This is a genomic window from Flavobacterium daejeonense DSM 17708, assembly GCF_000425425.1.
In the GTDB taxonomy this organism is placed as follows: Bacteria; Bacteroidota; Bacteroidia; order Flavobacteriales; family Flavobacteriaceae; genus Flavobacterium; species Flavobacterium daejeonense.
In genome coordinates this window covers 1-57,671 of the sequence record NZ_AUDK01000010.1, presented here as the reverse complement: position 1 = coordinate 57,671, position 57,671 = coordinate 1, and the positions used below count along the sequence as shown (strand labels likewise).

Annotated in this window: 40 protein-coding genes and 2 pseudogenes; 16 read left to right on the top strand and 26 right to left on the bottom strand. The window is 32.9% G+C overall.

Features of this window, described 5'->3' with window-relative positions; all coding sequences use genetic code 11:
* The first annotated feature begins 36 nt into the window (after positions 1 to 36).
* The 6 genes from H599_RS19400 (at position 37) to H599_RS0108525 (ending at position 9,669) form a co-directional block, all read left to right on the top strand.
* Positions 37 to 1,182 carry a restriction endonuclease subunit S gene (locus H599_RS19400; RefSeq protein ID WP_162174253.1) on the top strand — a complete coding sequence of 382 codons (1,146 nt, stop codon included), beginning with the start codon at positions 37 to 39 and terminating at the stop codon, positions 1,180 to 1,182.
* An 11-nt stretch (positions 1,183 to 1,193) separates the two neighbouring features.
* Positions 1,194 to 2,525: a hypothetical protein gene (locus H599_RS0108545; RefSeq protein WP_026713745.1), complete on the top strand. Its 1,332-nt coding sequence runs from the start codon at positions 1,194 to 1,196 to the stop codon at positions 2,523 to 2,525.
* Positions 2,526 to 2,607: 82 nt separating this feature from the next.
* Positions 2,608 to 4,281, top strand: coding sequence for a Fic family protein (locus H599_RS0108540; protein ID WP_026713744.1), 1,674 nt, complete (start codon positions 2,608 to 2,610; stop codon positions 4,279 to 4,281).
* A gap of 33 nt (positions 4,282 to 4,314) precedes the next feature.
* Complete coding sequence (locus H599_RS0108535; RefSeq protein WP_026713743.1) at positions 4,315 to 7,773, top strand: DEAD/DEAH box helicase family protein; 3,459 nt, start codon at positions 4,315 to 4,317, stop codon at positions 7,771 to 7,773.
* A gap of 91 nt (positions 7,774 to 7,864) precedes the next feature.
* Positions 7,865 to 8,962: a hypothetical protein gene (locus H599_RS0108530; RefSeq protein WP_051590686.1), complete on the top strand. Its 1,098-nt coding sequence runs from the start codon at positions 7,865 to 7,867 to the stop codon at positions 8,960 to 8,962.
* A complete protein-coding gene (locus H599_RS0108525) occupies positions 8,962 to 9,669 on the top strand; it encodes an STING domain-containing protein (protein WP_026713741.1) in 708 nt (235 codons plus the stop codon). Before H599_RS0108530 ends, H599_RS0108525 begins: the two co-directional genes overlap by 1 nt.
* 107 nt (positions 9,670 to 9,776) lie before the next feature.
* Here H599_RS0108525 and H599_RS0108520 read toward each other — a convergent pair whose 3' ends face one another.
* From H599_RS0108520 to H599_RS0108510, 3 genes are read right to left on the bottom strand one after another with little or no spacing between them, the layout of a single operon-like run.
* Complete coding sequence (locus H599_RS0108520) at positions 9,777 to 10,403, bottom strand: hypothetical protein (RefSeq protein WP_026713740.1); 627 nt, start codon at positions 10,401 to 10,403, stop codon at positions 9,777 to 9,779.
* Between the two features lie 8 nt (positions 10,404 to 10,411).
* Positions 10,412 to 10,849 (bottom strand): DUF3408 domain-containing protein, encoded by a 438-nt coding sequence (locus H599_RS0108515; protein ID WP_026713739.1) that lies wholly within the window; start codon positions 10,847 to 10,849, stop codon positions 10,412 to 10,414.
* Positions 10,850 to 10,853: 4 nt separating this feature from the next.
* Positions 10,854 to 11,621 (bottom strand): ParA family protein, encoded by a 768-nt coding sequence (locus H599_RS0108510; RefSeq protein WP_026713738.1) that lies wholly within the window; start codon positions 11,619 to 11,621, stop codon positions 10,854 to 10,856.
* A 704-nt stretch (positions 11,622 to 12,325) separates the two neighbouring features.
* Between H599_RS0108510 and mobA the strand changes: the two genes are divergently transcribed.
* On the top strand, positions 12,326 to 12,769 hold the full coding sequence (mobA, locus tag H599_RS0108505) for a conjugal transfer protein MobA (RefSeq protein WP_026713737.1): 444 nt from the start codon (positions 12,326 to 12,328) through the stop codon (positions 12,767 to 12,769).
* Between the two features lie 149 nt (positions 12,770 to 12,918).
* On the opposite strand, the gene H599_RS0108495 is transcribed toward mobA, so the two are convergent.
* Both H599_RS0108495 and H599_RS0108490 read right to left on the bottom strand, forming a co-directional pair.
* Complete coding sequence (locus H599_RS0108495; RefSeq protein WP_026713736.1) at positions 12,919 to 15,345, bottom strand: DEAD/DEAH box helicase; 2,427 nt, start codon at positions 15,343 to 15,345, stop codon at positions 12,919 to 12,921.
* A 6-nt stretch (positions 15,346 to 15,351) separates the two neighbouring features.
* Positions 15,352 to 16,107, bottom strand: a complete 756-nt coding sequence (locus tag H599_RS0108490; protein WP_035141364.1) for a hypothetical protein — start codon at positions 16,105 to 16,107, stop codon at positions 15,352 to 15,354.
* Positions 16,108 to 16,358: 251 nt separating this feature from the next.
* Between H599_RS0108490 and mobB the strand changes: the two genes are divergently transcribed.
* Positions 16,359 to 17,675 carry a conjugal transfer protein MobB gene (gene mobB, locus H599_RS0108485; RefSeq protein ID WP_026713734.1) on the top strand — a complete coding sequence of 439 codons (1,317 nt, stop codon included), beginning with the start codon at positions 16,359 to 16,361 and terminating at the stop codon, positions 17,673 to 17,675.
* 115 nt (positions 17,676 to 17,790) lie between these two features.
* Complete coding sequence (gene mobC / locus H599_RS0108480; RefSeq protein ID WP_026713733.1) at positions 17,791 to 19,791, top strand: conjugal transfer protein MobC; 2,001 nt, start codon at positions 17,791 to 17,793, stop codon at positions 19,789 to 19,791.
* Positions 19,792 to 19,933: 142 nt separating this feature from the next.
* On the opposite strand, the gene H599_RS21320 is transcribed toward mobC, so the two are convergent.
* The gene (locus H599_RS21320) at positions 19,934 to 20,065 is read right to left on the bottom strand and encodes a hypothetical protein (RefSeq protein WP_262493886.1); all 132 of its coding nucleotides are present in this window, start codon (positions 20,063 to 20,065) and stop codon (positions 19,934 to 19,936) included.
* A 203-nt stretch (positions 20,066 to 20,268) separates the two neighbouring features.
* On the opposite strand from H599_RS21320, the gene H599_RS0108470 reads away from it, so the two are divergent.
* The gene (locus tag H599_RS0108470) at positions 20,269 to 20,445 is read left to right on the top strand and encodes a histone H1 (RefSeq protein WP_026713732.1); all 177 of its coding nucleotides are present in this window, start codon (positions 20,269 to 20,271) and stop codon (positions 20,443 to 20,445) included.
* 117 nt (positions 20,446 to 20,562) lie between these two features.
* Here H599_RS0108470 and H599_RS0108460 read toward each other — a convergent pair whose 3' ends face one another.
* The 8 genes from H599_RS0108460 to H599_RS0108420 form a co-directional block, all read right to left on the bottom strand.
* Positions 20,563 to 22,644, bottom strand: coding sequence for a type IA DNA topoisomerase (locus tag H599_RS0108460; protein WP_026713731.1), 2,082 nt, complete (start codon positions 22,642 to 22,644; stop codon positions 20,563 to 20,565).
* A gap of 20 nt (positions 22,645 to 22,664) precedes the next feature.
* Positions 22,665 to 24,110 carry a DUF3945 domain-containing protein gene (locus H599_RS0108455; RefSeq protein WP_026713730.1) on the bottom strand — a complete coding sequence of 482 codons (1,446 nt, stop codon included), beginning with the start codon at positions 24,108 to 24,110 and terminating at the stop codon, positions 22,665 to 22,667.
* Positions 24,111 to 24,188: 78 nt separating this feature from the next.
* Complete coding sequence (locus H599_RS0108450; protein WP_026713729.1) at positions 24,189 to 24,503, bottom strand: helix-turn-helix domain-containing protein; 315 nt, start codon at positions 24,501 to 24,503, stop codon at positions 24,189 to 24,191.
* Between the two features lie 263 nt (positions 24,504 to 24,766).
* Complete coding sequence (locus H599_RS0108440) at positions 24,767 to 25,612, bottom strand: RteC domain-containing protein (RefSeq protein WP_026713728.1); 846 nt, start codon at positions 25,610 to 25,612, stop codon at positions 24,767 to 24,769.
* 600 nt (positions 25,613 to 26,212) lie between these two features.
* Positions 26,213 to 27,268, bottom strand: coding sequence for a sugar phosphate isomerase/epimerase family protein (locus tag H599_RS0108435; protein WP_026713727.1), 1,056 nt, complete (start codon positions 27,266 to 27,268; stop codon positions 26,213 to 26,215).
* Position 27,269: 1 nt separating this feature from the next.
* Complete coding sequence (locus H599_RS0108430; protein ID WP_026713726.1) at positions 27,270 to 28,415, bottom strand: Gfo/Idh/MocA family protein; 1,146 nt, start codon at positions 28,413 to 28,415, stop codon at positions 27,270 to 27,272.
* A gap of 3 nt (positions 28,416 to 28,418) precedes the next feature.
* Positions 28,419 to 29,654: a nucleoside permease gene (locus H599_RS0108425; protein ID WP_026713725.1), complete on the bottom strand. Its 1,236-nt coding sequence runs from the start codon at positions 29,652 to 29,654 to the stop codon at positions 28,419 to 28,421.
* A gap of 3 nt (positions 29,655 to 29,657) precedes the next feature.
* Positions 29,658 to 30,623 (bottom strand): sugar phosphate isomerase/epimerase family protein, encoded by a 966-nt coding sequence (locus H599_RS0108420; RefSeq protein WP_026713724.1) that lies wholly within the window; start codon positions 30,621 to 30,623, stop codon positions 29,658 to 29,660.
* Positions 30,624 to 30,887: 264 nt separating this feature from the next.
* On the opposite strand from H599_RS0108420, the pseudogene H599_RS21405 reads away from it, so the two are divergent.
* Positions 30,888 to 31,103, top strand: a pseudogene (locus H599_RS21405) (PcfJ domain-containing protein); the annotation flags it as partial.
* A gap of 224 nt (positions 31,104 to 31,327) precedes the next feature.
* Here H599_RS21405 and H599_RS0108410 read toward each other — a convergent pair.
* From H599_RS0108410 to H599_RS0108345, 12 genes are all read right to left on the bottom strand, one after another.
* On the bottom strand, positions 31,328 to 32,764 hold the full coding sequence (locus H599_RS0108410; protein WP_026713722.1) for an MFS transporter: 1,437 nt from the start codon (positions 32,762 to 32,764) through the stop codon (positions 31,328 to 31,330).
* Positions 32,765 to 33,639: 875 nt separating this feature from the next.
* Complete coding sequence (locus H599_RS0108400; RefSeq protein ID WP_026713721.1) at positions 33,640 to 34,446, bottom strand: SDR family NAD(P)-dependent oxidoreductase; 807 nt, start codon at positions 34,444 to 34,446, stop codon at positions 33,640 to 33,642.
* Between the two features lie 79 nt (positions 34,447 to 34,525).
* Positions 34,526 to 36,817 (bottom strand): glycoside hydrolase family 3 C-terminal domain-containing protein, encoded by a 2,292-nt coding sequence (locus H599_RS19395; RefSeq protein WP_155960764.1) that lies wholly within the window; start codon positions 36,815 to 36,817, stop codon positions 34,526 to 34,528.
* An 818-nt stretch (positions 36,818 to 37,635) separates the two neighbouring features.
* Positions 37,636 to 38,043, bottom strand: coding sequence for a hypothetical protein (locus H599_RS0108385; protein WP_051590684.1), 408 nt, complete (start codon positions 38,041 to 38,043; stop codon positions 37,636 to 37,638).
* Positions 38,044 to 38,147: 104 nt separating this feature from the next.
* A complete protein-coding gene (locus H599_RS0108380; protein WP_026713719.1) occupies positions 38,148 to 40,472 on the bottom strand; it encodes a TonB-dependent receptor in 2,325 nt (774 codons plus the stop codon).
* 545 nt (positions 40,473 to 41,017) lie between these two features.
* Complete coding sequence (locus H599_RS0108375) at positions 41,018 to 42,736, bottom strand: family 43 glycosylhydrolase (RefSeq protein WP_026713718.1); 1,719 nt, start codon at positions 42,734 to 42,736, stop codon at positions 41,018 to 41,020.
* A 78-nt stretch (positions 42,737 to 42,814) separates the two neighbouring features.
* On the bottom strand, positions 42,815 to 45,175 hold the full coding sequence (locus H599_RS0108370; RefSeq protein WP_051590691.1) for a beta-glucosidase: 2,361 nt from the start codon (positions 45,173 to 45,175) through the stop codon (positions 42,815 to 42,817).
* 70 nt (positions 45,176 to 45,245) lie between these two features.
* Complete coding sequence (locus tag H599_RS0108365) at positions 45,246 to 47,720, bottom strand: glycoside hydrolase family 2 TIM barrel-domain containing protein (protein ID WP_162174252.1); 2,475 nt, start codon at positions 47,718 to 47,720, stop codon at positions 45,246 to 45,248.
* Positions 47,721 to 47,880: 160 nt separating this feature from the next.
* Positions 47,881 to 48,696 carry an alpha/beta hydrolase gene (locus H599_RS0108360; RefSeq protein ID WP_026713715.1) on the bottom strand — a complete coding sequence of 272 codons (816 nt, stop codon included), beginning with the start codon at positions 48,694 to 48,696 and terminating at the stop codon, positions 47,881 to 47,883.
* Between the two features lie 409 nt (positions 48,697 to 49,105).
* Entirely contained in the window at positions 49,106 to 49,867 is a 762-nt protein-coding gene (locus tag H599_RS0108355) for an NUDIX hydrolase (RefSeq protein ID WP_026713714.1), read from the bottom strand.
* 404 nt (positions 49,868 to 50,271) lie between these two features.
* The gene (locus tag H599_RS0108350) at positions 50,272 to 50,784 is read right to left on the bottom strand and encodes a GNAT family N-acetyltransferase (RefSeq protein WP_026713713.1); all 513 of its coding nucleotides are present in this window, start codon (positions 50,782 to 50,784) and stop codon (positions 50,272 to 50,274) included.
* Positions 50,785 to 51,067: 283 nt separating this feature from the next.
* A complete protein-coding gene (locus tag H599_RS0108345; RefSeq protein ID WP_026713712.1) occupies positions 51,068 to 51,820 on the bottom strand; it encodes an NUDIX hydrolase in 753 nt (250 codons plus the stop codon).
* Between the two features lie 259 nt (positions 51,821 to 52,079).
* Here H599_RS0108345 and H599_RS0108335 point away from each other — a divergent pair, with 259 nt between their 5' ends.
* The 5 genes and pseudogenes from H599_RS0108335 to H599_RS21080 form a co-directional block, all read left to right on the top strand.
* Complete coding sequence (locus H599_RS0108335; RefSeq protein WP_035141363.1) at positions 52,080 to 53,195, top strand: formylglycine-generating enzyme family protein; 1,116 nt, start codon at positions 52,080 to 52,082, stop codon at positions 53,193 to 53,195.
* 120 nt (positions 53,196 to 53,315) lie between these two features.
* Positions 53,316 to 54,926: a sulfatase family protein gene (locus H599_RS19390; RefSeq protein ID WP_035141362.1), complete on the top strand. Its 1,611-nt coding sequence runs from the start codon at positions 53,316 to 53,318 to the stop codon at positions 54,924 to 54,926.
* A gap of 787 nt (positions 54,927 to 55,713) precedes the next feature.
* Positions 55,714 to 56,952, top strand: a complete 1,239-nt coding sequence (locus H599_RS0108325; protein WP_026713710.1) for a site-specific integrase — start codon at positions 55,714 to 55,716, stop codon at positions 56,950 to 56,952.
* Between the two features lie 40 nt (positions 56,953 to 56,992).
* On the top strand, positions 56,993 to 57,367 hold the full coding sequence (locus H599_RS0108320; protein WP_026713709.1) for an AraC family ligand binding domain-containing protein: 375 nt from the start codon (positions 56,993 to 56,995) through the stop codon (positions 57,365 to 57,367).
* Between the two features lie 104 nt (positions 57,368 to 57,471).
* Positions 57,472 to 57,671 (top strand): annotated as a pseudogene (locus H599_RS21080) (IS5/IS1182 family transposase); the annotation flags it as partial.

Here is a 57,671-nt window from a genome sequence, read left to right as displayed (position 1 = left end):
ATTAATAATTAAATGAATATACAAAATATAGAATTAATGCAGAAAGTAAAATTTAAAGAACTATTTTCTTTTGAAAAAAAATCTAAAATTAAGGCTGGTGATGGTTTTAAATTTGGAGAAGGAAAATATCCTTTTTACACTTCAAGCGATACATTATCAAAAACGTTAAATGATTTTTTATTTAAAGATGAAAGTTTAATTTTTGGAACTGGTGGTTTAGCTAGTATTCACCATTGTGATGAAAAATTTGCAGTATCTACAGACTGTTTTGTTACCCAAGCTAAAAACAAAAAAGAAACTTTTACAAAATTTGTATATTATTATCTAAGCGGAAATATGCATCTACTTGAAAATGGTTTTAAGGGAGCAGGTTTAAAACATATTTCGAAAGGATATATTGAAGATTTAATGATCCCACTCCCTCCACTCCCAACCCAACAAAAAATAGCAGCCATCTTAGACAAAGCCGATGAACTGTGCCAATACAACAATCAACTGATCGAGAAATACGATACCTTAACACAAAGCTTATTTTTGGAGATGTTTGGAGATCCTGTTAAGAATGAGAAGGGGTGGAAAATTACTACTTTTTCAAAAATTCTATCTAAAATAGAAAGTGGCTGGAGTCCAGTATGTGAAAATAAACCTAGAACTAGTGATAAAGAATGGGCTGTATTGAAACTTGGTGCTGTTTCTTATAGTATTTATAACTCAAAAGAGAACAAAAAATGTGAATTTGAAGTTCCAATTTCAAAGCTAGATTGCGAAGTTAAAAAAGGAGATTTATTATTTACTAGAAAAAACACATATCATATGGTTGGGACAACAGCATTTGTCTACGAGACTGAACCTAGATTATTATTACCTGATACTGTATTTCGGTTAGTTTATATAAAAGAAAAGTCAAATCCTTTATTTTTATACTACCTTCTTAATAACAATAAATTTAGTGCTGAAATTCAATCTTTAGCTTCTGGAACTTCTGGTTCAATGCCCAACATTTCAAAAGCTAAATTACTAGCAAAAGAGACTATACTACCTCCTGTTGACCTCCAAAACCAATTCGCTGAACGAGTTCTATTAATAGAACTCCAAAAAAAACAAGCCCAGGAAGCTTTGGCAAAAAGTGAGGAATTGTTTCAGTCTTTGTTGCAAAAAGCGTTTAAGGAGGAGTTTAATTAAAATTTAGACTTATGGAAACACAAACAATTACGGAAATCAAGAATCTTAATAATCAATTGAAACAACGATTAGGAGAAATTAATAAAACCCAGTTTTACAATTCAAAATATGGCTCTGAACAAGAATATACTGGTAAAGGAATTTATTTAGGACTTGATTCTATAATTACTGATGTTTCATATTTAGTTAAATCACACAATATTTTTATTACGATTTCCACATACAATGAAAGAAATCAGATAAAAAATTATTTAAATAAAATTTTGGTTCATATTGAGAACCCCGCGCAACTGTGTAATTTTATAGATGAATTAAAAGTTTTCCTTAGAAACTTTAATGTGAAAGGAAATTCACAGCGATGGGAATTATTTCAAGAAGCCAACAAAAAACTTTTAGAACAATGCAATGAATTTGAGGAATCTTTAAAATACATTGAGGAGATAAAAGAAAAGGCTGATAATTCAAATACATCTGTGAGTGAAAAATTAGATGAAATTTCGAAGAAATTTGAAGAACTAGAAGAAAAAATTGAAGAAGTAGAAGAAGTTAAAAATGAAATCACTACTAATTCTGAACAATTAAAAACTATAAATACTGCTTTATTAAAAGTAAAAGCAGATGCCGATGAAAATCTTGAAAGCATTGTAGAAAGTTACAATGAAGTTAAAAGTAATGAAAAAGTAATAAATTCATTTGCACAAAAAGTTCAGGAAAGAGACAATCGTTTAGGTGAATTACAGCAAATGACTGATGAAATTAAAGAAAAAATAATCAGTTATGAAAGTGAACGCACTAAAATTCTGGATGACGCTCAAAAATTAATTGAAAGCGCTAAAACGGCATTAAACTACAAAACAGCAGAAGGTATTAGTGCTTCTTTTCAAACACAACTTACTGATGCAAAAAAATGGTATTTTTCGGCATCATGGATTATTGGAGCTGGCTTTTTTGTATTAATTGCAATAGCTCTAGGTGTTTGGATAACAATTGATGCTACGAATGATCTTCATTTAATAATTGGGCGTATTGCATTAATTCCTTTACCTATAATTGCAGCCATCTTCTGTGCAAACCAATATGTAAAACAAAAAAACATCATTGAAGATTATGCTTATAAAATGGTTTTAGCAAAATCAATAGTTGGTTTCTCTGAACAATTAAAGAAAGAGCCTTCAGAAGATAAAGGGGAATACATTCATTATATTAAAGTAGCTCTCGAAGAAATTCATAAAGATCCTTTGAGAAAAAGAGAATTAAAACAGGGAACTTCGAAAATCGAGAATTTTTCAGTCAAGGAAATTCTTGATGTTGCCGAACGAATGGTAAAAATTGGCAAGCCTTAATTGGCAACTCGATTATATTAAAATTAAAATTTTAAATTTGGAAATCAAATATAAATCATTATTTCTAGCAGTCTAAACAAAAATGGCACTACCAATAAACATAAACGATTTAGTCAACGGTCAATCCATAGAATGGGAACGACTGGAATTCAAACAAGGCTGGAATCCGGAAGAAATTGTACATACCATGTGTGCGTTTGCTAATGATAGTAACAATTGGGGCGGTGGCTACATTATTGTGGGTATTGCTGAAAATGATGGGAAGCCAGTACTGCCTCCTGTAGGTTTAGTTCCGGAAAGTTTAGATAGAATACAGGGTGAAGTACTAAGCCTTGCCTACCAGTTGTTACCGAATTATTTTCCGTTAATGCAACCTTATGTGCTACAAGGACAGCATATTTTAGTATTGTGGTGTCCTGCTGGCGACAATCGTCCTTACACTGCCCCCATAACACAAGGAAAGGGAGCGCAACGTGCTCCTTATATTCGTTATGGTTCCCGCAGTATTATCGCCAAAGAAGATAATTTAAGACGCTTACAGGAACTAACGGCACGCATTCCGTTTGACGACAGAATAAATGGCAAAGCTACAATTGATGATTTGGATTTAGGATTAATTCAGGCTTTTCTTCAGGAAGTAAAAAGTGATTTATACGAAGAAAGCAAACAAATCCCTTTTGCCGATTTGTGCTTGAATATGAAAATAGTAAATGGTCCAAAAGAGGCATTACGCCCGCTAAATGTGGGAGTATTGTTTTTTTCCCGCAACCCCGAAAAGTTTCTCGATCGTTCCTGGATTGAATTAGTGGTTCACAAAGATAAAACCGGTAAAAACTTTACCGAAAAGTATTTTAAAGGGCCTATCCATCACCAACTAAGAGCGATATTAGACTATTTTAAAAACAATGTGATTGAAGAAGTGGTAGAAAAACTAGCTTACAAAGCTGAAGCCAATCGTTATTTCAATTACCCTTATGAAGCTATTGAAGAGGCATTGTCTAATGCGGTCTATCACAAAAGCTATGAAATGGAGAAACCTATTGAAGTACAAATATGGCCGGACAGAATTGAAATTCTCAGTTTCCCCGGTCCCGTTCCTCCGGTAGATGCACAAATATTAAAACAAAACCAACGTATAGTAGCTCGAGATTACCGCAACCGTAGAATTGGCGATTTACTCAAAGAGCTTCGATTAACTGAAGGTCGTGGCACGGGCTTTCCGACCATAAGAAATGCTATGGCAGAAAATAACTCCTCCGAACCTGTTTTTGAAACGGATGAGCAAAGCACTTATTTCCTTTCTCTTTTACTGGCAAAAGAACAAAAAAACAGCAGCATTGAAAAAGTTCCTTTTACCAATTTAGAGGAGCTTAGTCATTTTTTAAACACACTGAGTGACCAAGCTAACGACCAAGCTGAACCCAATAAGAACAAGGCATTAGAGATCTTAAGCAATTGGAACAACCACGCTAGTGACCAAGCTAGTGACCAAGCTGTTCAAATTATAGAAAGTAATCTTAATGACAAGATAATTTCAATTTTGAGCATATTAAATCAACCAAAAAAGAGAGCCGAAATTCTGGAAAATTTAGGACTAACTAATCACTCTCGTAACCGGGAAAGATATTTAGATCCATTAGTAAATTTAGGATGGGTAGAAATGACCATTCCCGAAAAACCAACCCATCAAGACCAAAAATACAAACTTACCATTCAAGGAGAAATACTTTACAATTTGATATATGGTATGAAATAATATAGTATTTTAGAGGTAAATTGTACAAGCGTGATGAATAGCAACTTTAGTTTTCTTCAAAAAGAGTTTCCTGAAATATACAGAGAAGTACAGGAAGCCGAAAAAAATACTTTTACAGCTCCTCGTTATGCCGCTTTATTATGCAGAAGCACCTTGGAGAAAACCATATTCTGGTTGTATAAAAATGATGATGATTTAGAGTTACCTTATGACACTAAATTGGGGGCTTTACTACACAATGATAGTTTCAAAGCCATACTCAAACCAAGTATGTTAGTGGAATTGGATGTGGTGCGTTTGTATGGTAACGATGCAGCCCATGGCAAAAAGGTAAGAGCATTAGAAGCTTTACAATCTCTAAAAAACACTTTCCGTTTGCTCTCCTGGTTAAGTAAATATTATAGCGCAAACAATCCGGATATTGTCCCTTTTGACGAGCGCTATATTCCTTATGGAGACAGCAATGATAAAAATGCCAAACAATTACAGGAATTGGCCGCTGCCATCGAAAAAGAACGGGAAGAAGCCAAACGTTTAGAAAAACAACAACAACTTTTAGCCGAAGAAAACGAAGCGCTAAAAAAGCAACTGGAGGAACAAAAACAACTCATTACGGAACGTAAAGAGCAAAGAAGTCAGGAATTTACTTTTGAACAAGCTGTTCCCGAATTAACATCGGAACACCAAACCCGCTTAATATTAATTGATTTGTTACTCAAAGAAGCTGGTTGGAACAATCTACGTGAGCATAAAGAAATAGAATACGAAGTAGTAGGAATGCCATTAACTACTAATCCCACCGGAAAAGGATTTGTTGATTATGTTTTATGGGGTGATAACGGCAAACCATTGGCTGTTATTGAAGCCAAAAGTACGCTCCATGATGCCCGAAAAGGCAAACACCAAGCAAGTTTATATGCTGATTGTTTAGAAAAAATGACCGGTCAACGTCCCATTATATTTTATACTAACGGCTTTCAAACCCATCTTTGGGATGATCAATTCTATCCCGATCGATTGGTTCAGGGGTTTTATACGAAAGAGGAATTACAAGTATTAATCAGACGTCGTTACGAACGTCAGGATATCAGGAACTTTGTAGTTAATACCAGTATTATTGAAAGACCTTATCAAATAGAAGCGGTAAAACGCGTTGCCGAAACACTGGTCACGACACAAAATAATGTATTAAGAGGTAAAAACAGAAAAGCATTATTAGTAATGGCAACAGGAAGCGGAAAAACCCGAACTGCTGCCGCTATCGTAGATATGTTTACCAAATGCAATTGGGCGAAAAGAATCTTATTTCTAGCAGATAGAAATGCCTTAGTAACCCAAGCCAAAAATGCCTTTAAAGAACATTTACCTCATCTTTCGGCCATTGATTTAACGAAAGAGAAAGAAGAACTGGGAACACGAGTGGTTTTTTCTACCTACCCTACTATTTTAAACAAAATTGATTCATTAAAAAAGGAAGACGAACGTTTTTATGGTATCGGTCATTTTGATGTTATCATTATCGATGAAGCGCACCGTTCGGTTTATCAAAAATACCAAGCCATATTCGATTATTTTGATGCTCTATTAATCGGACTTACAGCTACTCCTAAAAAAGATATTGATAAAAACACTTATAGTCTTTTTGAAATTGAAGATGATGTTCCTACTTTTTCTTATGAATTGGATCGTGCCGTGGCAGAGAAACATTTGGTTCCTCCAAAATCATATAAAGTCCCCGTTAAATTCCCGAGAAAAGGGGTAAAATACTCTGAATTAAGCGAGAAAGACAAAAGACATTATGAAGAATTATTTGGAGTACCCGGTGACGAAAAAGAAACAGGAATAACTGAAATAGCAAAAACAAAAATCAATTCGTTCTTATTTAATAACGATACGGTTGATACGGTTTTAGATTATCTAATGCGTTTTGGTCTGCGGGTAGAAAGCGGTGATAAATTAGGTAAAACAATCATTTTTGCCAAAAATCATACTCATGCCGTTTTTATAGAACAACGCTTCAATAAAAACTATCCTGAATTTGGAGGTAGCTTTTTAAGAGTAATCGATAATTACGAAGACAAGGCACAAGACTTATTGGAAAAATTTTGCTTCTTTAAAGGCGATGAGGTCGAACCACAAATTGCTGTTTCGGTAGATATGATGGACACTGGTGTAGATGCTCCAAGAGTTTTAAATTTGGTCTTCTTCAAAGAAGTAAAGTCCTATTCCAAATATTGGCAAATGATTGGACGCGGTACACGCAAATGCCCTAATATATTTGGTCAGGGATTGGATAAAGAGTTCTTTTTAATCTTTGATATTTGTGGAAATTTTGAGTTTTTTGAAGAATTCCCTAACGGTTATGAAGGAACAACAGCTAAACCCTTATCACAACAATTATTTGAAGCACAATTAGAAATTATAACAACCATTCAAAACAGTCAAAATGTTACGGATAGTGATGATTTGATTGCAAAAGAATACACCAATATTTTACATCATAAAATAGTTGAATTAGACCAAACACGATTTGAAGTAAATAAACATCTGGAATACGTGCTTAAATATAGCAAAAGAGAAAATTGGAATAGTTTAAACCAATCGAATGTATTGGATATTCAAACACATCTGTCACACTTGATTGCTTACACGGAAGACAAAGATGAATTTGCAAAGCAATTTGACAAATTAATTTATCAGTTACAGTTGGCTGTACTGAAACAATCCAAAAGACAAGTTTCTCTCATTCAAAATATGGTTAGCATCGGAGAATTATTGTTTGTAAAAAGAAACATACCTGCTGTTAACCAACATATTGAAACTATTAATAAAATCAAAGAAGCTGACTATTGGTCAACTATTTCTTTGGATAAATTAGAGCATTTAAGAACAGAATTAAGAGGATTGATTCAATTCCTGAAAGATGAAAACAAAGAAAAACCGATTTATTCTGATTTTGACGATGAACTAATTGAAGCTAATGTAAAAGAAATCGATATTTTAGCCAGCTACACCCGACTGCAAAGTTATAAAGACCGAGTAGAATCATTTATACGAAAAAACAGAACCCATTTAGTAATTGATAAATTGTATAAAAATATTCCAATTACCCCTTCTGAATTGGAGTTATTAGAGCAATTCTTGATGCAGGAAGCTGAAAGTAAAGAGCGATTGTTCAAAGAATATGAAGAGCAACCTTTAGGCATGTTTGTTAGAAAAATATTAGGCTTAGATATCGAGGCAGCCAACAAACATTTTGCTGCATTTATTCAGGAAGAAAATTTGAATGCCAATCAAATTACTTTCGTAAATACTATCATTGATTATTTAAATAAAAATGGAGTTCTGGATACTAAAATGTTAACCCAAAGTCCATTCAACGCCCAAAATGACAACGGAATAATTGGTATTTTTCAGGATGAAGACACCAAAATTCATAAAATAATTAGTTTGTTAAAAGTGGTAAATCAAAATGCTTTGATTATTGGATAGTTTGCTTTATAAATAAAATTTTCAATACTGTGCAGTTGTATTGCATACATCTATCTAATATTTGCAGTATTAAATCTTAAATACTGTAAGGATGAGTAAAAATTATGATCAATTAATTCAAAAAATCAATCAAAGAAGTAATCCTGATTCCTTCACAATGAAAGCTTTATTTGCTGAAGAAAACGTTACTTCATTACTGTTTGAAAACAAAAAATTAAAAACAGCTCAGGTATATATTTATGTACAAAAAGCGATGAAAGGCGTTGCTTCTGAATACACAAGCAATAGTAAGATAGCCGCAAATCAAGTAGAAGCTCACTTAAAAAGAAGCCACGGCTCTCAAGTCCATTTTGAAAGACAAGGATCAGTAATGACTAATACACACATTATTAAAGATAATGATATTGATTTAGTGCAAATAACTAATAAATCAAAAGGAGTTGATCACTCTGGACTTAAAAAGGCTCTTGCCAATCCTAATACACTAAATCCAATTGAATACAAAAACTTAAAAAAACATTCTGATGATTTTAGCCAATACGAAGGAAATCAATTAACAGATCTCAGAAATATTAGAAAACAATCCGAAGAAGTTTTAATATCTACCTACAAAGAAGTTGATGTTGAAAAAGTTAATTCTATCTATGTTCAAGTTAGTTCACCTAAAAGAGATGTTGATGTAGTTACTGCAACATATTACAAAGGCATAGATTATATGAAAACTAATCGTGATTATCGAAGAGGGATACAAATCTATAATAAAGAATTACACAAGCTTTCAAATGTAGATTTTCCATTTTGGAGTATAAAACGTATCAATGAAAGAAGCCTTCTCACTAATGGAAGATTGAAAAACATGATTCGATTTATTAAGAACGTCAAATTTGATTGTGATAATATTGATAATAAAGGAGCTATCAGAAGTTTTCATATTAATGCTATTTGTTATAATATCAATATAGCAAAATATCAATATGCTCACTTTTTGGAACTTGTTACAGTTATCAACGATGAATTAATTCGAATTTTAATTAATAAATCCTACAGAGACAATATTAAATCAGTTGATGGAACTGAAATTATTTTCGAAAAAGATTGCGATAAAAAACTTCAAGAAATTCGCTTTTTACAGGCGGAGATCAATCAAATTGTAATTGATTTAACCCTCCTTAATAAACAACTTATATAATGAAAAAATTGCAAAATTACCTTTTAGATTTAGCTGCCAATAACATCAAGGCTTTTACTTATTTAAGTTATATCTTAAATGGAATTACCGCTATAATTATCATTTTTTGGTTATTAAAAAAGTCCTTACCTAAACTTGAAAATTTTGATTTAGAAGCTTTAGTAACTATCGTTTCGTTTTTTGCTGTGACGTTAAATCAACTAAACAGGAAACTTTTTGAAAGAACAGAATATTCACCGGCTGATGTATTAGCACTCGGTTATGTAAATAATTTTCTTTTGCCAGTGATAACACAATTGAAAGAAGATGGAATAAAAAATCCTAGTCTGTGCATTTATAAACCAAAAAAAATCAATGAATTGGAAGCTAGCAATATTGATGTAATGAAAGCAGAACTACGTAACAATAGCTATTTATTACAAGAAGTAAAGTTAAACATGAAACAAGCCAGAGCACGAGATATATTGATAATTCAAAAAAATCAAAACAAACAAATTTATTTTGATTTTCCTAATACGCTTTTATCCTTACTGGATTACATAGATTATAAGGCAGAATCTAAAGCAAATACTTCTCCTGACAAACTAAAAACCGAATTAGGAATCAGTTTAATCACCGAGTTTTACAAAAAAGTGGAAGAACTGAGTAAGGAAAAAAGAATAAATTTAAATATTAAATTTTGTGATGCAGATTTAAATTTGTTCTAGTTACTCACTGTACGGTTGGAAAGTTGATAATAAAGATATTTTAAAAAGTCGAAAGACAACAGATACTTTGATTTCAAAAATAAAGTTAAGATAAAAAAGGAGTTTGTTCACACAAACTCCTCAATATCAAAATCCTCTAAATAATTTTTCCGCAAAGAGGAAGAACCTGAATCTATTTCTGAAGAAAGTGTACTATCTAATAGCTTAGCTATTTTTTGAGAAGCATTTTCTATAGAGTTTTCCAGTAGGTCAAATAATTCGGTTCCCTGTATTTTCTGAACTATGGCAGTGGCTGCTTTCTTTTGAGAGGGCTTCCATTTCTCTTTTTTTAACAACACCTCTACCGAACTTAGTTCTTCAAAGGTAACCCCTTGGGCAAAACCATTATCGCCATCTGATAATCCATAGCTATTCCATTCTTCTTCCTCTTCCTCAAAATCAGGCACATTCCCAAAAACTTCATCCAGCTCTTCCTGCGGAATTTGCATATCGACTTTTTCCTCGTCGATTTCAATATCAAAATTACTTGTTTTCTGTTCCTGCTTTTTCTTTTGGCTTTCTTTGGCAGGGCTTGACACTGAAAGACTTCTTTGCGGTTTAGTTTCTCCCATAATATCAGGGATATTCAAAATAGTTTCCTTCTGTTTTGACTTGCCCACTACCTTGATAATAATTTTGTCCTGTAAAAGCAAGATAATTACAATCAGCAGACATATCACAATTACTATTTCCATAACTTCAATTATAAAATAGGTTTGTATTTATCATTAAAACTTTTGGTAATCTGCTCACCAAATTCCTGAAAATGGTAATCCAGCAAATTATCTAAATAAGCATAAATAGTGATCTTGTCTTCGCCTATCACTTGTACAATGCGTGACAGTTTTTCGTGAAAATCAGGTCGAATATACACCGTTTTTCCATCACGGGCATTGGTTTCTGCTCTTTTAAAAAAAATGCTTTCGTAATCTGCTTCGTTTCCCCTTCTTCCCCTACTCTTTTCCTTAATCGAAGATTTTGGAGTTGGGAGTTCTTTAGAAGTTACTTTTTCTTTTTCCGGTTCTTCAGTCGCTTCTGGTGGAAGCTGTAAACCTCCCTTTTTGATTCCGTCCACCATCATGTTCATCATCAACTCTTCGTTGATTTCAGGAGCCACTTTTCGTTTATTATCTTTCTCCATAAAACTACAATTGAATGATTTTTAAAAATTCATTTATAAACTGATCTAACTGGCAAGCTTTCATCAAACGTTCATCCGGAGACATTACGGTAGAACGAAAAACGGTTTTGCTATTCTCTTCACTTTCTTTGCGAAAACGGTTACTGTTCTTGATTTGGCTTTGCATCAAACTCAATCCCAATTGCTCCATAAGTTGATTATAAATCTCATATAAAGGGGTGCTTTCCCTCCCATCCACCTGATTCCAAAACAGATTAATGGTTTCTATCGAAGTTTCCCCTTTTTTCATAATCACATCCTGCAACAACTGCGTAAAAATCAGCGTACTCTCCATTACCACTCGATCGGCTGTGATAGGTGTAAAAATGTGGTGCATTCCTGCCAATGCTTTCAAAATACCCGGAGTGTTCACAGTTCCGGGCAGGTCAAAGAATACCACATCAACAGCTACCGGAGAAGTATTCAAAAATTCCTGAGCAGCTTCCAATACACTATCCGCTTTGTGTTGCATAATGGGATAGGCTTTTTTGTTGATGGTGGTAAATTGTTTGTACGCCAGCTTTTTCAAATGTTCATTTTCCATGACCATTGCCAGATCACGCGATTTCATTTTCATCAAACTGTGCTGTGGAAAATCGGCATCAAATACGGCCACATTGTAGCCCAATCGATAATGCAGGGTGCTTGCAAGCAATGTGGTAAAAGTACTTTTACCGACACCACCTTTTTGAGAAGAAAAGGCGATAAATACTGTTTTGTGTTTTGAATTCATTTTTTAACTGTTTTTAATTATTTATGGAAGTACTTAAGTTCCTATGTACGTTTATTAATATGTACAGCATTATAGAGCTAAGCAGCTAAATACGCAGTAATCTATTTATGCACTTGAATACAATCTTATGTCTGTAGGTATAACTATAAAATTCTACCGGCAGAGTTACTACATTATGTAATTGCATTTGTGTGTGCTCAACTACCTATTTAATTATTTCAATAGCTACTCTTTTACAGCTGCACAGCTGTATTTATCTAAGTGAGTACTGATGTAATTATGTTGTTACCTACATAGCTACTTATAGCCTTATATCTGTTTCTAAGTACAAAGAAATACAGCTATGTAGTCGCTTTTACTAACCTGGCAATGTTTGGCATTTAATGGCGATTTTTGGCAATCCTTCACCGTACAATTGTTTCTCCTTCAATATTTTACTTTGTAAAAAACAATAACCGGATGAATCAATGGAAGGAGCTAATCAATATTTGAGTAACAACCAAAACGGCCTTAAGCCGTTTTTTCCCTGCTATATTCAATCCGGATTCGCCGACAGGCGGACGGATTATCTGTTCGACAGAACAGAGCAAGTTGTGTTTTGAGGCACTGGAAATGAATTCCGTGCCTCAAAACAACTTGCCCTTGCAGGGGCTTAAAACATCCTCCGAAGTCGGTGTTTTCTAAAAATTATAAATGGAATGATGATGGATGAGCAACAAAACAAGAAACAACACAAAGGCGGCAGGAATCATAAAAAGAATCCGAGCATTCATCGTTATGTTTTTCGCTTGACGGATGAGGAAAATGCTAAATTTCTTTCGCTTTTTGATGCTTCGGGAGCAGATAATAAAGCGCATTTTATTACTTCTGTCCTATTTGAAAAACAAATCAAAACCGTAAAAGTAGATATGGCTGCGATGGATTACTACATGCGATTAACCACTTTATTTGGTCAATTTCGTGCCGTTGGTGTCAATTACAATCAGATTGTGAAGCTATTATATCGCAATTTTTCTGAAAAAAAAGCCGCTGCCTATCTCTTTAAATTGGAAAAACAAACAGCTGAATTGGCGAAACTATGCCGTGATATTACACAATTGACTGAGGAGTTTGAAGCGAAACATTTGAGAAAAAATGAGAAAAAATGATAGCAAAAATTGGTCGTGGAGCAAATATTATTGGCGCACTTTCTTACAATCAACTCAACTTTGATAAGGAAATTGATAGCTTTTCGCTTCTATTTTATGAATAGTTTTTTGTTTTATATTGATAATAGCTAAACCCTCCTTGAAATTAATTAATTTAAAAAACGTTCGATTTCAAATCTATAGAAGTCATTAACTGAGTTTTTATATACCTCAAATTCAGGTCTTGACTTCAAATTATTATAATCATCGAAGTATAGGTATTGTAATTGATTGTCGCTTTCGAGTCTTGAAATCAAGCTTACACTTAAACCAATTTTTGAAAGATCTATTTTATATTGGTTGGTCGTACCGTAAATGTATTTATTATAATCATCCACTGATATAAGCTCATAATCATATAGCATAATTATAAATTTATTGATTTTGAAGCTAATAAAGTCATCTTCCATCTTTAATTTGATGATTGCCAAATTTATCAGTTCAACATCACTCTTTGTACCCAGATTAATGTAGAGTTTAGCCTCCTGATAGTCTTCTGTCCTACCTACCTCACCATAAGTCTTTCCAAAAAAAGTTAATGGATTTTTATCTCCAATGCGCTTCTTAAAATAATTAAACATATGATTGACATTCTCCTTTAAAGCTTTTTTCTGACTGACAGTAATATGAAAGTCGTAATATTTCCGAGCTGGCGGATATTGTAGTCGCTTAAATTCTTCATCTTTGACTTCAACACTATTTATGAATAAGTAATTAATCTTGCCCATCATATCGAGTGTATTCCAAACTGGACTAATTCTTATATTCTGTAAGCGCTGGTCGAGTATCAGACAAATTTCATTAAGATCTTTGTAAAAATGCGAAATCCCTGAGTCTATAAGATATTGTTTTATTCTTTCAAAAGAATTTTCAGGGGTTTTGGTTAAAAACGCTTCATTTTCTCTTACCTGGTCATATAATTTTTTTTTTCGTTCCCGCTCACTCTTTGTCAATTTATCCAAATCGAATGTGTCGAGTGTTGGGTTGCGAATTACATCTTTAAAAATGCGACTGCGCAACAAGCCTATCTTTGCCGCCATCTTTCCATCTTTTCTATTAAAAAGTTCGCTATTAACAAAATGAACTGTGGGCAGAAGTTTATTAAGATTATTCTTTGATGATGAAAAAATGGTATTAAGTCTGTTAACTCTACCAATAAGATTTGTTAATTCCTTTCCACCCAGCGAATATGTGTTTAAAATATAAAGATTGTCGATTGGTAAATTCATTCCCTCTAATATGACAGAATTTGCAATAATGTATTTTATTTCTACTAAATCTTTAAACTTACTTTCAAGATATTCTTTTATAAGATCAGGAAGTTTGCCGTGTAAATAAACAACTCCATTTTTTAAATAGTCTACAGCATAGAATTTTTCATGTACCTCTTGCTTCAAAATTTTAATCAATTGGTTGATAGGTTCTGAATTACCAATTTCAGGCAGATGCCTAGCTAACTCTTTTGCAGCCAACTCTATGCTTACAGGACGGTAATTGTATAGAAAATTCTTTGAGGCAGATGTTGAATTGATATAAACAAACATATCCTTAAATTGTCCGATGTGATATTGTTCATTAACGAACCTATTGTATTTCGTTACATTTCCATCAGTACAAAACTCATATATTTCTGGCTCTTTAATATTAAACGGTATTTTATGCTGATTAATACTTTGCTCTTGTGCAATTTTTAAGCTATGAGCATCCTCAATTAAAGGTGATAAATAAACGACATTTTGATTAGGGTTAAGTACACGATTTTTCGCTAAAAGTCTCGAAAGCAAAATACTTCGTGGATCGTCTTTTAAAATATTATGTGCCTCATCAATAAAGAGGACATTATAATAGATGTTATTTTTGCTTAAGAGACGTAATGCCCGCTCCTGTGTAAAGATTGCTATAAAAGAATCTTGACCTTGAAACATCTCGTCGTGAATGATAATTTTTTTCCCAAGATTAGCATTTCTAATCATCCGGTATGTTTGCATCAGTAACGATTTTGTCGGTACAATTATTCCAATTTTGCTATTTAAAGAGGTATATTTTTTTATGTAGTCCACAATTACTGAACTTTTACCAAATGATGTCGGAGCAATATAACTTACCTCTAAGGTCTGATCAGCGAGTAGTTTTCTTTTACTATTGAATTGATGGACGGTTTCTATATATTCTTGATGTCTATAGCGTTCTAATTCAATACCAATACAGCAATCCTCTATGGATTCCTCTCTTAAAAGAGCATCCTCTAATATTGCCTTCGCCACAGGGTAATAACCAAAATTAGTAGAAAAATCATAAAGTGGTGCGTAATCATGATATTGCATGCTGTATTTCAGCACTATATAATACGTGAACTCTGCATAACTGGTGTATCTGTTGTCCTGCTCATAATGTTTTAAAAATATGATGGCACAGCCTAATATATAAACAATTTCCTCATGGGTCAATTCAGTGCCAATCGTTAGTTTTTCCATGATAGTCTGGAAAGTCTCAATTTTATTGATATCTGTAAGTGCTGTTTTTTCTGTTTGATTCATGAATAACTAAGGTGTTGTCAAGTATTGCCAAAAAAGTTCTAACGATTTTTTTGTCACGCAGACAATTTTGATTTTTTTAAAATTGAATTTCGAAATTGCTTCCTCAATCTCTATTTCTAAGGCATTAGCATCGGTAGTATTCCAAGTTCCATTTAAGAAAATTGTCGAGCCTGGAATTATATTGAAATCATCAATCTTATGATAAACTTTGTTGTCAAATTGGGTGGTAAACTTTTTAATGTTTGCTCTAACGCCCACGTTGGCACCTACGTCAATGTGAGATGCATGATTGTAAGCCTCTCGCCATGGATTATTCTTGACATCCCCAGCTAATTTTGTTTTTAAATCGTTATAAGATTCTTTTATTTTTGAACCATGTGAAATTCCTACTGTCGAAATTAGACCTGACTTACTCTCAAGTATCCATTCCTCAGCATTAAAATAGTAGTAACCATCAAAACCTTTTTTTATTGAATTTTCTTCTAAGTTAAAAAATAGAAATTGTGGTTCAAAGCCCGTTTCATTTAGATATAAGTGAATAAAAAATTCTGCGATTGCTCCCATTTCAAGGGTTTTACCTTTTTTTGGAGTGAGATAATGAACCACCCTTTGCTTTACTCCATTTAAATCAACTGAAACATTTCCTTCACATATTTTAACGAATTTATTATCCAAAACAGTTTTTAAGGGCGTATCGATATTTTCAATATCGATAACACATAAATCATTTCCACATTTTAATTTTTTAATAGTTGATTTCAATTCTGTAGTTAGATTAAAAATATTAGAAAGTTACTTAAGTCATTCGTAAAAATAGTAATAAAAATATTATAATCTATAATTAAATATAAAGACAACATCTATTCAATTAGATCCATTTTCTTATCAAGTATCTTTTGGACAAATAGAGCCATAAAATACATTATTAAATATTGAAATAAATCTATTGCTTAACTTAAAAAAACTAACCATAAAGTCATAAAAACCGTAAAAAAAATTAAAAATAAGAAAAAATGATAGCAAAGATTGGTCGTGGAGCAAATATGATGGGTGCACTTTCTTATAACCAACTCAAAGTAGATAAGGAAAACGGCGAAGTATTAGCTACCAATAGAATGAGAGAAACTGTCAATGGAAATTATTCTGTTGCGCAATTATACAGTTCATTTGAACCTTATCTGATGGCAAACAAGCGAACAGAAAAAGCTGTTTTACATATATCGCTCAATCCTGACCCGAGAGATAAAGTTGATGATGAAAATTTTAAAAAAATAGCAACAGATTACATGAAACTTATGGGGTATGGAGATCAGCCTTATGTAGTTTTTAAACATACCGATATTGAACGAACTCATATTCATATTGTATCAACCTGTGTGGATCGTAACGGTAAAAAAATATCGGACTCCTATGAAAAATTGCGTTCGATGGATGCCTGCCGTACATTGGAACAACAATATCAACTACTAGCTGCAACGGAAAAAGAACGCAATACCAAAGAAGCCATTTTCAAACCAGTTGATTACAAAGATACTAATGTAAAAAGCCAAATAGCTTCAATGGTACGACATTTACCAAAGTATTATCAGTATCAAAGTTTAGGAGCTTATAATGCGCTACTTTCTCTTTTTAACATTACAGCTGAAGAAGTAAAAGGGGAATTACTGGGGCAACCTAAGCAAGGATTAGTCTATTTTGTTTTGAATGAGCAGGGAGAAAAAGCAACTAATCCATTCAAAGCATCTCTCTTTGGTAAACAGGCAGGATTAGAAACTTTACAGAAACATTTCGAGCAATCGAAAGAAAAAATGAAAACAGCAGCTACCAAAGTACTTTTAAAAAAGACAGTAGAAATTGCAATTCATATAACCTCCAATGAAACTGATTTCAAGAAACAGTTATTGGAGCAGGGAATCAATACTGTTGTTCGAAGGAATGATGAAGGACGTATTTATGGAATAACTTTTATTGACCATGAATCCCGAAGCGTTTGGAACGGATCACAATTGGGTAAAAATCTTTCTGCCAACGTCTTTAATGATTGTTGGAAAGATGAAGTTATTGAAAATCGTCAAAAGAGTATTCAAAATAATCCCTTTCCTTCATCATCCGCAGAAAAAAATAATACGGAAAAAGAAATTGAACAACCTCATCAACTTTTTGATTTTCTAAACCAAAAACAAACTGCACATACCAATAACAATTTGGGATTAATTGAAGCATTCGGAGGATTATTACCTGAATCACAAGGTAATGATTATGAAGAACAGGCATTTGCCAACCAAATGAAGAAAAAGAATAAACGTAGAAAAAATGGAAAGCAAAATTAGACTTTTTTCTGTCTTCAAATAGCCAAATAGTGCCACTAACTACCATCTAATTCCTTGTTCTGCTAAAGAAACTACTTTGTTCTAAATTCATTTATAACATTAAATTCATTGAAATATGCAAGGAGAAGACGATTTAAGAGGACTGGCCAAAATAATGGCTTTCATGCGGGCAGTAAGCATCCTACTGGTACTGATGCACTTTTACTGGTTTTGTTATGGATTCTTTTTAGAACGAGGTTGGGCACTAGAGGTAATCAATAAGATACTGGGAAATTTTCAGCGAACTGCAAGTTTATTTTCTAATACATTTTATTCCAAAATCTTTGCATTTGTCTTACTGGCGTTAAGTTGTTTGGGAACAAAAGGAGTAAAAAATGAAAAAATTAGCTGGGCCAAAATCAATACAGCTTTAATAATTGGTTTTATACTTTTCTTTCTCAACACACCGTTACTGAAATTTTCCGTTGGCATAGCTACCTCGTTATATATCCTGACAACATCATTAGGTTACATTTCTTTAATGATGGCTGGCGTATGGATTAGTCGTTTACTTCGTACTAATCTGATGGATGATGTATTCAATAACGAGAACGAAAGTTTCATGCAGGAAACCAAATTAATGAAAAATGAATACTCCGTTAATCTTCCCACTAAGTTTTACTATAATGGTAAATGGAACGAGGGATGGATTAATGTCGTGAATCCTTTTAGAGCATCTATAGTTTTGGGAACACCAGGTTCAGGTAAAAGTTATGCCATAATAAACAACTACATCAAACAACATATTGAAAAGGGCTTTTCAATGTACATCTATGATTTTAAGTTTGATGACCTTTCCACCATTGCCTACAATCATTTGCTAAAGCATTCTGATAAGTATAAAGTAAAACCAAAATTCTATATTATCAATTTTGATGATCCAAGGAGAAGCCACCGCTGCAATCCTATCAATCCGGATTTTATGACCGACATCTCCGATGCTTATGAATCAGCTTACACCATTATGCTCAACCTCAACAGAAGTTGGATTCAAAAACAGGGAGACTTCTTTGTAGAATCTCCGATAATTCTGTTAGCGGCCATTATCTGGTTTTTAAAAATCTATGAAAATGGAAAGTACTGTACCTTTCCTCACGCGATTGAATTACTCAATAAAAAATATGTAGATGTATTTACTATCCTTACTTCTTATCCTGATCTCGAAAATTATCTTTCCCCATTTATGGATGCTTGGCAAGGTGGCGCTCAGGATCAGTTACAAGGACAAATCGCTTCCGCTAAAATTCCTTTGTCTCGAATGATTTCACCTCAGCTTTATTGGGTTATGACCGGAGATGACTTTTCATTGGATATTAATAATCCTGATGAACCCAAAATACTTTGTGTGGGAAATAATCCGGACAGACAAAACATCTATTCTGCTGCATTGGGTTTGTATAATTCGAGAATTATAAAACTGATAAACAAGAAAGGAAAATTAAAAAGTTCAGTTATTATTGATGAGCTACCAACAATTTACTTTAGAGGGTTGGATAATCTTATTGCTACTGCCAGAAGTAATAAAGTAGCCGTTTGTTTAGGTTTTCAGGACTATTCCCAATTAACCCGGGATTATGGCGACAAGGAAAGTAAGGTAATTCAAAATACAGTGGGTAATATTTTTAGTGGACAGGTTGTTGGTGAAACTGCCAAAAGCTTATCAGAACGTTTTGGGAAAGTTTTGCAAAAACGACAAAGTATGACCATTAATAGAAACGATAAATCAACTTCAATTTCGACGCAATTAGACAGTCTCATACCAGCTTCGAAAATTTCAACTCTTACTCAAGGAATGTTTGTGGGAGCTGTTTCCGATAACTTTGATGAACGCATTGAACAGAAAATCTTTCATGCTGAAATTGTGGTAGATAACGACAAAGTAGCTGCAGAAACCAATGCTTATAAAAAGATACCTGAGATTTTATCTTTCAATAATGAAAATGGTGAAGAAAAAATGAAAGAAGAAATAGAAGCCAATTACAGGCAAATAAAACAGGATATTGTCCTTATTATCGAAAACGAATTGGAACGCATTAAAAATGATCCTGATTTACAGCATTTGGTACAGGAAGATTAGGTGCTTTAAAACCAAAAGTCACTCAGTTATTGAAGTGACTTTTGTTATTTTAACCGCATTAAAAAGATACAATTTATCTTTTACTTATTAAGCAGGCTGTAAGCAAGTGCCTAATCTAAGGACAAACTAAAACGAGTGTGATTTACTTTTTTCCTGAACTTTTAGATGGTTTCAGCGACGGAGTATTCCCTGGTGTACTTTTATTATCCCGCTGACGCTGATCTGGTTTTCCTGTTGAATCTGCTATTCTTTTAGGTCCTGGTTTAAGTGCCATAATTTATAATTTTTATTGGTTATATCTTTCAAAGATAATGAATTTTAAAATAAGAAAAAACACACTAATACCTTCTCTTTATTCTATACTTTCTGTTTTGATAAAGTCTTTATGAATCAATGTTCAATAAAATTTTCTTTTGTCTGGACTAAATTACATTTGAAATTATTATTTTTACTTCTTTCACTAAATAAAAATCTCTTATGAAAGAACTAATCGAAAAAATCGCTACAGAATTTGAAACATTCAAATCGGATGCAGAATTACAAACAGAAAAAGGAAATAAAGCGGCAGGAACTAGAGCTCGTAAAGCTTCTCTGGAAATAGAAAAGCTTTTAAAAGAATTTAGAAAATCATCTTTAAACGAGTCAAAAAAATAAAATCAAAATGGCTGTCTCATACCTTGAAACAGCCATTTTTTTTTTAATTTTATAATTCGGATCAAAACCGAAAGCAATCAATGAATTAACGCCTTTTTTTGGAATCAAAAGAATTCTCTATTTGCGTTTTTTCTTTTCAGGAAAAGTGAAAGTGGTTTGTCCTTTTTTATCCATTTCGATATAAGCGTCGAATTTTTTCCCTGATTTACTGGTCATACCTTTGAGGAGATTGGTTTTGCGTTTAGTTATCAAAGTTTCCAAGTCTAAAAAGCTTAACTGAACACCACATATATTTCGAAACTGTACCCAATTACAACTTTCATCTGGACATTTCATCAATTTATCTCGAATCACTAATTTCTGAATTTTACATCTTGGACAAATTAGTTCGGGTTGTTTTTCTTTTTCAACAGACAAAGCGAGTATTTCTTGTGTGATAGTCTTGGTATAATCTTCCATCCCTTTTTGAAATACTGTAACATCTACTTCATTGTTCTCGATTTTTTGCAAAACTAATTCCCAATCTGCTGTCATAGTAACATCAGCAATCTTTTTATCCTTCACTAATTCATAAACCTTTAATCCTTTTTCTGTAGGTAGTAAAAACTTCTTATGCCGTTTAATATAATCTCTTTTAAAAAGTGTTTCAATAATAGCTGCTCTTGTTGCCGGAGTTCCAATTCCAATTCCTTGCAAAGCCTTTCGCTCTTGTTCACTTTCAATCTGATTAGCTGCATTTTCCATTGCTCCTAATAAACCAGCCTCGGTATAAAGAACTGGTGGTTTGGTTTGTTTCTCTAAAACTTTCGCTTCTTTTATTTTTAACTCATCTCCTATTTTTAGTTCCGGTAAATCCTGAACGGGATTGTTATCTTCATCGATAAAACTTCCCTTAATAAATCTCCAACCTGCATCAATAATTTTACATCCTTTTAGTGAAAAATCATAATGTACCGCTTGTAATACAACATCCGTTATCTCTTTAATACAAACAGATGAAACTGCTTCTAGTAAACGATAAGCGATCATTTCATAAATAGCTTTCTCTTTTGCAACTAAAGCTGAAGGTATCCTTTCTGTAATCAACAAACCATGATGATCGGTTACTTTTAGGTCGTTAACGATACGTTTATTCAAACGTCCCCTTTTCATTTTAGGCACTATTTCTCGAAACTTGTCTATTTCTTCTAATATCCCTATTAAATTGGGAATTTCTCCCCAAATATCTTCGAGAATATATTTACTCCCGGTACGTGGATAACTGATAAATTTCTTCTCATAAAGACTCTGGGCAATAGTAAGAGTTTCTTCTGAGGAAAGATTCAATTTTATATTGGCCTCCTTTTGTAATGCTGTAAGATCAAATAATAAAGGTGGTTGTTCATTAACAATCTTTTTTTCAAATGTTGTTACCGTAGCCATTGCTTGACGTTGAATGAATTTCAGTGCATGATCAGCCTGTTTACTATCATCCCATTTGATTAAAGAAAGACTTTTGAAATCAATAAAATCCTTTCGATGTTCTAACTCAATTTGCCAATATTTCTTAATTGTGAATGCTTTGTTTTCCAAGAATCTTTTACAAATGAGAGCCAATGTAGGAGTCTGTACCCTTCCGAGCGAATAAACACCTGCTCCGGAAGCAATAGTCAAAGCTTGTGAGGAATTGATTCCTACCAGCCAATCTGCACGACTTCTTCCTCTAGCTGCAAGATATAAACCATCAAATTCCTTTCCTGGTCTCAGATTTTCAAATCCTTTAAGAATCGCTTTTTCTGTTAGCGAACTTATCCATAAACGCTCAAATGGTTTATTGCATTTAAGGTATTCATAAATATAACGAAATATCAATTCTCCTTCACGTCCGGCATCTGTAGCAACAATGATACTTTCACAGTTTTTTAAAAGCTGCTCAATGGTTTTCAATTGTTTCAATGCGCCTGCATCGGGAATATTGCTATTGTTTTCCTTTAGCTTACGCACTGTAAGTAAGAATGGATTGGGTAATATTGGTAAAGCTTCTCTTTGAAATCCTGTAATACAGTATTCTTCAGGCATTGCCAAAGACACTAAATGTCCAAACGCCCAGGTTACATAATAACCATTGCCCGTCAGGTAACCATCTTTTTTTTCAATGGCACCTAACAGGCTGGCTATTTCCCGAGCAACGCTCGGTTTTTCTGCAATTATTACTTTCATGTTATGAATGTTTACACTACTTAGATTTTTCGAGCTTTCGATTTAGCGGCAGCTTTTGGTTTTTCCTGTTTTTCTTGTTGTTGCTTACTGTCGGGATTATTCTGTGCAGTTTTCAAAGGTTCTTTGATTTTCTTAGTAGCCTCATTCGTTTTACCTTCGGAATTAACAGCAACTTGTGTTTTATTTTCTTCTTTGGGTTGCGCTTTCTCTTTCACTTTATTGGGGTTGTCAAAAGAAAAGCCTGTTTTTGCGGTTTCTTTATCGAAAGTAATGTAACCCTGATATTCCTTCCCTTTTTTGTCAATCAGACCACTTACATACACTGTTTGCCCCTCTTTGAACTTTTCATATTGTTGATCGTCTAACTCTTTTCCTCTGAAGATGCGTGGTGCTTCTTGTTGTTGAGTCCCTTTATGTTGTTGACTTTGTGATTGATTATTAATATGACCTCTGTCAAAAAGGAACTCTACGTAACGTTTATCTGCATTGAATTGAACAGAAGCATTGAACGGTTCTCCTTTTTTAGAAATCATACCCTCGATATATAAAGATTTTCCTTCTGCCAATGTCTGTTTTTGTTGTTCATTCAGCTTTATCCCCTTTATCTCATCGGGAATTTTGATAAAATCGGTACGAAGAGCAACCAGTTCATTAGTCAGCCTATCTACACTGACTATGGAAGGTATCGTTTCTCCTGTTTTGGGATTGGTCAAATCAACCACACGTCCCATGTTTCCGGTTTTGAGTAAATTGTCTTTATCTTCTTTGGTAAACTCATGACCAAAAAATGAAAAATTCAACTGGGGTTCTTTACGAATCCCATGGATAGCGACAATTACCTGACCTTCATCATTAGATTGAAGGGATAGCCTTGCATCCATACGAGTGACTGCTGTTCCTAAATTCAGACTTATTGGCACCAATTCATTTGTCTTATAGCCTTTTAACAATGGATCGAGTAGATTCATTTTTTCAAGGCGTTCTTTACTTAATCCAAGACTGGACATTGCGTTCCAATCTATCTGCTCTAACTTGTAACGGTATTCACCTGCTTCCGTTGTTGATTGTGTTGTTTCCATATTATTTTTGTTTTGTGATTTATAATCGGTTTGTATCTCATGTGCTGTAAATAGCTTTTCCCCAGCTTTAGTAGGATTATCAACTTCCTTTTGCATTTTATTGGCTATAACAATAGCATCCTTTGCAGAAACTCTAAAAAAGTTAAAATGGGTTGGGTTTTTTAATTGATGCAAAAAATTGCTGAAAAAATTGCTGAACAGATCGCCATGTTTATCGACTCTCATAAACTGAGTTTGATTCTTTTTATCAGGAAGTACTGTTTCTAATTCATTATTTTCTCCAAGACCTTTTACTGCCTTAATTTTATTTTCTCTTTTATCCAGTACCAACAAAATATCCGAAAATTGCTCTGGAAATTGTAGTCTATCTATATTTTTATCACTCATTACATCGGTATTAAAAATTTGTTTTTCCAAAAATAATTACATGAAATAGTTCTTTAACTAAATTGACTTACACTGACATTAGTTGTCTCCTTTTGTCTTTTCTTTTTTGAGTGGTGCATTAAAACTATCCCGGATAAACTGATGCACATCCGAAAGTTTATAATAAATTTTCCCACTGATTGTGTAATAAGGCAACTTCCCTGATGAACGATAACGCTGAAGTGATCGATTGCTAATTTTTAGCATCTGTAGTAAATCCTGGTTATCCAGTAATTCTTCTCCATCGATATTATTTCGTTTCTTTTGAGCATCATGTATATGTTCATTCAGGATATCGAAACGATCCATAATTCGTTCCATCCATGCTATAAATTCCATTCTATCTATATTCATACTTTTATTTTAACACATTACACAATTACTTATTGATAGCTGTACAAATTTGAAAAGTATGAGTGTAATTGTCCGCCAAGATATACCAATTGAAAATGAAGATTTTCTAAATATTATTCATTTTCATAATGCCAAAAAACAACTCTTATGTTCATATTATTCAAAGTATAAAAGAGGTGAATACGGATATGTCAATTGGTATTTATGGGCATAAAAAAACAGCGTGATAAAACGCTGTTTTTAATTATTAAGTTGTAATATAATTATAAATCCTTATCCATATATTCTTCCAATGCTACTTTAAGTTTATCTAGAAAAACCGTTCTTGAACCTGTTCTTTCTTTCATTCGATGAAAAGCATGATGAATGTCTCCTAAAGGAGTTCGAAATAAAATATGAAAAGCAAGACTAATTTTTCGAATTCCAATTTTCCCATGTGAAATTGCTCCTGAAACATATAAAGCATAAATCAGTTCAATAAGAGCATTTTTAGAATCTGTCCAAAAGATTTCCTTAACCGATTCTGGATTTTGCAAAATAGAATTTGAATTTGGATTTGGATTTGTTTTTTCCAACAGATACGTATAAAGCAGTTCGTTAGCAATGATTCGGGCTACTTTGTAATCATAATAGGTAGAAAAACTAGGATCTATTTCAAATACAAAACTATTGAGTCCATTATGATAATTTATTTTACCCAACATGAAATATTCCCTATCTCTATCTATCCTTCCTGAACGATAATATCTATGAAAATCTGAATTACAAATGTATTCTTTATATTCTAGCTTTAATTCTTCTAGTTCATTAGAAAAGAAATTATGATACATTTTTCCATCGTTTACAGGACATGAAGTCTCTGTTCGAAATACTTTATTGTAATAAATTAGTTTACCAAGTATTTGAGGTTTTATATTCTTAAAAAAGTTTATCTCTTCGGAATCATCTTTAAAACCAACTTTTAAAATTTGATTTTTTATTTTAGCTAACAATTCTCTTAAATAAGTTGCTATTTGATAGGATTCATCTATTAAATTTGTTGTTTCTTCTGAAACTTTTTTCTCAAATATTTTTATTTCGTCAAGTAAAGTATTTAAAGATTTTCTCATTGTATATCCTTATTTTTAATCTCTAAAAAAAAATATAGCTAAAACCAAAAAAATCAAATTTCTCAATCTATTATTCAAAAACAGACAAAAATTAAGACACTAAAAACAGCTATGTAATTAGAAGATTACATGGGTTAAACTTATTTTAATTATACAAAAAGTCTTGAATAACTTTATTTCGTTTAGTTAAACATTATAATTGTAATAACCTATAAATTATCTAACACAGTATCTAAAAGTTTATTGCATACAAAGTAAAAAAAAAACTACAATAAATTTAAATTAATAAACGATATAGAAGTTTAAATATTTTTCATCAACAAAAAAACAAATACTTCTTGTCTAAAATTTAAAAATCCTAGTTACAAAAACTTCAACTATACGCTAAATTAGTATATCCATTTCATTATTTTTTTCTTTCTTTCGTTTAGATTAGTTTCTTTACTTTTATTACAATTGATTAAACATAATCAGAACAAAAGAGTTACAAATAATTAAATTTTGGTTTGTTATTTTAAAAAGATTAATCAAAAATAAAAAGTATTAAAAATACTTTTACATACTGGCAAATTAGGTTTGAAATAGGATTAATATCAAGGCTTATTCTAAACCTAATATTTTTTTCATTTTTTCATGATCGGTTTCACCTCCTGCAAAATCGTCAAATACTTTTTGTGTAGCTTCTATAATATGCTTTTTGATAAACGGCACACCTTCTCTTGCTCCTTGTTCAGGACTTTTAATACAGCACTCCCATTCTATTACTGCCCATACATCACAACCATACTGTGTAAGTTTACTGAAAATACCCTTAAAATCGATCTGTCCATTACCCGGTGATCTGAATCTTCCCGCCCTGTCAGTCCAGTCTGCATAACCTCCGTACACCCCTTGTTTACCTGTGGGGTTAAACTCGGCATCTTTGACATGAAAGGCTTTAATAAATTCATGATAGTGGTCGATGTAAGTTAAGTAATCCAGCTGCTGCAATAAAAAGTGGCTGGGATCATAAAGCATATTTACTCTTCTGTGATTACCTGTAGCTGCCAGAAAACGCTCAAAAGAAATACCATCATGCAGATCTTCACCAGGATGTATCTCATAACACACATCAACCCCATTATCTTCAAAATGATTCAGGATAGGAAGCCATCTTTTTCCAAGTTCCTCAAACCCCGCTTCCACTAATCCCTTTGGGCGCTGCGGCCAAGGATAGAAAGTATGCCATAACAATGCCCCAGAAAATGTGGCATGTGTTTGAAGTCCAAGTCTTCGAGATGCAGTCGCTGCTTTTTTAACCGCATCTATTGCCCACTCGGTTCGGGCTTTAGAGTTATTTTTTACTGCCACGGGCGCAAAGTTGTCAAACATAATATCATAAGCCGGATTCACAGCCACAAGCTGCCCCTGCAGATGTGTGGATAGTTCAGTTATCTCTAAGCCGTAACTGTTTATTTTTCCTTTAAGTTCATCGCAGTAATCCTGACTCACCGCGGCTGTATCAAGGTCTATAAGCCAGGAATCGGATGTCGGAATTTGTATGCCTTTATAACCTAGCTCTGCTGCCCACTGGCACAAACCATCTAATGAATTATATGGCGCTGTCTTTCCTATAAACTGTGCAAGAAAAATACCTGGTCCTTTTACTGTTTTCATATTATTCTAGTTTTGTCCATGCAGCATTATTGCTATCGCTTTTTACAGCTGCGTTTATAAATTGTAATCCCCTAAGCCCGTCATAAACTGTCGGGTAATGCGAGCTACCCATAGTCTCTCCTGCTAAGATAAGCATTAAATGATGGGCAAAACCTCGATATACACTGGCAAAGGCTTCAAGATATCCTTCGGGATGCCCTGCTGGGATTCTTGAGAGCAATGCCGCTTCTGGATAAAGTCCATTGCCATTTGGCGTAAAGATTTTTTTAGGTTCATCAAGCCAACGCGTAATTAATTCGTTAGGGTTTTCCTGATGCCATTCTAAACTCCCCTTCTCTCCGTATATTCTAATTGAAAGGTTATTTTCTTCCCCAGCAGCAATCTGAGAAAATGACATCGTACCCTTGGCACCATTTTCCATGCGCAGCAGTATATTTCCGTCATCATCCAGAATTCGGCCTTGTCCAAAACGGCCAAGGTCGGCAGCTAGTTCTGTAATTCTTAAACCTGTAATAAATTCAGTCAGGTTTTCCGCATGAGTACCAATATCTCCAATAGCACCACCAAGTCCCGATTTTGCGGGATCAATACGCCAAAAATCTTTGGGACTTTCATTATTTTCCACAGCACTGGACATCCAACCCTGTAAATATTGAACTTGTATTTTTCGTATTTTACCAAAATCTCCATTGGCCGTCATCGCTTTGGCCTGAACTACCATAGGATGGGCGGTATAATTATGTGTCAGTGCAAATAAAAGCCCAGTTTGTTCAACTACACTTACCAAGTCCTGAGCCTGCTCAATACTTAAAGTCATAGGTTTATCACACACTACATGAAAACCGTTCTCAAGCGCCATTTTAGCGGGCGCATAATGCAGGTAATTCGGTGTAGTAATCGCTATAAAATCCATGCGTTCGCCAAGTGGCAGCTGTTTTTCTGCGAGTATCATCTCTTCAAAATCAGCATAACATCTCTCTTCAGGAAGATATAAGGCTTTACCGCTCTGTCTGGATTTTTCCGCTGAACTGCTAAATGCACCACAGACTAAATCTATCATCCCGTCTATCCCTGCGGCTTTACGATGAACATCTCCGATAAAAGAGCCAATACCGCCTCCAACCATTCCCATTCTTAGTTTTCTCATAGCTTATTGCTTATACTCTATTTTTTCATTTTTAAAAAAAAAGGAGAACAGTATAGTTACCACAACAGCAAATCCCGCAGGAAACAGCCATATAGCCTGCCAGTTGTGCCCACCAACTCCTTTGACGTATTTATACATATCGGTTATATAGCCTGCTACAGCAAATCCCACAAGCATACCCACGCCATATGTTGCTAATGTTATAAGACCTTGAGTAGCGCTTTTTTGATGCTCTCCTGCTTTAGAGTTAGTATAGATCTGACCGCTTACAAAAAAGAAATCATAACATACTCCATGCAGGGCAATACCTGTAATAAGCATAAAAGAAAATTCTCCTGCATTACCAAATGCAAATAAAATATAACGCACTGACCATGCCAGCATAGCTGCAATTAAACTTGCTTTTATACCAAAACGTTTAAAAAAAAATGGCAGCAAAAGCATGAAACCAACTTCAGATGCCTGACCAATGGTCATTTTACCTGTAGGATTCGCCATCCCAAGTTCTGACAAAAAGGGGTTGGCATTCTGATAATAAAAAGCAAGTGGTATACAAATCAGTATAGAGGCTATAAAAAAGAATAAGAAGTTTTTATCCGCTAGAAGTTTCAGTGCATCAAGTCCCAAAATTTCCTTCAGCGAAGATCTTTGCCTCAAAGCTATTTTGGGTGGTGTAGCCGGAAGTGTAAAACTATATACCCCAAGTACTGCCGAAGCGATTGCTGTTACTAAAAATGTATTCTTAAGAAGTCCCATTCTTATGGCAGAGGCAGAATCCCACTGAAATACATAGCTGATTGCAAGCCCTGCCACAATCCACCCAACTGTCCCCCAGACCCTAATGGATGTAAAATCGCGGGACGGATCATTCATCTGATTAAATGAAACTGAATTTACCAGAGCCAGTGTAGGCATAAAACCAACCATATAAACTAGCATATAAGGATAAAAAGTCTCGAAATTTTCTGCTTTAAAAAGCAAGTACATCAATACTGCGCCTGCCAAATGCAGTAAGCCAAGAATTTTCTCAGCATTAAAAAAGCGGTCGGCTACAAGACCAATGACAAATGGCGCTATGATTGCACCCCACGATTGAGTAACAAAGGCCATAGCACTTTGTGATCCTGTAGCATTAAGACTGTTGGACAAGTAGGTACCTAAGGTAACAAACCATCCTCCCCATATAAAAAACTCAAGGAACATCATCAGTGATAACCTTGCACGTATTTGTATTTTCATCAGTTATTTCAATTTAGCTGCCGCATTTATTAATAATGCTTTTGTAGCTTTAATTCCGTCTTCTTCGCTCAAACTATCACCCTCATATTCTATACCTATCCTCCCTCTATAACCTGCATCTTTTACGATCTGCAGCATCTTTACATAATCTATAGTGGTTTCATTGCCTGTAGCATCAAAATCAAAAGTCTTGGCGCTAACGCCTTTAGCAAATGGCATGAGTTCTGCAACCCCTCTGTATTTATCATATTCTTCAACACATTTATTGTATTCTCGTTTCAAGCAGAAGTTGCCAAAATCAGGTAATGTACCACAGTTTTTTAAATTAATCGCTTTCATAACCTGTGTAAGTTTATCACCATCAGAGGATAAACCGCCGTGATTCTCAACAATTACATTTATTTTGCTTTTGTCGGCATATTCAGCAAGCCTGCCCAAACCATCAACCGAGTTTTCTTTCCATATCTCAAAATTTTCCGCTCTGCCGGATAAATTTACCCTAATTGAATGACAGCCCAGACCTGCAGCGGCATCTACCCAGCGAGAGTGATTATCAATTGCATCTTCGCGAAGAGCCTTGTTTGTAGATGCAAGTCCGCCCTCATTGTCAACCATAATCAGCACATTGCTAACCCCGTTGTCAGCACTGCGGTTCTTAAGCTCCTTAACTAATTTACTGATAGATGACGTAGTATTACTGCGGTCTATGGCGTAAAGCATACTTACATATTCAACAGCATCAAAGCCTAGTTCTCTGGCCTTATTAGCAAAATCAAGCGGGTCTAAAACCTTTGAAAGGATGGCTTTATGTAGTGACCATTGTGCCAGGGAAATTTTAAAAAACAAGTCTTTTTTAATCTGCGTTTCATCCGGTAAATCAAAAAAAATATCTAATGGGTTCATAATTGGTGCCAGTCCTAAAGTTAGGCCGAACTTACCCGTATTTTCAAGAAAAGATCTTCTATTCATAATATGTACTTTTTTATAGTGTTATTTATAATTGAAATTTAGAAATATAATCTGCCAACATATACTGCATATATTTACAATACCCCCTAACCTATGCTTCATTTTGAACCTAATAAAGTGTTCTTGTTGTTTTCAAAATTTTAACAACTTAATATTAAACAGTAGTTGTATTTTTTTTTAATAAACGGATTCCATAATTTTTATACATTTTAATAAAATTCCGTAGCTGACGCTTTAAATTATGATCATTCAACAAATTCTACAAGCCATAATTTGAAATATATGCTGAAAAAAAAAACATTTTTCGGATTGACCTTTTCAGACAAAAACATCACTATAGCTGTATTAGAAAATGTACAGGATTTTATGAAAGAGAGAGACACTGTAAGCCATTGCCTTTTTACAAATGAATATTATACAAAAAAAGATTCGCTAATTCTATCCGCCCGCATAGAGGGGTATCCCTTTAGGAATCTTTGAAGTTTCATTTTCTAAAATAGAAATTATTTAATGCTGAGGTCTGAAAAACAAAAACTCAAAACACCATAAAATGATTCTAAATCTTATGAACAAAAATCTACATCAAGTTCGTTCACAATTAAAAAAACTGAAACAAGAAACTGTATAAAAAACCCAAAACCTGAAATAAATTTCGGGTTTTACGTTGTCACACGCATCAGATACTAAAATGATATTCTAATATCTTAATGTCCTCCACTAATCTTTTTGTCAAAATTTATGCCCTGATGTCTTAAAATACCACTTACTTTCCATGCATAAAATATCAAATAAGAAAAACATAAAACACCTACAATATAACTGTTTTGAATTCCAATGTTCTCAGAAACAAAACCTTGCAGCCAGCTAATTATTCCACCACCACAAATCATCATAATAAGGAAACTACTTCCCTGACTAGTATGTTTACCCAGGCCGCTTACTGCTAAAGTAAAGATACATGGCCAAAGTGTACTACAAAACAAACCAACACTCGTGAAGGCATACACGCTTATAATTCCCGTAGTTAGCATTCCAGTCATAAGAGCCAAAATTCCTAATCCAGAAAAAATAAGTAACATTCGGGCAGGATTTCCTTTACTTGCCATGTCAGCAGCAATTAAAACCAAAATAACCACTCCATAAATATAGAAAGGAGTTAAATCATGGTTAGCGATTGCATTTACACCTAAAAAAACACCAAAAGCTAAATAAGGTGCTACAAACCTCAGTATATTTAGAATATTTAAATCATCAGTAAAAGCTTCCACAGCTCCTGTCCATCGACCTATCATTAAACTAGCCCAATATAATGAGATGTAAGGTGCTATGGCTCCAATAGTGTACCCTAAGTTATTTTCCATATAAGAAGGTAAATTACTGGCAGTTGAAACTTCAACTCCTACATATAAAAAGATAGCAAGCATTCCCAGAATAAGTTGGGGATAATTTAGTGCAGATTTTTTTGTTGAAATGCTATCTTCTGCATTCTCTTCTATCGTTTCTGGATGTTCTGGTAAAGCAGAAAATTTTAGTAATACAGCGACGACCAAGAAAGCTAGTCCAAGTATTAAATAAGGTAGCTTAACACTTTCAACACTCAAATCGGTATTTTCAGTTACTGAAGAACCAAAAATGGCAAAACTAACAATTAAAGGTCCAATTGTTGTTCCAAAATTATTAATTCCACCTGCCAAGGTTAATCGTTGAGAACCTGATTTTATTGGCCCTAAAGCAATAGCCAATGGATTAGCTACAGTTTGTTGCAATGAAAAACCTAAGCCTACGATAAACAGACCGGCTAACATTAACGGATAGGATTCTGTATTAGCTGCAGGATAAAATAATAAAGTACCTAAGGCAGAAATTACCAATCCTAATGCTAATCCATTTTTATAGCCAATTTTATTTACCAAGTCTTCTTTTATTATTACCGAAATCCCCATATAGATTAAAGAACCTACCGTATAAGAAATATAAAATGCAATCGATACAAATTGACTTTGACCTTGAGTTAAATCAAATGCTTTTTTGAAAACAGGAATTAAAATATCGTTGCTGGCTGCAACAAATCCCCAAAAAAAGAAGACAATTACTAAAGGTATAAATTGTCCCCATTGGGTTTGTGTGTGTTTTAAAGTCATTATTGTTGTATAATTTTAATTAATTATGTTGTTATTTATTTTTCAAGTTCTACAATTCCATTTGGTTTAGCCATAGCTCTTTTATGATATTCTAATACTTCTAATCCCAATTTATTCAAGTTTTATTAATTATATATTTCTCACAAAATGATTATTTAATTATTCATTTCTTGATTACTGTTTGATTACCTTGTTTTATACTAAATAAACACCTTATGAAAAAAATTGTTTTGGATTTATAATACAACTTTTAAAGAACCATCATTATAAAAACAATCCAAAGTTTTCCCTCTAAATTTTTGTTTGACATTTCCAAAATCTATAAAAAAGGAGCTGAAATTTTTAAAAAAAAGTAATCCGATGAATTCATTAATACAAATACTATTTTAACAATAACAAAACCATTATTTAATTTTAACTAACTAATTAAAAATTTATGTAAAACGATATTCACCGGATATTCTATCTCAAAAAAATGGTTCATTAAGGAAATAAACCCACAAATGTTAAATATTTAAATTCACTACAAGTTAATTATAAAACATTCGATCTTTGTTTAAGATTCATTATAAAGTAAAAAAAATCCATTTATCAAACTTGATTTCTTGATTTTGACGTTACAGAAATATCTATTTTTCTTTATGACAATAAACATCAAAGTCTTGAAAAACAATAAGATTCTAAATACATAAAAAAGTAATCCGATGAATGAATTTGTTAAAACACACTTTTTTTGATTGTAAAAACCAACATCTGATTGTAACTAACCACATCAATCATATAAAAAGGGATTCACCGGATACTTTCTATTCCATATTATTCATGACATTTTAGATAGTTTTATTTTTCAAAACGCCATTTTGCATTTTCCTAAATTACTTTAATATTTTATTCATCTGTTTACCAATAAAATCAGATGCGAACCTGGCATTAATACGGTACAATAAATTCATCATAATTGCATCCTTTCCTATAAAAATACGCTCTTGATTTTTTTCTATTTTATCAATGATTTTTTTAGAAGCATTTTTTGGCGACAAATTAACTCCTGATTTCTGAACTTTGGCATCTCCCAAACCTGGCATCGTAACACCTGAATTCTGCATAATATTTGTGCCAACTGCTCCTGGAAAAACAACAGAAACCCTTACATTTGTTTGTTTAAGTTCTTGCGCTAAACCTTCAGTCATCAGTTTCACTGCTGCTTTAGTTGCTCCATATATAGTTTGACCCGGAACCGGTAAAAAACCTCCCATGCTGGATATATTTACAATATGAGCTTCTGGACGTGTTAGAAGATGCGGTAGAAAACTTTTAGTTATATAAATAGTCCCTAAAAAGTTTACTTTAAATACCTTTTCAATTGAATCATAACTTAAATTATTTAAATCTATAAATGGTTGAATAATACCTGCATTATTAATTATCCCATCTATAAAACCAAGCTCGTTAATTATTGTCTCAACTAGCGTTTCAACTACTTCTTTATCAGTTATATCAACTGGATATATTGAAAGAAAATCCGACCATTCAGAAGCTAATTTGGCTGTTTCTTCAAGTGCTGATTGATTTACATCAAGCGCGACTACCTTTGATCCTCTCTCAAGCAATTGTAGAACCAATTCTCTTCCCATTCCATTTCCACCACCTGTTACTACAATTACTTTACTTTTAATTTTCATCTTTTATAAATATCATTTTACTCCTTATTCAGAAATGTTTGCAACTACCCTACCTAAATTTATTTTATAAATTGGATATCTATTTTTGTATTTCAACAAACTTTTCTGTTGGATTCAATACATTGTTTACCTTTTCAACAATCAATTCTTTATCAAGTGTAAATAAAAAATTTTGCAAAATATTTTGACTTGAATTTCCTACTCTTACAGTATAAATACCGCTTTCTGCAATCCAGGCTAATCTTTTTTCATCAATAGAGGCCAAATCTTTTGGAGTAAGAGTAATGGTCACTTTTTGACGCTGTCCGGGTTGTAATAGATTTGTTTTTACAAAGGCTTTAAGTTCTCTTTCTGGCTTATGCATTGATTTATGAGGAGCCGAAAGATATAATTGCACTACTTCCTTACCTGCTACTTTACCAGTGTTTTTTACATCAAAAGTTAACTTAATTGAATCAGAAAAATTCTTCTTATTTGATTTAATTTTTCCAATACTAAAATTAGTATAGGACAAACCATAACCAAACTCGTAAGCCGGCTTAACATTAAAAGAAGTATTATATCTGTAGCCAACATATATTCCTTCATCATAAATAGCTTGTTTGGGTCTTTTCTCTCCTCTTCCAGGGAAGGATTCCACTGATGGCACATCTTCATAACTCATTGGTAAAGTAATAGCTAAATGTCCAGATGGACTTACTTTTCCAGTTAATACATCTGCAATTGCATTTCCAGCTTCCTGACCTGGCAACCATGTAAGCAAAATTGAATCTACTTTATCTCTCCATGCTGCTACATCTACTGCTGCATCAATATTTAGCAATACAACTACTTTCTTGTTATAATCATGAAAGGCTTTCGAAACACTTTCTATAAGCTGTAGTTCAGAAGGTTGTAAATAATAATCTTTTTCTACATTTCTATCACTACCTTCACCAGCGTTTCGAGATATCGTTATTACTGCCACTTCTGCACTCTTAGCAATTGCTTCTAACTCTTCATTTGTAAACTGTTTTTCGTCTAAAAGTTTTTCAATAGCTAACAAACTGGAACGCTTAGGTCTTTTTGCTTTTTCAACATCAATATGCTTTTTATATAAATCTGTTAATTGTTCATCAAGTTTACAATTTGTATTTAATAAACCTTCAGAGATCGAAACTTTATAAGCTTTATAGACCTCTCCACTACCAGTACCACTTATATAAGTATCGTATGAACCATTACCAAATAAAGCTATTTTATTATTCTTTATTGGCAAAGCCGAGTATTCATTTTTAAGTAAAACTAAAGATTCTGATGCTGCTTTTCGGGCAATTGCTGCATTAGCCTTCAAATCAGGATTATTTGAATTTTTATATTGATTGAATGTAGGCGTTTTAAGAATTAAGTTCAGAATATTTTCAATATTTCTATCTAGTATTTGAATATTAAGTGTGTTGTTTTCAACAGCGTCTTTTATCGCTGAATATTCAGTATCTTTTCCGGGCATTAACAAATCATTACCTGCTCTTACTTGTTCTGAAGGTTGTCGCCCTCCAAACCAATCCGTCATGACAATCCCGTCAAAACCCCATTCCTTTCTCAATATTGTTGTTAATAAGTCATAACTTTCAGATGTATAAACACCATTCAATTTATTATATGAACTCATAATAGTCCAGGGTTTGGCATTTTTAACAGCCATTTCAAAACCTCTTAAATAAATTTCACGCATTGCTCGCTGTCCAATTACTGCATCAACACTGTAGCGGTTGGTTTCTTGATTATTTACTGCAAAATGTTTAACCGATGTTCCTACTCCACATGATTGTATCCCTTGAACCATAGCAGTTGCAATATTACCAACCACAAAAGGGTCTTCTGAATAATATTCAAAATTCCTACCACAAAGTGGGTTTCGTTGAATATTTATTCCGGGAGCCAATAAAATATCTACACCATATTCAAGCACTTCATTTCCCATTGCCTTTCCTACTTCTTTCACCAAAAAGGTATTCCAAGTAGAACCCAAAGCTGTACCTGTAGGAAATGCTGTAGAGTAGTATCTCTTGGGATCATTTGCTCTAAGTGTATCTATCCTTAATCCTGCCGGACCATCAGCCATATATACTGATGGAATACCCAGACGTGGTATTGCAAAAGTACTTCCCGCAGCACCTGGCACTTTACCATCTATTCCACCAGCAACTGGACCAGTTTGATCCGTATTACCTCGCATTCCTGTACCACGAATAAAATTTATTTTTTCATCTAAGGTCATTGCGGCAATAACATCTTTTATATTAGATTTTCCTAATTTAGGGAGTGTTTTTTCTTGTGAAAAACCTATTTTAACTGATAATAATATTGCAATTAAGAGGTGTGATTTCATTAACATTTAATTTTTTAGTGTATTATAAAAGACCAATAAATATTGATCTCATTAATTCAAAATGAGACAAATTAGATACATTTGAATTCATTAAATCTCAAAAACTGTTTCTGATTATTAGTCCTCGTAATTTTAGACGTACCTTTTTATTTTTTTTATGAACAATAAAAAAATAAAAAACTTACATTTAAAACAACTAGGACACTGATTATCAACAAAAACAGGATTTTTATAGTAGTCAATTTTCTTTATATCTTGAATGATAAAAAAGAACTGATCCAGTCTATGCGCTTCAATCAAAATGAATTTCAAAAAAAAATTATGATTCTTAATTTAAAAAGGATTGATTTGACTTCTTAATAACATCATTACTGAAGTTACTAAGTAAATAAGCCCAACAATTAGATAGCTTTTATCTTTCAATTCGAGTGATTACATTCCAAATTATAGCTTTCTAAAGATTACCAAAAAGCCCCAAGAATAGCTTACTATAATTTTCCTTTAAGATATGAATTTCAATAGCTCCTCTCACATTAATCACTTCGACAGCATCTCAAGTTGCGGGTTTTCTAATATCGACTTACAATTTTCATAATTATGAGCTTTATATGATGAAAAGTCCATCATTATCCAAAACTTTTTTAAATACTGTTTGAAATAGAAATAACTTTAAAAAAGAAGTCAATCATTTATTTTAGAAAATAATTGAATAAAGAATTTAAAACAAATTAGAAATTACAAATTAAAATTTGTTCAATTTTAAAAAAAGTAGTTCCTGCTTTTATACAGGAACTACGATAGTATTATAATGTTAGATCCTATTTATTTTCAATAATCTTTTTTCCCTCTACATCAAACATGTCATTCATACTACCAACTAAAGATGTTTCATCCTTTTTATCAAGATACATAGGAACATCCCATCCGCCGCCAATAAATCGAACTGCTAAGGTATTTCCCTTAATCTCTGCTTTTGTTAATTTAAGCGTTTCTGCAGTACCTTCATTACCTATGGTTCCGCCAAGAACACCATCTGTTTTAGTAAGCGTCAGTATCATAACACCATCTCCTGATGGTAAACCAAATACATCTAATTTCCATTTACCAATAAAATACTGCTCCATAGGAGTTAAATTTGTATCAGTTGCTGGAGCAGTTTGCGCATTGGCGGTAAATCCTGCAATTAATAGAATTACCATCATTAACATTTTACTAATTGTTTTCATAATTTTAAAATTTAAATATTTATTATTTGTAACGATTTTATTTTATAGTCAAATACGACTTTATAACTACGGAGAAAGACAGAGCCCTCTCCGCAGCTTATACATTAAAAACTAAACTTAGCTGTAAGCTCAATTGTTCTTGGACGAATTCCGCCTGCTACAACCGTGCGACCAATATATGGAGTTGCGTCTGTAATTTGGTCAGCACCAACAATTGCTCCCTTTACACCACTTTGACCAAGAAAATTAACAACCTGTAATTTTAAATCAAGACTTCTATTTACATGATAATCAACACCTCCAAAATTTTCAATCCATCCCTTATAATTAAATGCATTTGTTGGATTTGCTGCTTGTGGGCCAAAATATCTTAAACTCAACCACAATCTCACATCGCGCTTAAACATGTAATAGCTAGGATCAAACTCCAACAAGAACTTAGACAATTCCGGAATAGTTTTATTATTGTATGAATAATTAGTACCAAAAATTGAATAAGAATAATTTCTATACTCTGGTTTTTGGAACGTCATCAAAAAGTGTACGTTAAAATTCTTAAATGGATTTGAAATAATATCTGTTGTCCAACCTGTTGTACTAATATCATAAATAATTGGGGCAACGATTTGTGTCTGACCTACTGCATTGTAACCAGTTTGAGACGTAACAATATTATTTTTACTAATATGAGTAACTTTAGATACAATACTAAACAGCTCACCTTTATTCCAATAAATACCTCCACCGTAGTTAAGAACATTTAAACTAATATCTTTGGGGATCGATGTTACAGCTCCTGCAACTGGAAATCCTTCTGCATCTCTTTCATTATAATCCCAATAACGAGAATAGGAACTATTATAAACAACATCAGCAAGAAAACCAAAGTTATTAGTTGCTTTCGCTACTATATTTCCAGTAAAAACTTTATTCAAGTGATTTTTAGTATCTTCAACTAATGGTCTGTCCATTACAAACTGATTGATATATTGATCATGAATTTCATTGTTATTTTCATTTTCTAATCGAATACCAAAACCACCATTAAATCTTTTATTAAAGACAATATCATCAGAGAAATACAAAGCAGCCTTGTTTATTTTTGACCTTGAATACCCACCAATACCTGATGATGGTAGTAATCCATTTTGCGTTACTTTTGTCTTAACTCCTGGCATTCCATAAGCTGCAAGATCCATATACCAGTCAAGTAATTTAGGTTGTGCTTCGACTGTTTGATAATAAATACCTCCATGACTTGTTATAGGCGCATTATAATATTGATATGTAAAGCCTCCTCTTAAACTGTGGTTTTTAATTTTATGTGTTAACTCCAATCGTGTTAATGAAGTAGTAATATCTGTTTGAGGATAATATTGTGCAGCAACCATTTGAGCTGACCCATTGTAAACATTATCAGTATCATAATATTTAAAAACGTCTCCGCTAGCCTCTTGCTGATCTGGTTCTTTTATATTTAAACTAATAGGATATTGCAAGGTAAATGCCGCTTTTGATTTCATAAACATAGTAGAATAATCTAACTTCATTTTATTCGCAAATTTATGTTCACCAGTGAAATATAAAGTTCTAGAAATTGTTTTAGTAGCTTTATCACTCATTAAATTAGCAAATTTTGCTTCGCCGGTATTATAATCATTGTAAGGAAAAATACCTGAACCAAGGATATAACTATCTCCACCTAATTTAAAATTATCTAATTCTGATGTTTTACCATTACCATCATACCTCAGTGGCGCATAAGCTCCAAAAATAGCTCTGTCTGCCGCTTGTTTATAAAGCAATTTAAAAGACCCTGATTTATAGCGCTTTGAAATCCCTGCTTTATAAAACTCACCTCTGTCTGCCCATTCTGTAAAACCATAATGGTATCCACTAACTCGGTCATGAACCTGATTCATCGCAAGAATATACCCCCAACCTTTTTTTCCCATTGGACCGGTAATAGCCACATCATAATTGATACTTCCAAAACTTGAAGTATAAACTGAAGCATTACCTTTAAACTTCCTTCCCGGATCACGATCAAATGAGGTTACCATATATCCAACTTTTCCAAAAGTCAATGCACCGTCAGCAAAAGACATTAGACCTATACGACCAATACTACTATCATAACGCCACGTTGACATTGGCATCTGCGTCCAAAACGTATAAACAATAGGCACATCATTTTCACAAATCAATACATCTCCTGCAAAAGGCAATCCAATATTCAACTGTCTTGGACTTGAAGAACTCTCCGCACTCAACATTACATTTCTGTTTTTAACCTCCTTTGAAACCACCGTAGTGTCCGATTTCTGTTCTTGGTTCTTACTAACTTCTTGTGCCATTACTACAGCACCATTTCCAAGCATCATTAGCCCTAGTAAATAGCTTTTGATTTTTTGTTGGTTTGTTTTCATAAATTATTAAAAAATTTGGTTAGATAATGTTTGAATTAAGTTTTAGATCAAAATACAAGGTTTAAACCTAAAATATATGAATCAAAAAACACAATTCTATTACGTAATTATAACGCAATATAAAAACTTTTCTATTACGTGCAATACACGCAATAAAAAATAAGGCTGTTTTTTAACAAAAAAGCACAATAAATAACTCTATTCTTACAAATGAATAACACATAATTAATAGCATATATAAAAATGAGATTTGCATATATTAACCTAAATAATTACATTAAATAAAAAAATACTGCTCATTTTTAAATCTATAGCAATGCTAAAAAAGAGAGATCATACACTAATAGAGTCAAAATGAAACTATCTTAATAGAATTTTGGTATAAAATCATTCATTGTCAGATAGTAATTATGAATTCATAAATGCAAAAAAAATAGAAAGAATACATAGTTTTAGTTTATGCATTCTTTCTATTAAAAGCTATTATCATCAAAACAATAGCCCTCTTAAAGATTTGAACTTCACATTTAAAGTTCTAAAAATCTTTAATTACCAAAAATAATCTGCTTCCCTTTAGTGATTCCAGATTCATTAAAAACATCAATACTATAAAAATATTTATCATCTTTATTTAATCCTGTAAGTTCTACCGAATCTCCATCATAAACCATATACGAAGAATACAATTTATTTTTGTCCCCCCCCCACTTTACTACATAACCAGTAGCAGAATTATCTCTTGTCCACTTCACCAATGCTTTTCGTCCATCATTTACATTTCTTTCAATTACAATATCCTTAGCGTCTTTCGGTTTCTTACCCTGTTTTAAACCAAATATTCGTAAATCAAAAATTGAAAAATTACCTTGAGGTACTCTAATGTTTTCAACTTTTATGTATTTAGCCTTAACAGCTTTGTCCAATTCAATGTAATCATGACAAGCATCTTTATCATTATTACTTTTATCAACAATTAATTTCCAATTTACCTCATCATTTGAGGCCCAAATTTTATAACAATATTGAAGGTTTGTACTTTTTGAATTTAAAGTTGACGCACCCTGATCGGCAAAATTAACCTGAATAGCATTGACTATTGACTTATCGTCGAGTTCAACAGATAACCATTCGCCACTATCACCTGATTGAGCAGACCATAAGGTTTTCAAATTTTCATCAAAGGCATTAGCTATTTCAAATTTTGGATCTTGTGAGGATGCCTTAGCTTTCTTTTTATAAGACAATAACATCCAACCCCTGAATAAATCTTCCTTTTCAAAATTCACCTTTCTTTTAGGAACAATCGTAGGGTAATCACCAAAAGCGGTAAAGGTGCGCAAGACACCATCTTTATCAAAAGCAGCTGGAAACAATCCTATTCGTCGTTCAAAAGCATGCCTTAGGGATAAAGTAATATTTGTTGCGTGCCAATAATTTCCATACTTATCTTGGAAAGTAGTTCCGTGACCTGTACCAGTTGTAAAACCACCTGGCTTATATGAAAATGGACTATAGTTTTCATATTTATAAGGCCCAAAAGGAGAATTAGAAGTATAGACCCCATTCGCATAACTTTTATATTGTGTACCACTTGACGCGTATTGCAAATAATATTTATTATTAAATTTATTTACCCAAGATCCCTCAATAGCACCATTAACATTTTTTTCATTATTTTCTCCTGGCACTTCCCATCCATGTGATGCAGGATTGTGCTTAATTAAATCTACAGGGGCACCTTTTGGCAGCATATTTTGATCAAGCTCAACTACCTTTAGCGGTATAGTATTAGAGCAACCATAGTATAAATAAAGTTTGCCATCTGTATCTTTAAAAAAATTCGGATCATATAACATAATTGGGAAAGGCTGAGACATTGGCTTCCAATTGTCTTCCAAAGGATCAGGATTAAAATAGATAGTACTCGGTTTTTCTGAACTTGCTACAAAATACACTGTATTGTTATATTCAATAACTGTAGGTGCATAGTCACTTATAGGCAAAGTCTTTGATGAAATAAATTTCCAATCTAGCATATCATCAGAATACCAATATCCACCAGATTTTGAAGCAAATAAATAGTATTTGTCCTTAATTAGAATAATATTAGGATCGGCACCTTCTCGAAAGGATTGTTTTCTGAAAGGATTCTGGAACATATAATTTATATTCACAGGACTACAAAATGTTTTATTTTGAGCTAAAATCTCAACATTTAGGTGCAAAAGCGCAATTAGCACCATATATTTATAAATACTTTTCATATTATTAGTTTTTAGAAAAAAAAGCTGTCCTTACATCCATGAGCTATCTAAAGACAAAGAAACAAGCTGTTTTTAAATTTATTTTTTTTCGGGAGTAAGTACTTTTATTTCATGTGTTGGCTTCAACACATCGTTAACTTTTTCAACAAGGGTAGTTTTTCTAATTTTAAACTTCAAATCCTGTTTAATATCTCTTGACGAAGCTCCAATTGAAACTGTATAGTTTCCAGCGTCAGTAATCCAAGCACTTTCTTTTTCACTAAAAGACGCTAAATCCTTCAAACCTAGTTCCATTGTAATGATTTGCTCTTCATTAGGCTCTAACAATTTTGTTTTCGCAAAAGCTTTTAACTCTTGCTTTGGTTTTGAAACACCTGCACCTGGAGCAGTTACATACAATTGAACCACTTCCTTTCCAGAAACTTTTCCTGTATTTTTTACTAGAATTGACACTAAATACTTTCCTTTGACGATTTTTAGAGAAGCTTTAGAGAAGCTAAAATTTGTATAGGATAAACCATAGCCAAATGGATAAGAAACCTCTTTATCAAAAGTATCAAAATAACGGTATCCTACATAGATATCTTCTTCATATAATGTATAATCAAAATTTTTAATATTACTTGATGTCGAATTTTGATTTAATACTTTGGTAGCTTCAATTTTTTGATCATAAGGAAAGTTTGCCGAAGATGCTATATCCATATAATTCACAGGAAAAGTCATCGGTAATTTGGCCGATGGATTTTCTCTACCAACTAAAATATCGGTTATGGAATTCCCCCCTTCCTGTCCTGGCTGCCATACTAACAAAATTGCATCTGGTAAATCTTTCCATGAAGCCGTTTCAATAACACCACCTATATTTAATACAACAATAACTTTTTTATTTTGCTTATGAAAAGCATTACAAACATCTTCCAATAATTTTCTCTCATTGGGTGATAAAGTAAAATCAGCAACATTACGATCAGCAAACTCACCAGCAGTACGACCGAATGTAATTATAGCACCGTTATTTTCAGTTGCATTTTTTAACAAAACTGACTCATTAAAAGTTTTTTCATCTAGTCTTGGAGCAGCTGTAACTTCTGCTATTCCATTATTTTCCAAAAGAGCCTTTTTCTTTTTCTCAGCTTCAATCAACAAATCTTTTTCATAAATCGCTCTGATGTTTTCATCTATTTTAAAATTCTGATTTTTAAGTCCATCTAATAGTGAAACCGTATAAGCTCTATTTACATTACCACTACCTGTACCACCAGCAATAAAATCATAAGATGTATAACCATAGATAGCCACATTTTTATCTGTAAGAGGTAAAGTATTTGCATTATTTTTCAATAAAACGATACCTTCTGTAGCTGAAGCTCGGGTTACTTTAGCATGAGCTCCTAAATCTGGTTTATTTGAATTCTTATATCTTTTAAAAGTTGGTGATTTTAGGATATAATTTAATATATTTTTGACATTTGCATCGATTTCTGCTTCAGTTACAACACCTTTTCCAGCTGTAGCAGCGATTAACTTAGCATGTGATCTTCTTCCTGGCATAATTAAATCATTTCCAGCATGAACCTGTAGAATTGCATCTTTACCAGCAAACCAATCGGTCATCACAAATCCTTTATATCCCCATTCTTTTCTCAAAATCGTGGTCAATAAATCGTAATTTTCTGGTGCATAAACTCCATTAATCTTATTCAATGCTGTCATAATATTCCATGGATTTGATTCTTTTACTGCAATTTCAAAACCTTTCAAATAAATTTCACGTAATGCGCGTTGACTTACTCTAGCATCCGTATTAACGCGATTGGTTTCCTGATTATTAACCGCAAAATGTTTAATAGATGTACCCACTCCATTAGATTGAATTCCTCTAACATAAGCCGCTGCTATTTTACCTGAAATAAGAGGGTCTTCTGAATAATATTCAAAATTACGTCCACAAAGCGGATTTCTTTGAATATTCATACCTGGAGCAAGTAAAATATCTATACCGTATTCATGTACTTCATTACCTATTGATTCCCCTACTTTTGTTACCAAATCTGTATTCCAAGTTGAAGCCAATAAGGTACCAGTTGGAAATGCTGTACAGTAATACGTATTGGAATCATTTGGTCTTGTAGGTGCTATACGAAGTCCGGCCGGCCCATCTGCAACTACAGTAGATGGTATCCCATACTTAGCAAGCGAATTTGTAGTTCCTGCTGCTCCTGGAACTATACTTTGAGTTACACCAACAATTCCATTATTAAATGTTCCAACTGTAGACATTCCTGCACCAATCAATAATGTAGTTTTTTCCTCTAAAGACATGGCTTTAATAATTTTTTCGACAGGATCTTTACCTAATTGAGGAGCATTTTGAGAATACACATTTATTCCGCATAAAATAAGCACCAGAATTCTAAACTTATTTTTACTATTCATAATTTTCAATTATTAACAACTCATCTATTTTCAATGACATAAAAAACAAATGAATCAGATTTACTTTAATTTATTTAATTTTGATTGTTATGTTTGATCCCACAAGATCTTTCGCTTTTGCTTTCAAAATAACATCTCCAATTGTATTATTGGCTTTTACAACAACTAATCCACGACCTTGAAATACTTTTTTAGTATTAGTTTGAAAACTACTCATATCAGACGGATTTCCATTACCTATTCCAACAATACTTGCATCTCCCGTAAGTTCATATTCAATATCAATATTATCAGCATTTGGCACTACATTTCCTTGCTTATCAATTACCTCAACACTTACAAAAGAAAGGTCATTTACAGCTGCATTGATAATATTTCTATCTGTAACCAATCTAATTGCTGCTGGCACTCCGGTTGTCTTCAAAATTTGCGAACAGATTTTCTTACCTCCTTTATATCCTTCGGCGATAATAATACCCGGCTGATAATCCACATCAAAAGTTGCGGTAATCGTACCCTCAGGAATATCTTGTTCGCCTACTATTTTTCCATTTAACTTAAGCACTACTTTTTGACATTTTGTATACACATCTACTTTTACCTTTTTCCCTTCAAGACCTGCCCAGTTCCAAGATTTTATTTCTTGAGGAAAACCCCATGGCGAAATTGCTTCTTTCATACCGGCGACTATAGGATTGCGAACCAAAATTTCAATGGGACTGATATCCCACACCACATCCTGATAGTATGACGCTTGCTTTTTATTCCCGATTAAATCAAAATCTCCACAAGCTGAATTAAAAATAGGCCATTCATCTTTAAAAAACATCCCCATACCAGCTATCCCATAACCATCCGGTCTGGATTCAGGCTTTAATCTTGACTTTCCTATACCAGCTTCACCTATATAATCAAAAGCTGTCCATTTAAAACTTCCAATCATATACGGGCTAACCAAAGATTTATTATAATTCTCTAAAGCAAACTTGGGTAATGATTCAGTAACTACAAATGTTTTATTAGGGTTTCTATCATGCTGTTTGTCAACAAAATTAACTACCGAACTGTCCCTTTGAAAATAGACATCTTTAGCTTCTAAAAAATAATTATATCCTTCTACATCCAGATTATCCATATGTGGAATGTATTCTGTTAATGATTTTTTCGTGTAGCCCGGTAAATAAACGAATGCTTCCGTTACGGGTCTCGTTGGATCCAGTTTACGAACTTCATCAGCTAATTTTTTTGCCAATTCTTGCCCTAACAAATCTGGAGCTTCATAGATTTCATTACCAATACTCCACATAATTATTGAAGGATGATTTCTATCTCTTAACAACATAGCATCCAAATCTTTTTTCCACCATTCGTTAAAATTTAGATTATAATCTTCCGAATTTTTAGGCCTAACCCATGTGTCAAAAGCTTCATCCATTACAAGCATACCCAATTTATCACAGGCATCCAACAATGCTTGTGATGGCGGATTATGACTGGTCCTAATAGCATTAAATCCACTTTTCTTAAGTATCTCAACTTTTCTTTCTTCTGCTCTTTCAAAAGCTGCTGCTCCCAACGGTCCATTGTCGTGATGGATACAACCTCCTTTAAGAATGACTCTTTTACCATTTAATAAAAAGCCTTGTTTACCATCAAATTTAATATCTCTTATCCCAAAACTGGTTTCAACAACATCAACAATCCTATTACCTTCCTTAATTTCGGTTATAGTTTTGTATAAAGTTGGTGAATCAATTGACCAAAGCTTAGGATTCTGTATTGTTATTGATTCCTTTATTTCTGAAGATTGAAGATTTTGTATTTCAATTTTTTTATCAGAAACACCTACAACTTCACCCTTTGAATTAATTATTCTTGTGGTTAGGACTCCATTTTTTATATTATCCCATTTATTAGTCACTTTTACAAGTAAATTGACTTTCGCTTGATTTGAAGATATTTCTGTTGTAGTAACAAAAACACCCCAATGATCAATGTGTAAAGGATCTGTTATAATTAATGATACGTTGCGATAAATTCCTGAACCGCTATACCATCGTGAATTTTTACCTTCATTACGAATTCTTACTGCAATTACATTTTCCTCTCCCTCTTTTTTCAGATAAGGAGTAAGGTCAAAATAAAATGGGGAATAACCATAAGGTTGATTACCCAGATACTGACCATTAATCCAAACATCAGAATTCATATAGACTCCATCGAAATAAATGGAGACTTGTTTACTCAATTCATTTTTTGACAACGTAAATTTCTTTCTATACCATCCTGTACCGCCAACAGTCCATCCTGTCGCAGCTTTTCCATTGCTGTTCTTGGAAAATGGCCCTACAATTTCGTTTGGCGACTGATTAGGTAAATCTTCTATGCTCCAATCATGGGGAAGGTTTACTTTTCTCCAATCAGCATCATTAAAATTATTTCCTTCAGCATTACTTACATTCTCTTTCAAAAACAACCATCCTTCGTTAAAGTTAGTGATTCGCTTATAAGATTGACTTGATACAATAGTTGTGGTAAATATCAATAGAAACGCGAATAATAATGGTCTTGATTTATTTCTTGTCATTTTATTAGTAATTAGATTTATCATGGTTAAAGAATTTATTATACTTCTCTGCATCTTTATTTTTTTTTAAGTTTAATAGTTATTTCTTTGGTGGTTATAGCGTAAAATATATTTTGAATTATTTTATTGTTTTACTAATTCTTCGAACAAATTTTGTAAGTAGTGGAAAGGCTGGCATAGTCATATTGTGATCATAACCCTGAAGTTCAAATAAAGTTACATTTCTATGCCCTACTAATTTTAGCATTCGTGTTAAATATGCGTTTTCTTCATAGCGTCCCAGCAACTCCATTTCTCTGTCACCTGTAATTAATAAAATCGGAGGCGCGTCAGATCGAACAAAATAAAGAGGCGCATACTTGTCTATTACAGCTTGCGTTTCAGCTATTCCATTTTCCTTTCTTACAGTAAAATGAGTAATCGCCTGACCACTCAATGGAATAATCCCTGCGATTTGATTTGCATCAATTTTATATTTCAATAAATATGACTTATCAAGAGCTATCATTAAACTCAAATAACCTCCGGCAGAATGACCCGTGATAAAAATTTTCTTAGGGTTACCTCCATATTCGGCAATATGATTAAAAACCCAAGCTGTAGCAGCAGCAGCATCTTCTATATATGTGGGCGCTTTCACCATAGGCGACAACCTATAATCTACACCTACTACTATGAAATTTGTATTTTTTAACGCTTCTGGAATTTCAGCCCGACCATTAGTAAGACCTCCTCCATGAAACCATATTATTGTAGTAGCATCCTTAGCATTTTCTGGATAATAAACATCCAACTTGCATTTGTCTTTTATATAATCGTCAGTTTTACAAATTGAATCAGGATAATAATTCAAATTAGTTTTTGTTTGATAACCTTGCCCACTAACCAATAGACCACTAAAAATAAGTAAGACTAAAATAATGTGTTTTTTCATGATTATTTATTTTAATTGATAGCACTGAAAATCAATTCATTTACTTACACCAAAAAACAATGCGTTAAAACATTATATTTCATTGCGTATTTTTCACGCTATAAAAATATAAAAATAAATTCAATAAATACGAATAACATTAATTAATTACTCTTTTTTTATATATTTTGATTTTTTATCCTAATATTTCTACACTATTCAAACAAAAAAGATATAGAAGCAAAAAAATGCTACCTAATCTTTTCTAGGTGTCCGTTTTAATTTTAATACTTATAAATATATCTTTCGGCTAAACTCAAATAAATGTTAAAGTCCATTTATACCAACAAAAAAACACCTCAAATACTCCAAGTAGTATTTGAGGTGTTAATAGATAAAAGACACAAGTGTCTATAAAAAAAAACTCTATTTACAAAGCATGTACAATTCCTTCACTTAATGCATTTAAATAATTATCTTGATGAAAACGATACAAATAAGGAGATCGATGTTGTCCTATATTTCTTTTTTCATCTAGCTTAACAATAATTCCCATACTAAGAAGCTTATTTGAAAAATTTCGTCTATCAAAAGTTTTATTTAAAATAGTTTCATATAAAGCTTGAATTTCTGGTAATGTAAATTTTTCCGGTAAAAGATTATACCCAATAGGCTCATGAAAAATTTGATTTCTAAGTGCTAACAATGCTTTTTCGATTATTTCGTTATGATCCATTAATAAATCATTCGGAATCTCATTTACATCAACCCATTTATAATCTTCAGCTATTATATCTTGCTTAATAATTGCTTCTGCGCAATCTATCAATGCATAAAACCCAATAGACATAGTTCGGGCTGCTAACCAATTGCCTTCAGAAAGTCTATCCCAATATTCTCTTCTTTCGTCAGAATTTCTATGAGCACTGTCCCCAAAAATATAGAATTGCTTTAAAAAAATATTCTCTAACGTTGTACGTTCTGTTAAAATTCTACTGGCTGCCAAAGTTAAGCCTTCATTTCTCTTTATATAACCACCAGGAACCCCCCAGCCTAAATTCAAAAACTTTATTAAAAGTACTTTTAGTTGCTTATTTTCATAACCAAACACAACACATTCTACTGAAAGATGTGGCAAATAAACTTTATGCCCATTTGCAACAAAATCATCTAATTCTTCAAGTGTTTCCATAAATTAAAACATTAACTAGATTGCTAAAATAAGTGTAAATCTAATAATTCATTCCTGGTTTGTATAAAATTAATTGAATATTTGGGAAAATTTTAAGCATTATACAGACGCGAATCAATTAACCTTTTTTTTATATTAAATCTTTATCTTCTATCTCTATGTACATTTAAAAAATTTGCTAATATGATGATTTTTAGAATAATTTTGCTGTTCATCATTTGAAAAAAATTAACAAAATCTCTTAAGATTAGTAGGTAAAAAAGACTATTACAGTGTAAAAAACATCCATTTAATTTTATAATCAAAAAGACAAAAAATCAAAACTAAATACACTTTATTTCAAAAAGAAATGGAGCAAACAATCGTTGAAATATTGCCTTTAACTATTTTTGATGACCTTGGTCTCAAAGTAAATCCTTAATATTATCCCATATCAGCTTTTCTGAATTTGTAACCGTATCATCAAAATTATCAATAAAGTATTTGTAATGTATAGCTCCAAGTTTTACATAAAGCTTTTTAGCCTTATCATTACCCCTTATAATGCATATACTCATGCTTCTGTATCCTTTTTGATTGCCAAATTTCGCTACTTCTTTTAAAAGTGCGGAACCTATACCTTTACCCCTGAATACATCTGAAACTTGTAAAGTGAATACGTAAAGACAGTTATCAATTTCTTCCTCTCTGTTACACGCAATAAAACCTAAAAAGTTATTATCCTGATATGCGACAAAGATGTTATGTTCTTCTTTATTTAAAAAATCGAACCATCGTTGTTCAGCATCTGTACAATTAAGATTTTCCAAAAACTTAGAGGGCAACAAATATTTATACTGCTCTTTCCAGTTACTTACAAATAGTTTCGCAATATCTACTAAATCATCTTGCTTTGCGTTTTTTACAACAATATTCATATCCTTTTATTCTTCTTCAACCTCTGTCATTACAATTCTATACTTCCGCAATAACTATATTTTTTTTCTATTAACCTTAATCTAAAATATTAGAATCAATAATTATAGTAAACTCAATAAGTGAATTTTTCTATTTTCTATTTAAACCAATCACGTAAATACTTTAAGCTGTATATTAATTCGTCAGCCATCTTACTGGAAACGATAACCTATTTTTTGTTTTCATCAACTTCAAAATATCGTTCTGGCAGAGTAGTAAAGTTCCAATTAAAAAAAATCATACTTACCAACTCTCCTGAAAACCATTTTCTAGCGCTTTATTGTATTCTTCCATATTGAAAACATAATAGTTAGGAGATTTATGCGCTCCTCCTTTTTTAGTCTCATCCAGTTTGGTAAGAATATTATAACGCATCATCTTTCTATAAAAATTCCCTCTATTGAGTTTTCTGTTTAAAATTATCTCATAAAGCCTTTGGAGTTCCGTCATTGTAAATTTTTCCCGTAGTAAATTTAATCCCACCGGCTTATAATTCAAATCCTTCCGTAACTGCTGTAGCGCAATATCATAAATATCATTATGATCCATTACTAAATTTGGTTTCATATCAACATCATGCCAAGAACAAGCATCGGAAAAGATATCTTTTATCGGCTTCAGAGTACTAAAGTCCACCAAAGCATAATAACCAATGGACACAAAACGTTGTTTATACCAAACATCATCTGGAATACCCTTAAAAAAAGACTCTGTTCGCCTTACTTTTCCAAAGGTCATAAACTGATTAAGAAATACATTTTTTACTCCTGTCCGCTCTTCGAGAATCCTTTTAGCAGAATCAAGTAAATCTTCCTCTTTCTTTACATAGCCTCCAGGAAGTGCCCAGTCTTTCTCTCCTTCAGTTCTCGCCAGCAATACTTTCAAACATTCATCATGAAAACCGAAAACAACACAATCAACTGATATATTCGGCAGGAAATCTTCACGCATGTACTTTGTACTATACAATAAATTACTGTTTATCTCATCAGACATACAAAAAATTTTTCTCAAAGATACCCCTAATTTATTATTTAGCAAGATTTAAAAAAAGTAGCAAATCTTTAAAAAAGTCTAATTATTTTAAACAAAAGACAGATCATCAATACTTGTAAGAAAAAAATAATCATATATAAAAAAAGCATGTGTATTTTTAAGAATAATATATGCTTCATTTTGAAACAAAGAAAATTTTATATAATATTGCTTCATATTAAAGCATTTGTATTTTGCTTACTCAAATGATGTTATAAAAATGAAGACAATTTTAAATTTAACTATCTTTCTTCTTATATCTTGTAGCGTTACCCCACAAAAAGAAATTTCGAAGAAAATACCAGCGGATACATTTTCAAGCAACTGTCATTCGGGATTAGCTAAACATTACAATAGTTCCCAAAATGCAATAAACATTATTCCTAATTCTAACCCCTCACTAATAGGCATGATAAAAATTGATGGTGGCGATTTTTTAATGGGCGCACCTGACATTCTGGGCAGAGACGATGAATACCCGCAACACAAAGTAAGTGTATCTTCTTTTTATATGGATGAAACAGAAGTAACGAATTCCCAGTTTGCAGTATTTATTAAAGCAACAGGCTATGTAACAACTGCGGAGAAAGCCCCTATATGGGAAGATTTGAAAAAACAACTTCCACCGGGTACTCCAAAACCTGCTGATAGCCTACTCATTGCGGCTTCTCTGGTTTTTAAACCCACGTTAGGTCCTGTACCATTAAATAATCCTGGACTATGGTGGCAATGGAAAAAGGGAGCCGACTGGAAACATCCTGAAGGTCCCGAAAGTTCTATTACAGGAAAGGAGAACTTCCCTGTAGTTCAAATATCATGGGATGACGCTATAGCTTATGCTCGGTGGGCTGGTAAAAGATTACCAACGGAGGCAGAATGGGAATTTGCAGCACGGGGAGGTTTAAAGGATCAGCCCTATCCTTGGGGAAGTGAAGAACCATATGATGGTAAACCTAAAGCCAACACATGGGATGGTCAGTTTCCCTACAATAATACCCGAAAAGACAACTATTCTGGATTAGCTCCAGTAAAAAGTTATGCAGCAAATAACTTCGGTCTCTTTGACATGGCTGGCAACGTTTGGGAATGGTGCAATGACAATTACAGCAGTGATTATTATAGACAACTTTCTTCAGAGACATCAAAAAATCCTACAGGTCCGATTGACAGCTATGACCCAAATCAACCTGGTGTTCCTGTTAAGGTTATTCGAGGAGGCTCTTTTATGTGTAATGAAAAATACTGTTCAGGTTACAGAGCATCTTCAAGAATGATTTCAAGTGCTGATACGGGATTGCAAAATACTGGTTTTCGCTGTGTCTTTTCAATAAAATAAAACCAACTATCATAATGATTAACTTAGGTTATACCATATACAGAAAACTTAAAGCAGACAAAAAATTTTAAAAACTTAACAATTTATTATCAACATCACTACATAAACTAAATTAGTACTATGAAAAAAATATTTTATATACTCCTTGGTCTTTTTTTGCTTAACTCCTGTGGAGCGGGACCTAAGAAAACAGAGGCAACAAAACCGGAAAAGACTCAAAAAAGACCCAATATCGTCTTTATCATAAGTGACGACCATGCCTATCAGGCAATAAGTGCCTACGGAGGAAGATTAGCCAAAGTGGCACCCACGCCCAATATTGATAGGATAGCTAAAGAGGGAATGCTTTTCAATAACTGCCTTGTTACAAATTCAATATGTGGTCCTTCAAGGGCTACTATAATTACAGGTAAGTACAGTCACATGAATAATTTTATTGACAATACCCTAGGAACTGAATTCAATTTTAGTCAACAAACTTTTGCAGAATTACTACAGCAGGCTGGCTATAAAACAGGGGTACTTGGCAAACTACATTTAGGAAATACACCAACAAAAGGTTTTGACTATGTAGATATACTGCCTGATCAGGGAACCTATTACAATCCTCAATTCATTAACAAGTCAGGACAATATCAGATAGAAGGTTATGCTACTGAAATTATTACTGATAAAGCATTAAAATGGATAGACTCTGTTAAAAATATTAATCAGCCATTTATGCTTTTTGTTGGACACAAAGCCCCGCACCGAGCTTGGCAACCAGGACCAAACGAACTTGGTATGTATGAAGGTATAGAAATCCCAGAACCAGAAACGCTATTTGATGATTATTCCGGTAATAGAAAAGTTGCTTCATTAAACTATACATCAATTGCAAAAGCAATGAAAATGGCACAGGATATAAAAATCACAGATAGACGTCAGGGTGGTTTAAATACCAAGCAACAAAAATTGTGGGACTCAATCTACAGTCCTATTAATGAGAATTTCAAGAAAGCTAATTTGAAAGGAGATGACTTAACCCGATACAAATACCAACGATATATGAGGGACTATTTAGCCTGTGTAGCGGGAGTAGACAAAGGTGTTGGCAAAGTTTTGGATTACCTGAAGGAAGCAGGAGTAGATGAAAATACTATTGTAATTTACACTTCTGATCAGGGCTTTTACCTTGGCGAGCACGGATGGTTTGATAAGAGATGGATGTACAAAGAATCTTTAAAAACTCCATTACTTGTTAAATGGCCAGGAAAGATTAAAGCAGGGCAGGTTAACAATGATTTGGTTTCAAACCTTGATTTTGCCGAAACGTTCTTAGATCTTGCACAAACAACGATTCCTACTGATATGCAGGGCAACAGTATTATTCCTCTGTTAAAGGGCAAAACACCTTCAGACTGGCGTAAAGCACATTATTATCACTATTATGAACATCCTTCGGAACATGATGTAAGGCGTCATTACGGTATCACAACAGACAGGTATAAACTAATACATTTCTATTATGATATGGATGTTTGGGAATTATATGACCTGAAGAAAGATCCAAATGAACTACAGAATGTTTACGGTAAGCCTGAATATGCTAATGTTCAGAAAAAGCTACATAAAGAACTTGAAATGTTAAGGATTAAGTATAAGGATAATGATAACTTAAATCAGAAATTCATAAATGAATACAATGAAAAAGTTAAGAAAAATCCGCATATCGAGTACTGGAAACTTTAAAAATAAATTGGAAAAGATTATTTCAGGAGCATCTTAAAAGTCAAAAAAAATATACTTATACTTTAAAATTCCATATACATTAGATTATAAATGAGAAAAATCTACAGAAAAAGTGGTTAACATATACTGTGTAATATTAAGATAATAAGGTTTAATAACCTCATTATTTTTTTTATATTGAAATTTCAAACAGATTTATGACAAAAGAAGAGGTACTATCGGAATAATTTTTAAAACAATTCAAAAAAAGGACTTATTGGAACTGTTAAAAATGGACAAATGTATTAATCTAAAACACAATTCAAGACTGAATTATTAGAAAACAACAATTAACAACCTATTTTCTAAAATAGAAAGTAAAAAAATAGCTTTATATAATTCTAATTATTATATTTATTCCATTAAAAACTAAATCTTTGTAAGTTACCCTATTAGTTACCCTGTTCTTCAATAAAATACCGAAAACCCTATATTTACTGGAATTATTATAAAGGTTCCGGAGCCTCTTTCTCCGCCAGCTGGAAAGCAAATTGAATTAAAACCCTTAAAATCGTATGATTTTAAGGGTTTTTTCTTTTATCATATAGTCAAATTATTCATTCATTCGTGAACCTAAAGGGATAAAATCGGTTACCCTAAACAATCCAAAATTTGGGTAACCGATTTTTATTTCAGACTAGTATTCACAGGGCTTCACAGCCAGTTCAACAACCAGTTTAAAAACTGTACATCTTGTGGATTAGTCAAATTGAAGTTAAATTTAATAACAACTAAAAAGGTCACTACAATGAAAACAAAAGTTTCAATTCTCTTTTATGCAAAGAAAGCGAAAGCAGCTGCAAATGGTTTAGTTCCTATCTACACTAGAATTACAATCAATGGAAAACGTATTGAGTTAAGTACAAATCGATTTGTAGAAATATCCAAATGGTCCACAGAAGCAGGTAAAATGAAAGGTACATCTGAAGAAGCTCGTTCAATAAATAATCATCTTGATTTATTGAAAAGTCAAATAAGAGATGCTGAAATGGAATTAATCCATAAAAAGACAGTTATAACTACCGAAACAATTAAGAGCAAACTATTAGGAGTAGATGAACGTACACGAATGCTAGTTCCTATATTCCAAGACCACAACAATAAAATAAAAGAATTGGTTGGCAAAGAATACGCTCCAGAAACATTAGAACGCTACACTACTTCACTCAAGCATACTATTGAATTCATGAAATGGAAATACAATGTTTCCGATATTGATATTACCAAGATTGATCATGCCTTTATAACCGATTACGAATTCTGGTTAAGAAGCGTTAGAAACTGTGCTAACAATACAGCCGTTAAATACCTTAAAAACTTCAACAAAATCATCAAAATTTGTTTGGCTAATGATTGGCTAGATAAAAACCCATTTGCAAACTACAAATCAAAAGTCAAAAAAGTAGAACGAGTTTATTTAACTGAAGCTGAAATTCAAAGTATAATCGAAAAAGATTTCAAAACCGAAAGACTTTCATTGGTTCGCGATATCTTCCTTTTTAGCTGCTTTACTGGATTAGCCTATATTGATGTCAAAAACTTAACAAAGTCGCATATAAGCTACGGTATTGACGGTGAGAAATGGGTTTTCACACATAGGCAAAAAACTGAAAGTGCATCTAAAATTCCAATTCTTCCAGTTACACAAATGATAATCGATAAATACGAAAATCATCCGCAATGTAATAATGAAAACAAGTTACTCCCTATTCTATCCAATCAAAAGATGAATGCGTATTTGAAAGAGTTAGCTGATATTTGTGAAATAGACAAAGAACTAACATTCCACATTGCCCGACATACGTTTGCAACAACCGTAACGCTTACTAATGGAGTTCCAATTGAAAGTGTAAGTAAAATGCTTGGTCATAAAAATTTGAGAACTACTCAACATTATGCAAAAGTGTTGGACAGAAAAGTGAGTGAGGATATGAAAATGCTAAAGCAAAAGTTTTTAATTAACTTAAATAAAAAAATTTCAAGTTGAAAATAAAGTTTAATTTTGTTTGATTTTAATAATTTACTATATGAGTAGTAAGGCATCGCAATCAGTACGAGATTTTTATGTTCAACATGGTAAAGAAAATCTAAAGAGTGGTCAGTTTAACATATATAGGAGAGAAGAATTTGCTTGTGATTCAACTTCATTACCAACTAATAGAAGAGATTTCTATAAAATATCTCTTATTATTAACGGTGAAGGTGTCATTTCTTCATCTGAAAAATCTATTAAAATAAAAGATAATACAATTACATTCATGAATCCTATGATTCCCTATTCATGGGAACCAACTTCCAATAATCAGACTGGTTATTTTTGTCTTTTCACAGAAGATTTTATAAACTCAAATCTTAAAAATAATAGTTTATCTGAATCTCCTTTATTTAGTTATCCCTTATAAAACAAATAACTACCTGATTGTTATTTTATTACTATAAAATTTAGCTAGAAAGAGATGGTAATAATTGCCGAAAAAGGTATATTCGAGTATAAAAAAGTGGCAATATGTTAGGCAAAATAAAACCCGATTTACAACAAAATTTATTCAAAACTAGACTCACAGACCTTATCAACCTTGGACATCCATTGGTAAAATTATCCCAAGAGATTTCTTGGGATAAAATGGAGGTTGAGTTCGAAAATTTATATTCGACTCAAGGAAGACCCTCAATACCGATTCGTAAAATAGCAGGAATGTTGCTCTT

What these genes read in the sequence shown, in the direction of transcription:
- H599_RS19400 (WP_162174253.1), top strand. Translation starts at nt 37, where the DNA reads ATGCAGAAAGTAAAATTTAAAGAACTATTTTCTTTTGAAAAAAAATCT.
- H599_RS0108545 (WP_026713745.1), top strand. Translation starts at nt 1,194, where the DNA reads ATGGAAACACAAACAATTACGGAAATCAAGAATCTTAATAATCAATTG.
- H599_RS0108540 (WP_026713744.1), top strand. Translation starts at nt 2,608, where the DNA reads ATGGCACTACCAATAAACATAAACGATTTAGTCAACGGTCAATCCATA.
- H599_RS0108535 (WP_026713743.1), top strand. Translation starts at nt 4,315, where the DNA reads ATGAATAGCAACTTTAGTTTTCTTCAAAAAGAGTTTCCTGAAATATAC.
- H599_RS0108530 (WP_051590686.1), top strand. Translation starts at nt 7,865, where the DNA reads ATGAGTAAAAATTATGATCAATTAATTCAAAAAATCAATCAAAGAAGT.
- H599_RS0108525 (WP_026713741.1), top strand. Translation starts at nt 8,962, where the DNA reads ATGAAAAAATTGCAAAATTACCTTTTAGATTTAGCTGCCAATAACATC.
- H599_RS0108520 (WP_026713740.1), bottom strand. Translation starts at nt 10,403, where the DNA reads ATGGAAATAGTAATTGTGATATGTCTGCTGATTGTAATTATCTTGCTT.
- H599_RS0108515 (WP_026713739.1), bottom strand. Translation starts at nt 10,849, where the DNA reads ATGGAGAAAGATAATAAACGAAAAGTGGCTCCTGAAATCAACGAAGAG.
- H599_RS0108510 (WP_026713738.1), bottom strand. Translation starts at nt 11,621, where the DNA reads ATGAATTCAAAACACAAAACAGTATTTATCGCCTTTTCTTCTCAAAAA.
- mobA (WP_026713737.1), top strand. Translation starts at nt 12,326, where the DNA reads ATGGATGAGCAACAAAACAAGAAACAACACAAAGGCGGCAGGAATCAT.
- H599_RS0108495 (WP_026713736.1), bottom strand. Translation starts at nt 15,345, where the DNA reads ATGAATCAAACAGAAAAAACAGCACTTACAGATATCAATAAAATTGAG.
- mobB (WP_026713734.1), top strand. Translation starts at nt 16,359, where the DNA reads ATGATAGCAAAGATTGGTCGTGGAGCAAATATGATGGGTGCACTTTCT.
- mobC (WP_026713733.1), top strand. Translation starts at nt 17,791, where the DNA reads ATGCAAGGAGAAGACGATTTAAGAGGACTGGCCAAAATAATGGCTTTC.
- H599_RS21320 (WP_262493886.1), bottom strand. Translation starts at nt 20,065, where the DNA reads ATGGCACTTAAACCAGGACCTAAAAGAATAGCAGATTCAACAGGAAAA.
- H599_RS0108470 (WP_026713732.1), top strand. Translation starts at nt 20,269, where the DNA reads ATGAAAGAACTAATCGAAAAAATCGCTACAGAATTTGAAACATTCAAA.
- H599_RS0108460 (WP_026713731.1), bottom strand. Translation starts at nt 22,644, where the DNA reads ATGAAAGTAATAATTGCAGAAAAACCGAGCGTTGCTCGGGAAATAGCC.
- H599_RS0108455 (WP_026713730.1), bottom strand. Translation starts at nt 24,110, where the DNA reads ATGAGTGATAAAAATATAGATAGACTACAATTTCCAGAGCAATTTTCG.
- H599_RS0108450 (WP_026713729.1), bottom strand. Translation starts at nt 24,503, where the DNA reads ATGAATATAGATAGAATGGAATTTATAGCATGGATGGAACGAATTATG.
- H599_RS0108440 (WP_026713728.1), bottom strand. Translation starts at nt 25,612, where the DNA reads ATGAGAAAATCTTTAAATACTTTACTTGACGAAATAAAAATATTTGAG.
- H599_RS0108435 (WP_026713727.1), bottom strand. Translation starts at nt 27,268, where the DNA reads ATGAAAACAGTAAAAGGACCAGGTATTTTTCTTGCACAGTTTATAGGA.
- H599_RS0108430 (WP_026713726.1), bottom strand. Translation starts at nt 28,415, where the DNA reads ATGAGAAAACTAAGAATGGGAATGGTTGGAGGCGGTATTGGCTCTTTT.
- H599_RS0108425 (WP_026713725.1), bottom strand. Translation starts at nt 29,654, where the DNA reads ATGAAAATACAAATACGTGCAAGGTTATCACTGATGATGTTCCTTGAG.
- H599_RS0108420 (WP_026713724.1), bottom strand. Translation starts at nt 30,623, where the DNA reads ATGAATAGAAGATCTTTTCTTGAAAATACGGGTAAGTTCGGCCTAACT.
- H599_RS0108410 (WP_026713722.1), bottom strand. Translation starts at nt 32,764, where the DNA reads ATGACTTTAAAACACACACAAACCCAATGGGGACAATTTATACCTTTA.
- H599_RS0108400 (WP_026713721.1), bottom strand. Translation starts at nt 34,446, where the DNA reads ATGAAAATTAAAAGTAAAGTAATTGTAGTAACAGGTGGTGGAAATGGA.
- H599_RS19395 (WP_155960764.1), bottom strand. Translation starts at nt 36,817, where the DNA reads ATGAAATCACACCTCTTAATTGCAATATTATTATCAGTTAAAATAGGT.
- H599_RS0108385 (WP_051590684.1), bottom strand. Translation starts at nt 38,043, where the DNA reads ATGAAAACAATTAGTAAAATGTTAATGATGGTAATTCTATTAATTGCA.
- H599_RS0108380 (WP_026713719.1), bottom strand. Translation starts at nt 40,472, where the DNA reads ATGAAAACAAACCAACAAAAAATCAAAAGCTATTTACTAGGGCTAATG.
- H599_RS0108375 (WP_026713718.1), bottom strand. Translation starts at nt 42,736, where the DNA reads ATGAAAAGTATTTATAAATATATGGTGCTAATTGCGCTTTTGCACCTA.
- H599_RS0108370 (WP_051590691.1), bottom strand. Translation starts at nt 45,175, where the DNA reads ATGAATAGTAAAAATAAGTTTAGAATTCTGGTGCTTATTTTATGCGGA.
- H599_RS0108360 (WP_026713715.1), bottom strand. Translation starts at nt 48,696, where the DNA reads ATGAAAAAACACATTATTTTAGTCTTACTTATTTTTAGTGGTCTATTG.
- H599_RS0108355 (WP_026713714.1), bottom strand. Translation starts at nt 49,867, where the DNA reads ATGGAAACACTTGAAGAATTAGATGATTTTGTTGCAAATGGGCATAAA.
- H599_RS0108350 (WP_026713713.1), bottom strand. Translation starts at nt 50,784, where the DNA reads ATGAATATTGTTGTAAAAAACGCAAAGCAAGATGATTTAGTAGATATT.
- H599_RS0108345 (WP_026713712.1), bottom strand. Translation starts at nt 51,820, where the DNA reads ATGTCTGATGAGATAAACAGTAATTTATTGTATAGTACAAAGTACATG.
- H599_RS0108335 (WP_035141363.1), top strand. Translation starts at nt 52,080, where the DNA reads ATGAAGACAATTTTAAATTTAACTATCTTTCTTCTTATATCTTGTAGC.
- H599_RS19390 (WP_035141362.1), top strand. Translation starts at nt 53,316, where the DNA reads ATGAAAAAAATATTTTATATACTCCTTGGTCTTTTTTTGCTTAACTCC.
- H599_RS0108325 (WP_026713710.1), top strand. Translation starts at nt 55,714, where the DNA reads ATGAAAACAAAAGTTTCAATTCTCTTTTATGCAAAGAAAGCGAAAGCA.
- H599_RS0108320 (WP_026713709.1), top strand. Translation starts at nt 56,993, where the DNA reads ATGAGTAGTAAGGCATCGCAATCAGTACGAGATTTTTATGTTCAACAT.